This window comes from Mesorhizobium sp. M0152 (assembly GCF_040322415.1).
Lineage (GTDB): Bacteria > Pseudomonadota > Alphaproteobacteria > Rhizobiales > Rhizobiaceae > Mesorhizobium.
In genome coordinates this window covers 168445-225367 of record NZ_JAMYTH010000001.1, presented here as the reverse complement: position 1 = coordinate 225367, position 56923 = coordinate 168445, and the positions used below count along the sequence as shown (strand labels likewise).

Below are 56923 nucleotides of genomic sequence, written 5' to 3'. Positions count from 1 at the left end.
GCTATGCGTTCCTCAAGGCCACGCCGATCGCGGTGAAGGACTTCTCGACGCATCTGGTCGCCAACAGGCGCGTCGGCGTCCCCTACTCCGATGACATGATCGCTCACGCCAATGCCGATTTGATGGCGCAGGCCGACCCCAACGCAGACACGTCCGGCCTTGAGGCCCGCTACCCGAAAGCCAAAATCGGCGACTTCGACGGCAACCCGCAACAGGTGACCGAAATGGATGCGCTGGTCGCCTATCTGCAAATGCTCGGCACACTGGTCGATTTCAAGAATTACGACGAAGCCGCCGGCTACCGCTGAGGAGTTTTATCAATGGATTACAATTTGATGCGGGAGTTCGCTGACAGCTGGGGTCTGGTCGCCATGGCTCTGTTCTTTGTCGGCGCGATCGCGTTTTCCCTTCGCCCTGGCAGCCGCAAGCTGGCCGACGAAGCTGCCCGGATTCCCCTTGAGGACGAGTGATCATGAGCGACGAGCACATCGACGAAATCTCCGGTATCTCGACCACGGGCCACGAATGGGACGGCATCCGCGAGCTGAACAACCCGCTTCCGCGTTGGTGGGTCTGGACGTTCTACATCACCATTGCCTGGGCGATCGGATACACCATCGCCTATCCGGCATGGCCGTTGCTGCATTCGGCAACAAAGGGCGTGCTCGGCTATTCTAGCCGCAACGAAGTCAAGAACGAGCTGTCGGCGGCGGAAGCGGCGAAGGGCAAATATGTCGCGGCAATAGAGTCGAAAAGTGTTTCGGAGATCGCGGCCGACGATACGTTGCGCGAATTCGCCGTCGCCGCCGGCGGCGCCGCGTTCAAGCTCAATTGCGTGCAGTGCCACGGTTCCGGCGCCCAGGGTTCCAAAGGCTTCCCCAACCTCAATGACGACGACTGGCTGTGGGGCGGCAAGGCGGACCAGATCCAGCAGACGGTCACGCATGGCATCCGCTTTGCTTCCGATCCGGATACGCGCCTGTCGGAAATGCCGGCCTTTGGCGACATAATCACCGCCGACCAGATCAAACAGGTCAGCGCCTATATTGCCAGCCTGTCCGGAACTGTCAGCGATCAATCGTTGGTCGAGTCCGGGGCCAAGGTCTTTGCCGAAAATTGCGTCGCCTGTCATGGCGACAATGCAAAGGGCAACAAGGAGCTCGGCGCTCCTGATCTGACCGATGCCATCTGGCTTTACGGACCGGGCGAAGCGGCCATTGCCGCCCAGGTCACGGCGCCGAAACAGGGCGTGATGCCGGCCTGGGGCGCGCGTCTGGGCGAAACAAGGGTCAAGGAGCTGGCGGTCTACGTGCATTCGCTAGGCGGTGGAGAATAGGAACGGGGGTATTCTCCGGCCCTTACCGCCCAAGCGACGAGGCCCGGCTCTGCCGGGCCTCGATCTGTTTGCGTGTAGCCGGCGATTGACCTGCATCAACGCGGCGCAATCCAGTCGGCGGCACAATCCGCTCGACGCCGTATTTCGCTGACCTGTCTGTAGCCAGTCAGGACATCTGCCCGGCGAAATCACAAGCTCCGCGACGGGAGAAACCAGTGCTGGACAACACGAAGGTAGAACGGCTCGAAGCCGAAGCGGTCAACTCCGCCAAGGTGCGCCAGCCAATGTATGCCGCGCGCAAAAAGATCTTCCCGAAGCGCGCCTCGGGCAGCTTTCGCCAGTTCAAATGGCTAGTGATGGCAATCACGCTTGGCATTTACTATCTGACGCCGTGGCTGCGCTGGGACCGTGGGCCGTTTGCCCCGGACCAGGCCGTGCTGCTCGATGTCGCCAACCGGCGTTTCTACTTCTTCTTCATCGAGATATGGCCGCAGGAATTCTACTATGTCGCCGGCCTCCTGGTCATGGCCGGCGTCGGTCTTTTCCTGATCACATCGACTGTCGGCCGTGCCTGGTGTGGCTATACGTGCCCGCAGACCGTGTGGGTCGATCTGTTTCTGGTCGTCGAGCGGGCCATCGAGGGCGACCGCAATGCGCGCATCAAGCTCGACGCCGGTCCCTGGACTGGCCGCAAGCTCGTGCTGCGGGCATCGAAACACGCCATCTGGCTGATCATAGGGGTGCTGACCGGCGGCGCCTGGATCTTCTATTTCGCAGACGCGCCGACGCTGCTTGGCGAACTCTTCACCGGCACGGCAGCGCCAGTCGCCTACATCACCGTGGCCGTTCTGACGGCGACGACCTACACGTTCGGCGGGCTCATGCGCGAGCAGGTCTGCACCTATATGTGCCCATGGCCGCGCATCCAGGCGGCCATGCTCGACGAAAGTTCGCTCACCGTCACATACAATGACTGGCGCGGCGAACCGCGCACCCGTCACACCAAGAAGGTCCAGGCTGCCGGACAGCCAGTCGGCGATTGCGTCGACTGCAATGCCTGCGTGGCTGTCTGCCCGATGGGGATCGACATTCGCGATGGCCAGCAGCTCGAATGCATAACCTGCGCGCTCTGCATCGACGCCTGCGACGGCGTGATGGACAAGCTCGGCAAGGAGCGCGGCTTGATCTCCTACGCGACACTCTCCGACTACAATGCCAACATGATGCTGGCGACCGCGGGCGGCGCCTGTTCGGTCAATCCGTCATTGGTCAGGACGGATGACGGCCTGTTTTCGGACAGGGTGGCGCATTTCCATGTCCGTAAGATCTTTCGGCCACGCACCTACGTCTACATGGCCATGTGGTCGCTGATCGGCCTGGGCCTGGTCTTTTCGCTGATGACGCGCGACCGGCTCGAGATCAATGTCTTGCACGACCGCAATCCACAATTCGTGACGCTGTCCGACGGCTCGACCCGCAATGGCTATACCGTCAAGCTGCTGAACATGATCCCCGAACCAAGAACGATCATCGTCAGCATTGGGGGTTTGCCAGGCGCAGAGATGAGCATCGTCGGTGTCGACCTCCCCGCCGATCGCTCTTTCGCGGTCCAGGTCGAACCCGACCGGCTGAAGATGTTGAAGGTTTTCGTGCGCCTGCCTGCTGATCAGATCCATGGCGAGGCGCAGACCTTCACACTCCGTGTCGAGGACAAAGCGAGTTTCGAGTCGAACGAATACACCGCCACCTTCAACGCACCGGAGATCGCCAGATGAGCGCCACCACGCGAAAATCCCGTGAATTCACCGGCAGGCACATGTTGGCCATCATCCTTGCTTTTTTCGGTGTGGTCATCGCGGTCAATCTGACCATGGCGACGCTCGCCAATACAAGCTGGACCGGCCTCGTTGTCGAAAACACCTATGTCGCCAGCCAGCAATTCAACAGGAAGGCCGAGGAAGGACGCGCGCAGGCAGCCCTCGGCTGGACGGGCAAGCTGACCATTGCATGGGGCGAAGTCCGCTATGGCGTCACCGACGCCGCCGGCAAGGCGGTTCCCTTGCATGGCGTCAAAGTGCTGTTTCGCCATCCCGCTTACGAGAAAGAAGATGAGTCCATCACGCTCGCCGCCGCCCCAGGTCAGGAGTTTGCAGTGCAGCACATGCCAAGGGACGGTGTGTGGATCGTCGAAATCGACGCCGATGCCGGTATGGCAAGGCCTTTCCGCGACGTGCGCAGGATCATGATCTCCGATGGAGCGCTGAAATGAGCTGCTGTGCACCGGGCGCGGAAATGGCGATGGATCTGGTCGGCACCACTTCAGCCCTGCCCTCCAGTCAGGAAGTCAGGCTGGCGAGCCGATCGCTTGGCGATGGTCTCCATCAGACCGACCTTTCGGTCCCGACGGTTCATTGCGGCGCCTGCATTCAGACGATTGAGACGGCGTTGGGAGAACTTGATCATGTCGAGGCCGCACGCGTCAACCTGTCAACGAAGCGTGTCTCGGTCCGATGGCGCGGAGACGAGGTTCCACCATTGGTCGCGGTGCTGGGGCGGCTCGGCTACCAGGCGCATTTGTTCGAAGCCGACACCGATACAAAGGACAAGACGCTCTCGGAGCTCATCCGCGCCGTCGCTGTTGCCGGCTTTGCGGCAGGCAACATCATGCTGCTCTCGGTATCGGTCTGGTCCGGCGCCGAAGGTGCGACCCGCGACCTGTTCCACTGGGTCTCGGCGCTGATCGCCATACCCGCACTCGCCTTCGCCGGCGGCATCTTCTTCAAGTCGGCCTGGAATGCACTCCGCCACGGCCGCATGAACATGGACGTGCCGATCGCCGTCGGTGTGTCGCTGGCCTACGCCATGAGCCTCTATGAGACGATCACCCATGGCGACCACGCATATTTCGACGCATCGGTGTCGCTGCTGTTCTTCCTCCTGATCGGTCGTACGCTGGATCACGTGATGCGCGAACGCGCCCGCACCGCCGTCAAGGGCCTCTCACAGCTCGCTGCGCGTGGCGCCATGGTGCTGCGCGGTGATGGCGCACGCGACTATCTGCCCGTGGGCGAGATCGAACCGGGCATGCTGTTGCTGATTGCGGCCGGCGAAAGGATTCCCGTCGATGGCAAGATCGCGCGCGGGACATCGGACGTCGACTGCTCTCTGGTCTCGGGCGAGAGCACGCCCAGAAGCGTGGCGCCAGATGATACAGTGCAGGCCGGCGTACTCAATCTCACCGGCCCGCTGACGATCGAGGCCACAGCTGCCGCCAAGGATTCGTTCCTGGCGGAAATGGTACGCCTGATGGAAGCCGCCGAAGGTGGTCGCGCGCATTACCGCCGGATCGCCGATCGCGTTTCAGCGCTCTATGCCCCGGTGGTGCATCTCACCGCCTTCGTGACATTCCTCGGCTGGATTGCGGCGACCGGCGACTGGCACCGGGCCATAACCATCGCCATCGCCGTTCTCATCATCACATGCCCATGCGCGCTCGGCCTCGCCGTGCCGATCGTCCAGGTGGTCGCCGCACGGCGTCTGTTCGAGCATGGCATCATGGTCAAGGATGGCTCGGCCATGGAGCGCCTGGCAACAATCGATACAGCGGTGTTCGACAAGACCGGAACGCTCACCCTCGGACAACCACGGCTCGTCAACGCGGCTTCGCTCGATCCGGAAATGCTGGCGATTGCGGCCGGCATGGCCGTACATTCGCGTCATCCCTTTTCAAAGGCCATAGCCGGTTTTGCCACTGCTGGCGGGCAACACGAATTCGATGCCGTCAGCGAGCATCCCGGGTTCGGTATCGAAGCCACTGAAGCCGGAACCACCTGGCGACTGGGCCGGCGCGGATGGGCTGGATGGAAGGCTCGGACCGGTGGCGAAGGCAAGCACGGCTATGGCGGAACGGTTCTGACAAGGAATGGACTGGTTGTTGCTAACTTCGCTTTCCACGATGCACTGCGTGCCGGCGCCAAGGCGGCTGTCCAGCAATTGAACGACGCTGGGATTTCGGTGGAAATACTGTCGGGTGACACCGCAGGCGCCTGCGCCGAAGTCGCGAAAATGCTGGGTGTCGGCGACTTCGTTCCGTGCCTGCTGCCGTCCGGCAAGGTCGAACGCATCGAGACCGTGGCGAAAGACGGACATAGAGTTCTGATGGTTGGCGACGGTCTTAACGACACGCCAGCACTCAGCGCGGCACATGTCTCGATCGCTCCAGCCACCGCAGCCGACATTGGCCGCAACGCAGCCGACTTCGTGTTCCTGCGCGAAAGCCTTCTGGCTGTGCCTTTGGCGATAGACGTCTCGCGCAAAGCGGGAAGCCTGATCCGGCAGAACATCGCGATCGCCATTGTCTACAATGCTGTCGCGGTTCCGATCGCGATCCTCGGGCACGTCACCCCCTTGATCGCGGCGATCGCCATGTCGGCCTCATCGCTGCTTGTCATTGGCAATGCGCTGCGTTTGCAGGGTTCCATGCCAAGTTCGCTGGCGAAAGAAGTGCGGCCCTCCAGACGGTCCAACATCAACGAGTTGGCCCAATCCTCATGACAACCCTTGCCTATCTCATCCCTGTCGCCCTCTTCCTTGGCGCACTTGGCCTGGGCGGCTTCCTGTGGGCGTTGAGGAGTGGCCAGTACGAAGATCTTGACGGAGCCGCCGAGCGGATCCTCATCGATCGGGAAGACCGGCCGGAGCGCTGATCCGGTCCGCTGGCTGGCACTAGGTCTGGCGAGTCGCGCCAACACCTCTTCCCTCCTGCTGGATCCCGCAACTGCGCTTTTCGTCCCGTTTCTTCCTCGACACCGAACTCCGCCAATTTGCGCCAGCGCAAAGAGACGCTGCGTCAGGTCAGATACTGTCTGCTCATCCGCAACGGTTGAGAGATAGGAGACGGACATGTTGACGCGACGCGAAGCCCTGTTTGGAGCAGCGATTGGCGCTGCCGCCGTGGCGACACTGCCGGCATTTTCGGCAACGGTGACAAAGGCCGAGATTCGCGGGCTCGCCCGCGAAAGGATCAAGCTGGTGGCACCGCCTTTTGTGCATGCGCACGACCAGATCGCCAAGGACGGACCGAAGATCTTCGAATTCACCATGACGATCGAGGAGAAGCCGATGGTCATCGACGCCGACGGGACGCAGCTCAACGCGATGACCTACAACGGCTCGATCCCGGGCCCGCTGATGGTCGTCCACCAGGACGATTATGTCGAACTGACCCTCGTCAATCCGGACACCAACTCGCTCGCCCACAACATCGATTTTCACGCAGCCACAGGTGCGCTGGGCGGCGGCGGCCTCACCTTGATCAATCCAGGCGAACAGGTGACGCTGCGCTTCAAGGCGACGCGGACGGGAACGTTCGTCTATCACTGTGCACCTGGTGGCGCGATGATCCCTTGGCATGTCGTTTCCGGCATGAACGGCGCCATCATGGTGCTGCCGCGCGACGGGCTCAGGAACGACAAGGGCAAGCCGGTCAAATACGATAAGATCTTCTACATCGGCGAGAGCGACTTCTACATTCCGCGCGACGAGAAGGGCAACTACAAGACCTACGAGTCGGCAGGCGACGGTTACGACGACATCGTCAAGGTCATGCGCGGGTTGATCCCGACGCATGTGGTGTTCAACGGCAAGGTCGGTTCGTTGACCGGCGACAACGCGATGAAGGCGAAGGTCGGCGAGACCGTGCTGATCGTCCATTCGCAGGCCAACCGCGATACGCGGCCGCATCTGATCGGTGGCCACGGCGACTATGTCTGGGAACAGGGCAAATTCGCCAACCCGCCGGCCAAGGATCTGGAAACCTGGTTCATCCGTGGCGGCTCTGCCGGCTCGGCGCTCTACACGTTCCTGCAGCCCGGCGTCTACGCTTACGTCAATCACAACCTGATCGAGGCCGTGGAACTCGGGGCGACCGCTCACTTTATGGTCGAGGGCGAGTGGAATGATGATTTGATGACGCAGGTCGAGGCGCCCAAACCCATCGCTACCAACTGATGGATCTCCATTTGCCCGGACAGTGTCGCTGTCCGGGCAAGGACAACAGCCATGTCCCCTTACATCCTGAAATTTGTCGCGGTCGCCATGGCAGCGACTTCCGTGCCGGTGGGCTTGTCGATCAAGGCAGCCAGTTGGCACCGGCCGCCCCACGCCGTAGCTGTCACGACGACTTTGCTGTCCGGCTCCATCACCTATCCGATACCCGGCGAGTTCCTGAAGGACGGCCACCCGCAGGCCAATCCCCGCCTTAAACGCCAGCTCGACCAACCGCTCGAAATCATGACCTATCAGGTCAGCGCGGAAGACTATGCAGATTGCGTCGCTGAAGGCAGCTGCCAGCCGGCACAGGAGACGCGCACGATCCCCGCCAGCGCTCCCGTGACCGGCGTCAGCTATCTCGATGCCAACGCATACGCCCGATGGTATTCGCAAGCGACCGGTGACCAATGGCGGCTGCCATCCGACGAGGAATGGGCATTTGCCGCGGCGGAGCGGTTCGCAGGCGAATTCGAGGGTGTCGAAAACGACGCCCGCAACCCCGCCAGACGTTGGCTCACCAGCTACAAGGCCGAGGTCGACCTCAATCGCAAACCGGACCCGCTGCCAAAGAGCCGTGGCTCGTTTGGTGTGAATTCCCTGGGGCTCGCCGACTTTTCCGGCAACGTCTGGGAATGGACGTCGACCTGCTACGTCCGCACCACGCTGGCTGCAAATGGCGGCAGTGTTGCGAGTTCGGTCGACAATTGCGGCGTCCACGTCCTTGAAGGCCTTCACCGGGCCTACATGTCCAATTTCGTCAGCGACGGAAGAAGCGGCGGCTGTGCCGTCGGCACGCCGCCCGACAATCTGGGGTTCAGGCTGGTCCGAGCCTCGCCAGGTTGGGCGAACAAAGTTCTCGCGCATCTGGGCGTGATCTGACGGGAAAGTCCCCGTCAGAGTCTGGCAATCCGATCTGCCGGTGACGCCAGAATGTTTCACAGGCCAGACCTATCGGCCGGGCGACAGCATCCGCTTGAGCGTGCCGTCACGAAGCCAGTACTGGTGAAACAGTGCCGCCAAGGCATGGACGGAAATCAGGACCATAAACACTGGCTTGTTGAGCGAATGGATGTCGCCCCATGGGTCGCCAACGTAGAAGGCAAGAAGCCCCACAAGGGGCGTTGCGAGCAAGAGCAGATAGAAAAGGCCGTGCGAGATCTGCGCGGCGATCTGCATCCAGCGAGTGCCGCCTTCCGCAGGCTTGGGAGTACCCGACACCAGGCGCATGACCAGCCGGGCTATCACGAGGACCAGGATCGAAATCCCGACCCAGTAATGGGCGGAGCCCAATGTCTGGTCGGCTGGGGAGACCGCGGTTCCCTCTTCAGCCGCGTCAACCACGGTTGTCATGCTCTCGCCGAAGAACAGCTGGAATAACACCAACGATGCTATGATCCAATGAAGCGCGATTTGATAAGTTGAATAGCCAAGTCTGGTTTCAGACATTTTGATTCCCTGACGATTAAAACAGCTGCGCAGTCGCGATACTGATTAACATGGGAACCTTGGCTCAATTGGGCTCGAATCCTCCCGCAATTGTGGCCAAAAGCTTACAGATATGGTGTAGGCCCGCAGACGTAGAATTGCCGTGACTTGCATGTCCAAAAGAAAAGGGCCGGATGAACCGCCGCCTCGGTCCGTCCGGCCCGCGCCCACCGTATGCGGCAGGCATGGCTGTATCGATTGGGTCAGTTGGCCGGAACCTGGGTGAACAGGTCGGCGAACACCGTTTTTGCCTTCCCAGGATGCTTGACCGCCTTGGCGGTATCGAGATTGACCGGCTTGCCGACAACGATCAGTGCGACCATCCCCATGCCGTAGTGGGGTGCGCATTTGACGCCGTAGACGCCCTCCTTTGTCAGCGTGACGGTAATTTCCTCGCTGGGCTTTCCCTTGAAAGGCTCAACGCCATCCGGAACCATACCCTTGATCGACTCGGCGTCATGTGTCTTGTCGGTCGGCACGAACTTGACGGTGTCGCCAGGTGCTGCCTGGACGAAGGCCGGCTGGAAAACCATTGCGCCTTTTTCGCCCTTGTTGAGCATTTGCACCACGTGCTCTTCAGCGCTTGCGCCGCTTGCGAGCGCGAGGAGAGAGATTGCGGCGGCGAGGATGGAGAGTTTCATCGAATTGTCCTTTGTTTCGAGGTCGCGGCGTCCGCCGTTCGAAGCCACTTAGCCCGAGTGCCCGGGGAAGAATTTGCGCTGGCGCAAACTGGGGATAAGAAAGGAGCTCCCGCACCGCTGATGCGGAATATCTGGTCGTGGAGAAATCCGCTTGGCCACGCTGGACTGATCGCTGATGTCGCAGTTGCCCCTCTTCTAGGGTTTGCTGCCCGACGAGCAGAACGAGATACTCCCAGCGTTGACATTGTCGGCTCTGAAAATGATTCAGATCAACGCGCGGCTCGAGCGACCTCGATAAGCAAAAAGGGAAACTATCCGAGGAGGCAGCGATGCAGGCCGCAGCGATAATGACCACGCCGGTCATCGCAATAGACCCGTCCGCATCGATCGCCGAGGCGGCAGCGCTGATGCTGTCCAACAAGATCAGCGGTCTTCCCGTCATTCGCAACGACGGTGCGCTGGTGGGTATTGTCAGCGAAGGCGATTTCCTTCGCCGCCGGGAACTGGGCACGCAACGCAAGCGCCCACGCTGGCTGGAGTTTCTTGTCGGCCCTGGAAGCCTGGCTCAGGAATATGTCCTCGCGAATGGACGGCTGGTCGAAGAGGTGATGACCGACAGCGTCATCACGGCGTCTCCAAACACAACGCTCGAGCAGGTCGTCGAACTGATGACCCAGCACGGCGTCAAACGCATCCCGGTCGTCGACCATGAAAAAGTCGTTGGCATGATTGCCCGCTCTGATCTCCTTCGTGCCCTGCTGCGCATTTCCTCAAACTCGGCGTCGAACACCGTCAGCGACGACCAGATCCGGCAGCAAATCATCGCGGAGCTCTCGACACAGAAATGGGCAAACGCCGAATTGATTAAGGTTGCCGTGGAAAATGGCGTTGTGGAATTGAGCGGCGCCATATTCGACGAACGTCAGCGCCAGGCAACCATTGTCGCCGCGGAAAACGTTCCAGGCGTCAAGGTCGTGGCGGATAATCTTTTCTGCGCCGGACCGATGTCCGTGCTTCTTGTTTCCTGAGCCTTTGACCGGAGCGTCCAGGACGCACCGCGCTACAGGTGCAAACCGCGTCCGCCCCCCGTCCCGCTGATCGCAATCGACTGGTGGAGCCCTACTCGATCGCAGCACGGGCGCACTCTGGCGCTCAACCGGCTGATAGGTCACCCTTGATCGATAAGGTGAGCAACGCCAAACTTGCGGTCAGGGCGCCGACAGAATGCCTGAACTTGACCCGGTGCGTTGCGGTGTTGGAGCCGTTACCCTTCGCCAGATACGTGTAGCAATCGTGCAATCAGGTCGCGGTTGCGGCAATAGTCCGGAGGCTCCTTGGCATCTTCGTCTTGATCGAGCCAGGTCATGCATTCGCCCTGATGGCCGCAGGCGCGGCAGCGATTCACCGCTCGATCGATCACGGCTCCATGATCCGCCACGACTTTCAATCGTCTGTCGACGCCTAGCCTTTGCATCATGCGACCCATCAAGGCCGTCCTGGCGTCGACCGAAATCAGGTAGTCGAGAAAACTCATGGCACCCACTCCTGGCTTGGCGATCATTGCGCGGCCAGCAGCCCACGACATTGATCTCGATCAACCGGCGCGTTTCAGAGGCTGTCTTCGAGGATCGGTTCGACTTGGACTGTGTCTTCGCCCCTGTTGAATGCGACAGCAAGCCGGAAGCTGTGAGCGATGCGCAACGACCGTGCGATGAAAATTGCTGCAGATGCGGGCGGACAAACGCGCATGGGCTGGTCAGAATGGCGCACCAGACCGTCAATTCGACATGAAGCGATTGACTCCGCTCGCTTCGATCAGCGTGCGCGTGACGCCTCCGAACGCCCATTCCCGCAATCGGCTGTGGCCATAGGCGCCAGACACGATCAGGTCTGCACCGGCAGAGCGTGCGAATGACAGCAAATTGTCGCCGTCAGCCTCGCCGGCGATCAGTTCGGTTCGCGGCATAATACCGTGATGTTCAAGAAATACGGCAACGTCAGCGAGACTGTTACGAACGTCACGATCAGTATCGATCGTGGCGACGATGACCTCATTGGCCTTGGCCAAGAGAGGCAATGCATCGGTCAGCGCTCGCCGAGCCTCCCGGGTGTCTTTCCACGCGACCAAGACTGTTTTTGCAAGGTCGTGGTCGACGTTGTTCGTAACGACAAGGACCGGTCGCCCCGCTCCGAGCACCAAACTGCCTATATCCACCGCGCGAAACACATTGTCTCCTGCCTCGCTGGTAACGATGAGGTCGGCTGCTCTGGCGGAAACACCGAGGAAGCGAGTCGGGCTGCAGACCGCCTGTCCCCATTCGCTTGTAATCGAGGTCGGAACCAATCTCTCGAATTCGGCTCGCAATACTGCCAACCGTTTTTCAATCTCCGTGCGCTGGATCTGCATGATCTCGCCTTCGTAGACCATGCCATCGCCTGTCGCGACCAGTGGCGGAACATCGGCTGCCGCCAGGCCGACAAGATGGGCTCCAAACCGTTCTGCAAGCTCGGCTGCCAGCTTCACTATGGGCGCAGGGGATGCATCAACGGTCAGGTTCACGATAATTGACTTGTACGACATCAGAGGCGCCTTTCGCTGAAGCGATGGAATGAGCGATCAATCTCATTCGCGAGCGTCCGATGCCTTGATGCGCATCAAAGGGATCTGCGCTCGAAAAACTTTGGCCTCGCTCCGTTTTGCGTGCGCAGCGAGAAGTGATAGTTAGCCTTCCTCACAGGCAGGTCGAACCCAGGGATTTCAGGTGAGCCAAGACGAAGCGCCTATTTTGTTGGCCGGCGGAACGGCGCTGCAGTCCGTATTGTCGGAAATGTTCGAACAGGCCCCGGGCTTCATGGCCATCATGCGTGAGCCGGATCATGTCTTTGAACTGACGAATACCGCCTACCAACGGCTCATCGGCGACAGGCAAGTGATTGGGAAATCGCTGCGCGAAGCCCTTCCCGAACTCGAAGGCCAAGAGTTCTTGGAACAGCTGGACCATGTCTACAGGACTGGCGAGCCATACAGGGGCCAAGGCATGAAGGTCGGTCTTCGCAACAAGGACGACCAGCCGCTTGAAGAGCGTATCCTCGATTTCGTCTATCAGCCGATCAGCGCCGACGATGGCCGCATCACGGCCATCTTTGTCCAAGGCACTGACGTCAGCGAGTTGTCCTTCGCAAACACAGCCCTTCTTTTGCGCGAGGATCATTTGCGTTCGATCCTGGCAACGGTGCCCGATGCCATGGTTGTCATTGACGAACGAGGCAGCATTCAATCGTTCAGCACAGCTGCCGAAGCGCTGTTCGGTTATCAGGCCAGCGAAGTCATCGGGGGAAACGTCAATATGCTGATGCCGTCGCCCTACCGCGACGAGCATGACGCCTATCTGCTTCGCTACCTGACGACCGGTGAGCGCCGGATCATCGGGCTCGGCCGCACGGTCACTGGAATGCGAAAGGACGGTTCGACCTTTCCGATGGAGCTTTCCGTTGGCGAGATGCATGCCGGAACCGGGCGTTTCTTTACCGGCTTTTGCCGCGACCTGACCGAGCGCCACCGGGCGCAAGCACGAATACAGGAACAGCAACTGGAGCTGCTCCACATGGCCCGGTTTACCGCGCTCGGCGAAATGGCTTCGACGCTTGCCCATGAGATAAACCAGCCGCTCACGGCGATCACAAACTACCTCAAAGGCAGCCGCCGGCTTCTTGAGAAGAGTACGGAAGAGAACGCACCGATGCTGAGGGAGGCTGTCGAGAAAGCCGCTGAGCAAGCTTTGCGAGCCGGAGAGGTCATTCGTCATCTTCGCGACTTCGTCGCCAGGGGCGAGAGCGAGCGTCAGGTCGAACGCTTGCCGGTGCTGATCGAGGAAGCCTCTTCTCTGGCTTTGGTCGGCGCACGGGAAATAGACGTGCGTGTCAGCTACAAGCTTGATCCGGCAGCCGAACTGGTTTTGACCGATCGCATCCAGATTCAGCAGGTTCTGCTCAACTTGATGCGCAACGCGGTTGAAGCCATGCAAGGCGCGCCACGCCGTGAATTGCAGGTCACAACTATAGCCCGGGATGGTGGAATGGCCGAGGTGAGCGTGATCGATACCGGCCCCGGCCTTGCGCCGGAGGTCTCGGCACAACTTTTCCAGCCATTTGTCACCACCAAGAAGCAGGGCATGGGTGTCGGCCTCTCGATTTGCCGTACTATCGTCGAATCGCACGGTGGTCACATCTGGACCGAGCCAATGCCGGCCGGAGGAACTGCTTTCCGGTTCACATTGCGCATTGTGGAAAAGGAAGAGGTCACAAATGGCCGGCAGTGATCTGGTGCACGTGGTCGATGACGATGTGGACGTGCGAAAATCGCTCGGTTTCCTTCTGGCAACAGCCGACTTTGCGGTGCGGTTGCATGAATCGGCGACGGCTTTTCTAGCTACCGCGACGGGTAATCTTGACGGTTGCATCGTGACCGATGTGCGCATGCCCGGCATTGACGGCATTGAGTTCCTGCGCCAGCTCAGAACCCGCGGACACACACTTCCGGTGATTGTCATGACGGGCCATGCCGACGTGGCGCTAGCCGTTCAAGCGATGAAGGAAGGGGCTGCAGATTTCATCGAGAAGCCTTTCGACGACGATATCCTGATAAGTGCAATCCGCTCCGCTTTGGATAATCGCAATCAGGCGAATGCAGCGCACCCACAATCCGCGGAAATCAACGGCCGTCTGTCGACGCTATCGGAGCGAGAGCGACAGGTGCTGGATGGGCTTGTTTCAGGTCTGCCAAACAAGACGATCGCCTATGACCTCGGGATCAGCCCGCGCACTGTCGAGATCCATCGCGCCAATGTCATGAGCAAGATGAGCGCGAGCAGCCTGTCGCACCTCGTTCGCATGGCATTGATCGTTGAATCCAAGCCTTAGGGACGGTCGCCAAAGGGATTGTCGTCGCGAGCCGGCACCCTGTCAGACTCCCAGTCGCGCCAGTGTGTCGGGCGGATGTCGACCCGCACGCCCGTGGCGGCGTTCCTCCAGCCTTCCCGCTCCTTCATGCAGGGAAACACGAGCGCATGCTCGCCATCCTCGTCAAGAACGGCCAGTTCGAGACTGCGGCCAAACGGAGCGCTTAGGATTGGCTTCCACATCCCCTCATGATCCGCGGAAGCGCCGGATCGCGCCTTGATTTGAATCATTTTCGAAATGCCAATGCGACATCGACCTCACTTGCACGCGGATCTGGTTCGCTTTGGTCACTCATCAATGTGACCAGCTCTTTGATTCTGATCAATGACCGCCTTGGCGAGCGGAATATGATCCGGCACGAAGGAGAGTCGTGATGCTGGACATCAAGGTCGACGAGGAACTATGGGCGTCCAGCATGCTGCCTGAGGGCATTGTAGAACGCTGGTTCATTGGCAGCGGCACGGCGATCAAGGCTGGTGAGAGAATAGCGGAAGTTCGAATTGAAGGCGCATTGCACGAGATCATCGCACCGCTGAACGGGCGCGCGACCATCGTAGCGACAGCAAATACCATCATCGAACCTGGTTCGGTTCTGGCCACTTTGGAGGTGTCATGACGTCGCATGCGGCATTTTGGGATCAAGGGCTGAAGAGTGGAGGCGGCGAGGATACCGCAGAGGAAAGAATTGCGACTGGAAATTCCGACATGAACTACCAGCGGTTCTTCGAAGAAGCGATCGACCAGCTCCATGCGGAGCGTCGCTACCGCATCTTCGCCGACCTCGAGCGCATCGCGGGCAAGTTTCCGCGCGCCATCTGGCGTGCCAATGGCCGCGCCGAGGAAATCACCGTCTGGTGCTCCAACGACTATCTCGGCATGGGCCAGCATCCCGACGTCATCGCCGCGTTCCAGAATGCGGCCGGCAAGATGGGTTCGGGCGCCGGCGGCACCCGCAACATTTCGGGCACCTCGAACCCGCTGGTCGAACTCGAAGTCGAGCTTGCCGACCTGCACGACAAGGAAGCGGCACTCGTCTTCACCTCCGGCTTCGTCTCCAACGAAGCCTCGATCTCGACCATTGCCCGGCTTCTGCCCAACTGCCTGATCATCTCGGACGAGTTGAACCACGCCTCGATGATCGAGGGCGTGCGGCGCTCGGGCGCCGAGAAGAAGATCTTCCGCCACAACGACGTCGCGCATCTGGAAAGCCTTTTGCAGGCGGCCGGGCGCGAACGCGCCAAGCTGGTCGTCTTTGAAAGCGTCTATTCGATGGACGGCGACATCGCGCCGATCAGAGAGATCGTCGATCTCGCCGAGCGCTACAACGCCATGACCTATATAGACGAGGTCCATGCCGTCGGCATGTACGGACCGCGCGGCGGCGGCATCACCGAGCGCGAGGGCCTGGCCGACCGCATCGACATCATCGAAGGCACGCTCGCCAAGGCATTCGGCACGCTGGGCGGCTATATCACCGGCACCAGCGCTGTCATCGACGCGGTGCGTTCCTATGCGCCGGGGTTCATCTTCACCACGGCGCTGCCGCCGGCGATCGCCGCGGCTGCGACCACCTCGATCCGCCATCTCAAGCGCTCGCAGGCCGAGCGCGACGCGCAGCAGCGGCAGGCCGCCACGACCAAGCAGGTCCTCTTGGCCGCCGGTCTGCCGGTGATGGAATCGCCGACCCATATCGTGCCAGTGCTGGTCGGCGACCCCGAACTCTGCAAGATGGCCAGCGACCGCCTGCTCGGCGTGCACGGGCTCTACATCCAGCCGATCAACTATCCGACCGTGCCGCGCGGCACCGAACGGCTGCGCATCACGCCGACGCCGTTCCATTCCGACGCGCTGATCGCCGAGTTGCAGGACGCGCTGGTCGAGACCTGGGATGCGCTCGGCATTCCCTACGGTTCGGCCGGCCGGCCCTCCGTGGCCAAGAGCGACCGCGTCATTCCGCTGCTGGTGCCCAAGTCGGGGGGCTGAAAGCCCGGCGGCGGAAACCTCGCCGGCTTAAGTTTGCCAGCCGGTGCGCCGCTTCCTCGATCTGGTCGAGGCGGGGGCCGGACCTGAGCGTTGTTGTCGATGGCCGCCATGAGGAACTGCCTAACCGGGTTGGCCACAAGCTCGAGCGCGACCAGGCATGGTCAGTGCTGAGCAGGCACGCCGACTGATGGGAGCCCGGCGCGCTCAAGCCGGTTTTGCCCCCTGTGTCTGACAGCACGCCGCATGTTTTCTTTCGCATCCTCATTGAGTAGGTGTCGGCCGCGAGGCAAGTGAATAGCTGAACGATCGCCTCGACCGCCGAAAGCGACGGCTGGACTGCAGCGAAGGGTGATTCTAGGTACTTTCCCTAGGGACATAACCGAATTTCGCGACACAAGGATTCGCGCGATTGCTGTGACACGGATCAACCGGGAAAACAGCCATGCACGCCTACACGACCCCCCAACTCGCAGCGCAGTCGCGGTCGTCCCAGCCGAATCCTCGGGAGGCATTCCAACCCGCGCTGCTGCAGCCGCTCAGCTTCTTTCCCGCCGGTGCGGAAATCTATGCCCAGGGCGAAAAGGCCGGGGCCTTCTACCAGGTCGAGTTTGGCGCCGTGCGCATCTACCGCCTGCTTGCTGACGGGCGCCGGCAGATAAGCGCCTTTCACCTGGCTGGAGAGACATTCGGCTTCGAAGGCGGCACGACGCATCATTTCTTCGCCGAAGCGATCAATGCCGCCGGCATCCGCGTCTTCCGCATCGCTGCCAGTGCTGACATGTCGCATCAGTTGCTGCCGCTAGCGCTCAAGGGCCTGACAAGGGCGCAGGAACACCTTCTGGTCCTGGGTCGCCAGAACGCCATCGAACGCGTCGCAGCATTCCTGGTCGACATAGCGGAGCGCCAAGGCGGTCTACGCCAGGTCGAGTTACCGATGTCGCGCATGGATATCGGCGACTATCTCGGCCTTACCATCGAGACCGTGTCGCGGGTCTTCACCAAGCTGAAGGAAAAAGGCGTCATTCGCCTACTCAATCTGCGCTGTGTCGAAGTCGTCAAGCACGACGCGCTTCAGAATATGAGCGAGTGAATGGCAACACGCCCCGGGGCCAAGCGGAATGCAGCCCCCCTCAGCCCCAGTGGTAGCCGGCCAAGGCCGATTACTGACCAGACGGAACCGTCGAATTCGCTGAAGCCGCAACCATGACTTCGTGAGCCTCACGTGTCGGTCCAGTAACTGCCTGACCGCCTTGGCGGCGAGCGTGGTTGAATGCCGACATCTCAGTGTCGGTTGCGATAGACTGCGCCGCGAAAACGGAGCTGAGCGCCATTATGAACGACCCAACCAAAGGAAAGCCTGTCTACGATCCGCAGCAACTGGAGCCGCTGCTGATCTCCCGGCAGCATGCCGGCGACATCGAGGGCATGACCGCCCTGTTCGAATCCGATGCGGTGATCGATTGTGGTGGCGGCCGTTTTGTGCGCGGCCGCGATGCTATCCGCCGCTACTATGCCGAGATCGTCGCGTCTGGACGAAAGTTTGCGACCGGAGAACAGCGCCCGGCGCTCGTTTGCGGCGATCTCGCGCTCACGTCGACCCGCCTTCCGGATGGCGACGTGACCAGCGAGGTCGCCCGGCGGCAAGACGACGGGTCCTGGCTTTGGGTGATCGACCGCTATTGCGTCACCTGAAGACGGAACCCCAACCCGCGAACCCACGTCGCCGGTGGCGCATGAAGCACTGTCGAGCCGCCGCCGCGGCGCGACATTCTTGCAAGGCAGGAAGGATGCAGCGCCTACCGCCGCGGTGCGTGCGCACTCGCCATGGTTTCGCTGGCCGCCGGCAACGTCATGTCATCGTCGAGAAGCCGCGTGATCCGGGCAAAGCCGGTGAACGCTTTCCTAGCTTCCTCGGCCGACATCTGGCCCGCCAAGGCAGCCGAGCAGCAATTCAGCGCGCATTGGTAGACGGGGCCGCGCCGACCTGTTGGCCATTTCCGCAAGAACACCATGGCCTCGGCAACACTATCGATTTCTTCAACAGGATGGCCCTGCCCGCGCGAAATACGCACGGGCGCAAAGAAATGCAGGTAGTCCATCGTTTCCTCCCGGTCGATCGTTATTCGCTCGATCTAACCCAATGAAACGCGCTGGCTGCTGGGTGGTTCCGGGAAAAAAGAAGCCCGTAAGAAAAATCTGCTGCCGAATTCGAATCACCCACCCCGCGAACCCAAACCGGCCCACCGTCGCGGCCTGTCGATAATCGCGGTTCTCATTGAATATCTTTAAGGCCAAAGCCCGCAAATGGATTGCTTGTCCATTCCCCCGCGTCAGGCTTACCCTGCGCGCGGCCACCGCGTGAGGGCGCGTGCTGCAAAAGGGGAACATTGCAATGACAATACAGGGTGCTTCACCTGACCTCTACAACGAGGATCTGGCTCCAGCCAAGGTTCGAAACTGGGGACCGTTCTCGATCTTCAACGTCTGGACATCGGACGTTCATAGCCTCTGGGGCTATTACCTCGCCGCCAGCCTGTTTCTGTTCTGTGGCGGCTTCGTCAACTTCATCATCGCTATCGGTATCGGTTCGCTGATCATCTACGCGCTGATGAACATGGTCGGCTATGCCGGTGTGAAGACCGGCGTGCCTTATCCCGTGCTTGCCCGCGCCTCATTCGGCATCTGGGGCGCCAACATACCGGCGCTGGTGCGGGCCATCGTCGCCTGCTTCTGGTATGGCGCGCAAACGGCGGCCGCCTCCGGCGCCATCGTCGCGCTGCTGATCCGCTCGCAATGGTTCGCCGATTTCAACACCAACACCCATTTCCTCGGCCACTCCGGCCTGGAAGTGATCTGCTTCGTGGTCATCTGGGCGCTGCAGCTGCTGATTATCCAGAAAGGCATGGAGACGGTGCGCCGCTTCCAGGACTGGGCGGGGCCGGCCGTCTGGGTGGTGATGCTGATCCTGGCCATCTATCTCTGCGTCAAATCCGGAACCTTCGCCTTCACCAGCGATATCCCGATGGACGTGCTCCTGGAGAAGACCAAGGATGCCGGCGTGCCGGGCGAACCAGGCTCGTGGACCTCGCTGTTCGCGGTGGCCGCGATCTGGGTGACCTATTTCTCGGCGCTCTATCTCAACTTCTGCGATTTCGCCCGTTATGCGCCGGACAAGGCGTCGCTGCGCAAGGGCAACATCTGGGGGTTGCCGGTCAACCTCATCCTGTTCTCGCTGGTCGCAGGCGTCACCACCATTGCCGCCTATGACGTCTACCACGAGGTGCTGCTGCACCCCGATCAGATCTCGGCGAAATTCGACAGCTGGTTCCTGGCTGCCCTTGCGGCCCTGACCTTCGCCGTCGCGACCCTTGGTATCAACGTCGTCGCCAACTTCGTGTCACCGGCCTTCGACTTCTCCAATGTCTTTCCCCGGCAGATCGACTTCAAGAAGGGCGGCTATATAGCGGCGCTGATCGCGCTCGTGCTCTATCCCTTCGCGCCGTGGGAAGGCAGTGCGGCCTCCTTCGTCAACGTCATCGGTGCGACGATGGGACCGATCTTCGGCGTGATGATGGTCGACTACTACCTGATCCGGAAGGGCGAGGTGGACGTCGAGGCGCTTTACCGCGAGGATGGCGAGTTCCGCTTCCAGGGCGGCTGGCATGTCAATGCCTTCATCGCCGCCGGCATCGGCGCCATCTTCTCCTCGATCCTGCCGAACTTCACCAACTGGCTGCCGTCCTGGTGGGGCGTCTACGGCTGGTTCTTCGGCGTGGCGATCGCCGGCATCATCTATTACGTGCTGCGCACCGCGGCCGTGGGTGCTGGCGCCAAGACAGCGAAAGCCTGACGCGAATTAATCTGGGGCGGTGCAAGGCCGCCCCGGATCTCATGCGCAAACTATCTCGGTCAGTTTGCGCACCGTGTTCCAGTTGCGCGACGTGCCGATGCCCAGCCGCTTGTGGCCCGTTGCCGCCAGAAGCCGCGAACTGGCACGCGAGAAGACAATCCAGATGTCGCCGCCGACGGCCTGCATCTTTTCATCCTTGCCGACATAGGAGCCGAGTGCCGTGACGGCCTCGTCCGGCACCGGCCGCCGCATCACCCGCACCGCCACCTGATCCGCCGCGGCAATCGATTCGGCCGGGAACGGATTGCCGGCCGCGAGCCTCAGCCAGTCGGTCGCGCCGCGCACGATGATGTCGACATGGCGGCCGAAGGTCTTTTCAAAAGCCGCTTCCAGACGCTGCTCGAGATCGGCGACTTCCGTCGCCGGCGCTTCGAAGACGAGATTGCCGGTCGCCACCAGCGTGCGGACGTTCCGCAGGCCGAGGCCTCCCGCCATCGCCTTGAGATCGGACATGATCACCCGGCGCCCTTCGCCGAGGACGATGCTATAGAGAAGCGCGACATAGGTCTGCATGTGGCACGACCTCGCTTGGCGGTGCCTACACCAGGCGCGACTGCTCCACCGCCGCCTCGATAAAGCTGGCGAACAGCGGATGCGGGTCGAGCGGCCGGCTCTTCAGTTCCGGGTGATACTGCACGCCGATGAACCAGGGATGGTCGGGGTATTCGACCGTTTCAGGCAGCACGCCGTCGGGCGACATGCCGGCGAACACCAGCCCGCAATCCTCAAGCCGCTCCTTGTAGTCGACATTGACCTCGTAGCGGTGGCGATGACGCTCGGAAATTTGCGTGTCGCCATAAATTTCGGCGATCTTGGAGCCCTTGGCGAGATCGGCCTGGTAGGCGCCGAGCCGCATCGTGCCGCCGAGATCGCCGGTCTCACGACGCTTCTCCAGCATGTTGCCCTTCAGCCATTCGGTCATCAGGCCGACGACCGGCTCCTCGGTCGGTCCGAACTCGGTCGAGGACGCGTGCTCGACGCCGGCTAGCGAACGCGCAGCCTCGATGCAGGCCATCTGCATGCCGAAGCAGATGCCGAAATACGGCACCTTGCGCTCGCGCGCGAATTTCGCCGCCAGGATCTTGCCTTCCGAGCCGCGCTCGCCAAAGCCGCCGGGAACCAGGATGCCATGCACTTTTTCCAGCCAGGGCGTCGGATCTTCCTTTTCGAAGATCTCCGATTCGATCCAGTCGAGCTTCACCTTGACGTGGTTGGCCAGGCCGCCATGCGAGAGCGCCTCGATCAGCGATTTATAGGCATCCTTGAGGCCGGTATATTTGCCGACGACGGCGATGGTCACCTCGCCTTCCGGATTGTGGGTGCGGCTCGACACCGCCTGCCAGGGCTCCATGCGCGGCTTCGGCGCCGGATCGATGCCGAAGGCGGCGAGCACCTCCGAATCGAGCCCCTCCTTGTGATAGGCCATCGGCACGTCATAGATATGCGGCACGTCGAGTGCCTGGATCACGGCACTCTCCCGAACGTTGCAGAACAGCGACAGCTTTCTGCGCTCTTCCTTGGGAATGGCGCGGTCGGCGCGGACCAGCAGGATGTCGGGCGCGATACCGATGCCGCGCAATTCCTTGACCGAATGCTGCGTTGGCTTGGTCTTCAGCTCACCCGCCGTGGGTATGTAAGGCATCAAAGTCAGGTGAACGTAGACGGCATTGTTGCGCGGCAGGTCGTTACCGAGTTGGCGGATTGCCTCGAGGAACGGCATCGCCTCGATATCGCCGACCGTGCCGCCGATCTCGCACAGTACGAAATCATAGTCGTCATTGCCGTTGAGGACGAAATTCTTGATCTCGTCGGTGACGTGCGGGATGACCTGCACTGTCGCGCCGAGGTAGTCGCCGCGCCGCTCGCGTTCGATGATGTTCTTGTAGATGCGGCCGGTGGTGATGTTGTCCTGCTGGTTGGCCGAGCGGCCGGTGAAGCGCTCGTAATGGCCAAGATCGAGATCGGTCTCGGCGCCGTCATCGGTGACGAACACCTCGCCGTGCTGGTACGGCGACATCGTGCCGGGATCGACATTGAGATAGGGGTCGAGCTTTTTGATGCGTGCGCGATAGCCTCGCGCCTGCAGGAGAGCCCCAAGGGCCGCTGCGGCTATGCCTTTTCCAAGTGAGGAAACCACGCCGCCTGTGATGAATACATATCGCGCCATGGGAGTCATCGCTTAACGCGGCCTGATTGATTCCGCCAGAGAAAAAACCGCCGCGAAGGCTTTTTCCCAAGAAGGCGCCGAAGTGATGGACAAGGCAAAACAAAAGGGCCGGCTGAGCCGGCCCTTTCGGCAGGATGATCGAAACGTCAGATGATGACGACTTTGGTGCCTACCCTTACGCGGCTGTAGAGGTCCATGACGTGCTCGTTGATCATGCGGAAGCAGCCGTTCGAGGCGCTGGTTCCGATCGACTGCGGCGCGATGGTGCCGTGGATGCGCAGATGCGTGTCCTTCTTGCCGTCATAGAGGTAGATGGCGCGCGCGCCGAGCGGGTTCTGACCGCCCCCCGGCATCCCGTCCTTGTACTGGCCGTAATGCTTGGGCTCGCGCTTCTGCATGTCGAGCGTGGGGATCCAGCGCGGCCATTCCTGCTTGTCGCCAACCGCGACCGTGCCCTTGAACTGGAGACCATCCCGGCCGACAGCGATGGCATAGCGGCGGGCGGTGGACGAGCTTTCGACCAGGTAAAGCCGCCGGGCATTGGTGTCGATGACGATGGTGCCCGCGTCGTAGCCGGTGAATTCCACGTCCTGCGGGACGAATTCCGGCTTCACTTTGAACTGCTTCTTGGCTTCTTTCTTGGCAAGCGCTGCGTCGAGCGCGCGCGTCTCGGGCAGATAGCTTACCGACGACCCGGACGAAGTGCCGCCGAACAGGCCGGCGAACAAGCCGCCACTCGGCTGCTTCTGGCCGATAACCTCGCTGCGCAGCTCGCCATTGTTGCCGTTCAGAGCGACGTTCGTCGCCTCGGCCGGGATCGGCTCGGCCGACAGGATCGGCGCCAGCGGCGTCAGCGGTTCGATGATATTGGTGGTCTTCTTTGCCGGCTTGGCCTCGGCCACTTCGGTTGCAGGAGCGCTCTTGCCCTTCTTGGCCAGGAAGGCCTGCCGTTCGGCATCGGCCCTGGCTTTCGCCGCCTCGCGCATCGCCAGCTTCCTGGCTTCGAGCGCCTTGGTCTTGGCCGCTTCCTTGTCCGCAATGATCTTGGCCTCGATCTTCTTGATCTGGGAGAGATCGTCCGGCGTCGGGTTTTTCTTCTTCTTGAGAAGCTTCAACTGCGCCGCATCGCTCTTGGCTGCGACGTTGATGGCGTCGGTCTTCTCGACCGACTGATTGGCCATATTGGCCGGCACGCCGGCGAAAGCCGGGGAACTCAGGCCCAATGCGGCGCAAAGTCCCAGGAAAATGAAGCTGCGAAGCTGCATGGCGAAGATCCGATCGTTCTATGCTTGTTGCCCACGGCGTCGCCCGGCGTCCCCCAAGGACACCGGAAATGCCGCGCGCAATCTATAGTCGAATAAGCCCGGACGCCTCAAGCGCGAGACCGTGCCGCCACCCGTCGAATCTTCGTGATAGCGCAGCATTTGCCGCGACTGTGATCAAACGACAACAGATCGCGTTAAGGTGCGTTAATATTCCAGCCAGGCGAGCCGGAACAGAGACGGCGTGAAGCGACCAAACCGGAGTATTTGCAGCCAAGCGGTTCCGCTTGGCGCTCTGGATGGCGGATTCGAGAACCGGTGCGGAGCGCAGTTAAGTCCGCTTAGCGCCGGTATCAGCGGTTTGCAGGCCGCAACACCGACACGCCTCTGGACAACGTGGGACTACTGGTTCGGAACCTGCGGTGCCGCTGGCGCGGTGTTGGTCGTGCCGTTGGTTGCCGGCGGCGTCGAGCCCGCGGGCGCGGTGGACGGAGCAGTCGCAGGCGGCGTTCCAGCAGCGCCGTTGCCGGATGGCGCCGCGTTACCCGCGGGTGCCGGGGTCGTTGTGCCGGGCAATTGGTTGAGCACGCCCTTGCCGGCATTATCCGACGTCGTGGGAACGCGGTCGAGAATATCGATCGGCTTCTCGCCGTAGCGGGCGATGATCGACAGCGTCAGCGACGTCGCGAAGAACGCGGCCGCCAGGATCGCTGTCGCCCGGGTCAACGCGTTGGCGGCACCACGCGCCGTCATGAAGCCAGATCCGCCACCAATACCAAGGCCGCCGCCTTCGGAGCGTTGCAGCAGCACCACGCCGACAAGGGCGAGCACGACCATGAGATGGATGACGATCAGTACGGTTTGCATTGTTTATCCTGGCAAGGCCCTGCCCGGCCGCGGACACGACCGGTGAATTGGAGGCGGCTCAATACAATGCTTTCGCGGCATTTCCAAGCCCGTGGCCGGAATATGGGAAGCAACGCGTTCTTTGCAACAATTTCCGGCGTGCGGAGACCGGTCGGTCGCCGCACAAACTCATCAGGAAATATTGCGGTAGGCCTCTGCGATGCCGAGGAAGTCAGCTGCTTTCAGGCTGGCGCCGCCGACCAGCGCGCCGTCGACATTGCGCACACCAAGCAACTCGACCGCATTGGACGGCTTGACCGAGCCGCCATAGAGAATGCGGATCCTTGCGGCGACGGCGCCGAGTTTCTCCGACAGCTTTTCACGTATATGCGCGTGTGCTTCCGCCACGTCGGCGGCGGTTGGCGTCAGACCGGTCCCGATCGCCCACACCGGCTCATAGGCAATAATGGTGTTCGACGGCGTGGCGCTTGCCGGCACCGACCCGGCGACCTGGCGCGACAACACGTCGAGCGTTGCACCCGCCTCACGCTGTTGCTGCGTCTCGCCGACGCAAATGATGGCCACGAGACCGGCGCGCCAGGCGGCGGACGCCTTGGCCTGGACCGTCGCATCGTCCTCGCCGCGCTGTTCGCGGCACTCGGAATGGCCGACGATGACATGGCTCGCGCCGGCATCCCTGAGCATTTCCGCCGAGATGCAGCCGGTGTAGGCGCCGCTTTCCTTGGCATGGCAATCCTCGCCACCGGCATGGACCGGCGTGCGCGACAGAATCTCCGCGGCATGGGAAAGCAGCGTGGCCGGAACGCAGACCAACGCCTCGGTCTCGGCGTCGAGCCCGCTCATGAAGCCGTTGCCGATCATCCTGAGTTCATTGAGCGAGGCGCTGGTGCCGTTCATTTTCCAGTTGCCTGCGACGAGCGGGCGAATTCCTGGCGTCATGGGTTTGCTTCTCCGGGCTATATTCGGCTCAAGCCTCACTACCAAAATCAGGCGACAAAGCAATCGACAGTGGGCCGGAAGGGCGCTATTGCGCTTGTTTCAGACTCGGCGCATCCGCAAATGCGCATAAATCGGAAGTAACGATGCTTGGTATGTTGAGAAGCGCGGCGGGCACCTGGGTCGCGAAGGGTCTATTGGTGCTGCTGGTGCTCAGCTTCCTGGTGTGGGGCGTCTCCGGGCGCCTGATGGGCGGTCTTGCCGGCCATGATTCGGTAATAATAGCGGGCGGCACCAAGGTTTCGATCAAGGAATATCGCCTCGCCTATGATCGCCAGCTCGCCGTCATGTCGCAGCAGTTCGGGCAACGCTTGACCCATGAACAGGCGAAGTCGCTCGGTATCGACAGCCAGGTGCTGGCGCAGCTCGTTTCCGGTGCGGTCCTCGACGAGCAAGCGCGCAAGCTGGGTCTTGGCCTGTCCAAGGACCGGCTGGCGGAGCTGACACGCGAAGACCCGGCTTTCAAAGGCCCGGGCGGCCAGTTCGACAGGCGAACTTTCGATTATATGCTGCAGCAGGCCGGCATGCGGCCTGAGGATTATCTGAGGAATCGTGCCCAGGTGGCGGTGCGCCAGCAGATCGTCGAGGCGGTCTCGGACGGCCTCAAGGCGCCGGACACTTTCTTCAAGGCAGTCGCGCTCTATCGCGGCGAAGATCGCACCGTCGACTATCTGACATTGCCGAAGACGCTGGTCGAGCCGATCGAGGCGCCGAGCGACAGCGTGCTGTCTGCCTATTTCGAGGCCAACAAGAAAACCTACGCCGCGCCCGAATACCGCAAATTCTCCTATGTCCGTCTCGAACCGGTGGACATCATGGATACGACCGCGGTCACCGACAGCCAAGTCAGCGATGACTACAACAAGAACAAGGCGCGCTACACCACGCCCGAGATGCGCACCATCGAGCAGCTCGTATTCAAGACGCCGGATGCCGCCAAGGCCGCGTTCGATTCACTCAAGGCCGGTGCGACTTTCGACAAGCTCGTCGCGGCCGAAGGCAAGACGCCGGCCGATACGCTGCTCGGCACGCTCGCCAAGGACAAGATCGCCGACAAAGCCGTGGCCGACGCGGCCTTCAAACTCAATGTCAATGAAGTCAGCCCAGTCGTCCAGGGCGCCTTTGGCCCGGTGCTCCTTCGTGTCACAGAGATCAAGCCCGAGGTGGTGAAGCCGCTGGCCGAAGTCTCCGACCAGATCCGCAAGGATTTGGCGCTGGGTGAGGCGAGCCGCATTCTTCTGGACGTGCATGACAATTATGAGGACACCCGCGCCTCCGGCAGTTCGCTGGCCGACGCGGCTGCCAAGCTGAAGTTGAAGGACGTCACGGTCGACGCTATCGATCGCAGCGGCCTCAGGCCCGATGGCTCGATCGTCAAGGACCTGCCGGAATCGCCGGAGCTGATCAAGGCCGTCTTCGAGGCAGAGCCGAACACCGAGAACGACGCTTTGACCACGGCGGACAATGGCTTCGTTTTCTACGAAGTGGCTTCGGTCACGCCAGCCCGCGACCGCACGCTGGACGAGGTTCGTCAGAAAGTCGTCGCCGACTGGACGGCGGCGGAGACGACCAAGCGTCTGCAAGCCAAGGCGAGCGAACTCGAAAAGCGGCTCAAGGCCGGCGCCACGCTCGATGTTATCGCGGGTGAGCTCAAGCTGGAAAAGCAGACCAAGCGCGGCCTGAAGCGCGAAGCCGACGACGCCGATTTCGGCAAGGAGGGCGCCGCGGTGATGTTCGGTGTCGGCGAAGGCGGCACAGGTTTGATCCCCTCGCCTACCGGCGATGGACAGATCCTGTTCAAGGTCGCCGAAGTGTTCGAGCCCGCAGGCGCCGACGCCAGCTCGGTTCCGGAAGACGCGCAGAAATCGTTCACCTCCGGCATGTCGGACGACTTGCTCGACCAGTTGGTGGCGCAGCTGCAGACGCAGTATGACGTCCGCGTCGACCAGGCCGCCGTCGCCCAAGCCTCGACAAGATGAGCGCCCTGAAAGCCCATATCGCCAAGGTCGCGACGGGCACCGCCCTTTCCTTCGAGGAAGCGCGCGAGGCCTTCGACATCATCATGTCGGGCGACGCGACCCCCGGGCAGATCGGCGGCTTCCTGATGGCACTGCGCGTGCGTGGCGAGACCGTTAGCGAGATTTCGGGCGCCGTCGCCACCATGCGCGCCAAGATGCTGCGTGTCGACGCGCCCACCGGCGCCATCGATATCGTCGGCACGGGCGGCGACAATTCCCACAGTGTCAACATTTCGACGGCGTCGGCGTTCGTCATCGCCGCCAGCGGCGTTCCGGTCGCCAAGCACGGCAATCGCGGCCTGTCCTCGCTGACCGGTGCCGCCGATGTCCTTACCGCGCTCGGGGTCAAGATCGACCTGGCGCCGGAGTTCATTAGCCGGTGTATCCACGAGGCGGGCGTCGGCTTCATGTTCGCGCCCGCGCATCATCCGGCGATGAAACATGTCGGCCCGACCCGCGTCGAGCTCGGCACCCGCACCATCTTCAATCTGCTTGGCCCCCTTTCCAATCCGGCTGGTGTGCGGCGGCAGATGGTCGGCGTGTTCCTGCCCGAATGGGTCCTGCCGGTGGCAGAGACGCTGAAGGCGCTCGGCACCGAGCACGCCTGGGTTGCCCATGGCGACGGCTATGACGAGATTACAACCACCGGCGAGACGCATGTCGCCGAACTGATCGGTGGCGAAATCCGCAGCTTCACGCTGACGCCTGAAGCGGTCGGGCTTGCACGGCACACCAAGGATGAGCTGCGCGGCGGCGACGCCGCCTATAACGCCAAGGCATTGCGCGATATGCTGGGCGGTGCCGCCGGCGCCTATCGCGACACCGTCCTGATGAATGCGGGCGCCGGACTGGTCGTGGCTGGCAAGGTGACGACGCTTGGCGACGGGATCGCGGTCGCCAGGCAAGCCATCGACAGCGGCCGGGCGCTGCAAGTGCTCGACAGGCTGATCGAGATTTCGAACGGATAGAACCGTGTCTGACATTCTTCGCAAGATCGAAGCCTACAAGCGCGATGAGATCGCCGCGGCCAAGGCACGCGTGCCGTTGGCCGAGATCAAGGCGCGGGCGAAGGACGCCGATGCGCCACGCGGCTTTCTGGCGGCACTCGAGGCGAAGCACGGATCGGGCGGCTTCGCCCTGATCGCCGAAATCAAGAAGGCGAGCCCCTCCAAAGGGCTGATCCGTGCCGATTTCGATCCGCCGGCATTGGCGCGGGCCTACGAAAAAGGCGGCGCCGCCTGTCTCTCGGTATTGACCGATGCGCCGTCCTTCCAGGGTGCGCCGGAATTTCTCACCGCGGCAAGAGCAGCCGTCGCCCTGCCCGCTTTGCGCAAGGATTTCCTGTTCGACCCGTATCAGGTCCATGAAGCTCGCGCCTGGGGCGCGGACGCCATCCTGATCATCATGGCCAGCGTCGACGACGCCTTGGCGAGCGAGCTTGAAGCGACGGCATTCGACCTCGGCATGGATGCGCTGATCGAGGTACATGACGAGGCCGAGACGGAGCGCGCTCTAAGGCTGTCGTCGCAACTGATCGGCATCAACAACCGCAATTTGAGAACGTTCGAAACCAGCCTTGAAACTTCGGAGCGGCTGGCGCCCATGGTGCCGGGCGGCCATCTGCTGGTCAGCGAGAGCGGTATTTTCACCCATGACGATTGTCTCAGGATGCAGAAGACCGGCATCGCCACCTTCCTCGTCGGCGAGAGCCTGATGCGGCAACAGGATGTCGCCGCTGCGACGCGCCTGCTTCTGACGGGCAAGGCGGATGCATCGGCCCGAAAATCGGAATCGATTTTCGGAGAGCACGATGCATAGATTCAAAATGATAGAGCGTACTTTGTACGTCCGAATGGACGCACGTCGCTCCATGGCGGTCTGACGATGGCGGCGGCTCTCACCCATCTCGGCGCGCAGGGCGAGGCCAATATGGTCGACGTCGGCGACAAGGCGGAGACGACGCGCACGGCGGTCGCCGAGGGGTTCGTCTCGATGCAACCCGGCACGCTGAAGACGATCCTCGCGGGCAATGCGAAGAAGGGCGATGTGCTGGGCACGGCACGCATTGCCGGCATCATGGCGGCGAAGAAGACGCATGAGCTGATCCCGCTATGCCACCCGCTGCTGCTGACCAAGGTTTCCGTCGATATCGAGCCGGACCATTCGCTGCCTGGGCTGAAGGTCACCGCGCTGGCGCGGGTCACCGGCAAGACCGGCGTCGAGATGGAAGCGCTGACCGCCGCCTCGGTCGCCTGCCTGACCATCTACGATATGGCCAAGGCCGTCGATCGCGCCATGACCATCTCCGGCATCCGGCTGGTCGAAAAGACCGGCGGCAAGTCGGGCGACTACAAAGCCGCTGGCGAAGATGGGGCTGGTGCCTGATGGCGCTGCTTCCGGTCGCAGAAGCGCTCGAACGCCTGCTGGAGGGCGCGGCACCGCTCGCCGGCGAGAGCGTTCCTCTCTTCGAGGCCGTGGATCGCGTGCTTGCCGAACCGGTCGTGGCGCTGCGCACCCAACCGCCTTTCAACGCGTCGGCCATGGACGGTTATGCGGCCCGTGCCGCCGATATAGCATCGGTACCGTCCAGGCTGTCGGTGATCGGCATGGCGCCGGCCGGACGTGGCTTCGGCGGAACGGTCGGCAAAGCGCAGGCCGTGCGCATTTTCACCGGCGCACCGCTGCCTGACGGCGCCGACACCATCGTCATCCAGGAAAATGTCAGGGACCTCGGCGGCGGCGATATCGAAGTGATCGCGCCCACCGCCCAAGGGCGCAACATCCGCTGCAGCGGGCTCGACTTCTCGACAGGCGACGTCCTGCTGAAAAAAGGCCGCTTGCTCGATCCCGCGGCTCTTTCGCTGGCGGCATCGGCCAATCACCCGCGCGTCAACGTGGTGAAGCGGCCGCTGGTCGCCATCATCGCTACCGGCGACGAACTCTTGCCACCCGGCAGCGAACTCGGGCCGGACCAGATCATCTCGTCCAATGCCTATGGCGTCGCCGCCACGGCACAATCGGTCGGCGCGCGCGCGCTGGATCTCGGCATTGCCGCCGACCGCAAGGAGGCAATCGCCGCGCTGGTGAAAAAAGCGGTGACGGCTGGCGCCGACGTCATCGTCACGCTTGGAGGCGCCTCGGTCGGCGATCACGACCTGATCCACGACGTGCTGACCGGCGAAGGCATGCAGCTCGGCTTCTGGAAGATCGCCATGCGTCCCGGCAAGCCGCTGATGTTCGGACGCCTCGGCGATATCAGGTGCGTCGGCCTGCCCGGAAATCCGGTTGCGAGCCTGGTCTGCTCGCAGCTGTTTCTCAAACCGCTTCTGGCGCGGCTTGGCGGCCGCGACCACCGCCCGGACATCCGTCCGGCGCGGCTGGGCACGGCAATGCCGGCCAATGATCTTCGCCAGGATTATGTGCGGGCAGTCGTCAGGGAAAGCGATGGCGCGCTGGTGGCGACGCCGTTCAGCATCCAGGATTCCTCGATGCTGAAAATGCTGGCCGATGCCAACGGGCTGATCGTGCGGGAGCCGTTTGCCCCGGCAGCCGCCGCGGGTGAAGTGTGCCGCGTACTGATGCTGCGCTGAAGCACTTTCCAGCAAACCTTTAATAACAAGACGGAAAATGAGACTCGGCGCTACTCCGAGATCAAGGTCCGTGTCAGCGGATGGGTCGGATCGGCAAGGCCGTCGACAATGCTGAAATGATGCCTGTCGGGTTCGACCACGGCGCTCGCCGCGGCGCCAAGGCCGGTCCAGATGTTGGCGAGCAACGCATTCTGGCGCAGGAATTCGGAGCGCTCGCCGCCACCGACCCAGCAGGTGACGCGGGCGCCGTCCATGGGGCGCAGCAGGGCCGGGCTCTCGGCCTGCGCCTCCCGCTCGTCGATCGCCAGCGTCGCGTTCATCTCGGTGCGCATGATCGGACGCAGGTCATGGACGCCTGAAATCGAAACGACATGGCGCACGCGCCGCGCTACAGCGGCCGCCAAAGGCGTCGTTGTCGTCACCATCCGGCTGGCAAGATGTCCACCGGCCGAATGTCCCGTCAGCATCAGCGGTCCTTCGACCATCCCTGCCGCTTTGCTGATCGCCGCGCCGATCTCGGCGACGATGCCGGCGATCCGGGTTTCAGGACAGAGCGTGTAGGACGGCATCGCCACGGCAAAGCCGTTGCCGACCGCGCCGTTGGCGAGATGCGACCAGAAACTCTTGTCGAACGCCTTCCAGTAGCCGCCATGGATGAATACAACGAGCCCCCTGGGCGTGGCCCTGGGAAGGAAGAGATCGAACCGATTGCGCCGCCCATCGCCATAGGCGATGTCGAGCCGTGCTCGCCCCTCGGCCGAAAGCGCGTCGCGAAACGCTTGCGCCGGTTCCACCCACGCGGCCGGCCAGCGATCGCTACCGGCGATGTTGGCGCCATTGGCGTAGGCATCGTCCCAATCGGCAATGCGATGTTCGAGCATCGGCCCCTCCCTCAAAACAGCATCGTTTCCAGCGCCAGGAATGGCAATCGCCATGCCATGCGTCAATGCTCCAGAGCAAAACATTTTAGGCTTGAAACAAATTTCGACTGGTGCGATCCTGCCTGACGAACAGCCGACAATGGGAGATCTGCTGTGCCACCCGAACCTGCAGGATGCTCGCCCTTCGGACGGCATTCGAGCACCGGCGGCACGAAAACCTCCCGCGAAAGACAGGAATTTCGGATCCACCGCCTCCGGCCTGGTGCCTCGTGCATGGGCCAGGCACAGACAGGGATAGCGGCGACATGCTTGGGCCTTCAGCGCATATCGACACGTTCACGCGCGATCACCTGCCGCCGCCGGAGCAATGGCCGGACTTCCTGCTCGACGGCTTCGACTATCCCGAACATCTCAACGCCGGCGTCGAGCTGACGGACAGGTTGGTCGAGAAGGGCCTCGGCGACCACACCGCTCTGATCGGCAATGGCCGCCGCCGCACCTACAAGGAACTGTCCGACTGGACCAACAGGCTGGCCCATGCGCTGGTCGAGAATTACGGCGTGAAGCCCGGAAACCGGGTGCTGATCCGCTCGGCCAACAACCCCGCCATGGTCGCCTGCTGGCTGGCCGCCACCAAGGTCGGCGCGGTTGTCGTCAACACCATGCCGATGCTGCGCGCCGGCGAGCTTGCCAAGATCGTCGACAAGGCGGAAATCACTGTTGCTCTCTGCGACACCAGGCTGATGGACGAGATGACTGCCTGCGCCAAGGGCAGCGCGTTCTTGAAGCAGGTGATCGGCTTCGACGGCACGGCCAACCATGATGCCGAACTTGATCGCGCCGCCCTCGACAAGCCGGTTATTTTCACCGCCGTCGATACCGGCCGCGACGACGTCGCGCTGCTCGGCTTCACTTCGGGCACCACAGGCGTGCCGAAGGCGACGATGCATTTCCACCGCGACCTCTTGATTATCGCCGACGCCTATGCCCGCGAGATCCTGCAGGTGACGCCGGAAGACATCTTTGTCGGCTCGCCGCCGCTCGCCTTCACCTTCGGCCTGGGCGGCCTTGCCATCTTCCCGCTGCGCTTCGGCGCGGCGGCGACACTTCTGGAACAGGCGACGCCACCCAACATGGTCCACATCATCGAGACCTACAAGGCGACCATCTCCTTCACCGCGCCGACCGCCTATCGCGCGATGCTGAAGGCCATGGATGAAGGTGCCGATCTGTCGTCGCTGCGCGTTGCCGTTTCGGCCGGCGAGACGTTGCCCGCGCCGGTCTTCGAGGAATGGACGCAAAAGACCGGCAAGCCGATCCTCGACGGCATCGGCGCCACCGAAATGCTGCATATCTTCATCTCCAACCGCTTCGACGACATGAAGCCGGCGTCGACCGGCAAGCCGGTGGGCGGCTACGAAGCGCGCATCGTCGACGACGAGATGCGCGAGGTGCCGCGCGGCGCGACCGGCAGGCTGGCCGTGCGCGGCCCGACCGGCTGCCGCTACATGGCCGATGACCGGCAGAAAGACTATGTCCGCGACGGCTGGAACCTCACCGGCGACACCTTCACCCAGGACGCGGACGGCTTCTTCCATTTCGCCGCGCGCTCCGACGACATGATCGTCAGCGCCGGTTACAACATCGCCGGGCCCGAGGTCGAGGCGGCGCTGCTTTCGCATCCCGATGTCGCCGAATGTGCGGTGATCGGCGCCGAGGACGCCGAACGCGGCCAGATCGTCGAAGCGCATATCGTGCTGGTGCAAGGCGTGTCGCCGGATGCGTCGACAATCAAGCGCCTGCAGGACCACGTCAAGGCGACGATCGCGCCCTATAAATATCCGAGATCGGTGAAATTCATCGCCGCCCTGCCCAAGACGCAGACCGGCAAGATCCAGCGTTTCCGGCTGCGCATGGAGAAAATCAATTGAGCGATCCCTACGATCCGGCGTCCGAAGGCGCGCAGATGTCGTTCAAGGAGCGGATGTCCTACAGCGACTATCTGCACCTGGAAAAAGTGCTCGACGCGCAGGCGCCGTTGTCGTCGGCGCATGATGAGATGCTGTTCATCATCCAGCACCAGACCTCCGAACTCTGGATGAAACTCGCTTTGCACGAGATCGGCGCCGCGATCCGCTCCATACGCGCCGATCGGCTCGAACCGAGCTTCAAGATGCTGTCGCGCGTCGCGCGCATCTTCGAGCAGTTGAACAACGCCTGGGACGTGCTGCGCACGATGACGCCCAGCGAGTACACCGAGTTCCGCGACGCGCTCGGCCAATCCTCTGGCTTCCAGTCCTGGCAGTATCGCGCCATCGAGTTCATGGCCGGCAACCGCAATCTCGCCATGCTCGGCCCGCACAAGCACCGGCCGGACCTCAGCGGAAAGCTGGAGGCGATCCTGGCCGAACCGTCGCTATACGACGAGGCCTTGCTGCTTTTGGCACGCAATGGATTCGACGTCGGCGCTGACGCCAGGCGCACCGATTGGCGCGAGACGCGCACCGAGAATGAAAAGGTCCTGGTCGCCTGGCAGACCGTGTATCGCGATCCGCAGCGCTACTGGATGTTCTATGAGCTGGCCGAGAAGCTGGTCGACTTCGAGGACTATTTCCGCCGCTGGCGCTTCAACCACGTCACCACTGTCGAGCGCATCATCGGCATGAAGCGCGGCACTGGCGGCACCTCGGGTGCCTCCTACCTGAAGAAGATGCTGGAGGTCGAATTGTTTCCCGAACTCTGGAAGGTCCGCACCAGGCTCTAGGCCGTGAACCCATAAACACGAACGGCTGAGATGGGTGGAAAGGGGAATGGCAGGTTTCGCGCGGCTATGCCGTGAAAACTGCCCTTCACCTGATCAATCAGCTTCGGCGGCAACGCGCCTGATCTCAGACCTTCGGGTTTTCTTGTCTCTACCCTCAACGCAGTCATCACCGATAGGCTAATGGATGCCTGACGTCCCACGGGGGCCGAAGGCACGATCAGCCTTCGCATCGCGAAGCGGGTGTAGCTTGCCGCTGAAAAGTGTGACGACGTTATCTCCACGGCGGATCGGGCGGTTGCGCTCGGATTGCGCACGAGGCGTGCGGCACATGCGAAAGGGTGCGTGGGAGGTGAAAGCAGCGTTTCCAGCGTCAGAGAAGACGGCGGTGAAAGTATCGGTATTTCCAGTGGACATATGCCAGGAAGCATAGATCAACAGGGGCGCCGCTGGTAAGCAAGCTGGACGGGGTCACTCTTCGCATACGGGCTGTGCAACTGCGGCCTAAGAGCAAACGTCTCGACACATCTTGCCCGCCGAATACCTATGGTGAGCGGCGTGATTGGAAGGGGGGCCCCGTGCCGTCGGCTGCTCGAATTTTCGGCAAGCTCTATCCCATCGATATCCCTGCCGAGTTCAGCGATGAGGCGACGCTGCTCGCACATCTAGGAATCAGCCCTCCCGAGCTGAAGAAGATATGGTGGTACCGCCGCAAGATGTATCGACAGTTCTCGATCGCGAAAGGGCGTGGAAAGACACGTCTGATCTGCGCGCCGGACCGTCGACTCAAGATTCTGCAGCGTAAGCTCGCGCCTCTATTGGACCAGATTTATCGAGTGCGAAACCCGGTTCATGGCTTCGTGATCGATCGATCCGTCAAAACAAATGCTGAGGCTCATGGAGCGCGACGCTTTGTACTGAACCTTGACCTCCAGGACTTCTTTCCGACGATCACCGAGAACCGGATCGTTGGCCTGCTGACGTCCGTCGGCCTTGATCGTCGGGTTGCCGAGATCGCGGCGAGACTGGCATGTTATGACGGCCATCTTCCCCAGGGTGCCCCGACGAGCCCAGTGCTGTCGAACATGATCTGCTATCGCCTCGATACGGAGCTTCTGCGTATCGCAAAGACCGCGAGAGCAATCTACACCCGGTACGCGGACGATATCACTTTCTCAGGTTATCAGCCTCCTGCTCCCCTTTTCGAAGCCGGACCGCCAGCGGTCGGAAGGTTCTCCCCCGACTTGCTCTCGGCCGCCTTGCGTGCGGCCATTCAAAGCAACGGCTTCACGGTCAATCCGCACAAGGTTCACTACGCCGACCGAAACTCACGGCGTATCGTGACCGGCGTGAAGATCAATTCTGGGCTGAATGTTGATCGCCGTTACGTCCGCGACATCCGAGCAAAGCTTAACTCGATAGAGAAACATGGGCTGAAAGCCTCCCAAGCAAGGCATTCTGCTAAAGGCGGCAAAGGAGATATCGGGTCTCACATTCGCGGAAAAATCGCATACGTCGTCCATTTGAAGGGGCTGGCGGACCCAGTCGTTCGGTCGTTGGCTTTACGCTACAATCGGAGCTTCGCGGATCATCCTGTGAAGATCACACCAACCGAGAGCGAGCAACGGGATCGGTCGGTTTGGATCGTCGAACATTCTGGGAATGGAGGAGAGCAGGGTACCGCCTTTTTTCTGAGTGGTGTTGGGCTCATCACGGCAGCACATTGCGTGGAGGATCCTGAAGATCTGCTCGTCTATCATCCGAGCACGCCGTCCAACCAAAAGAGGGTATCGGTCCGCAAGCGATCCGAACATCACGACCTAGCGATCCTTGACCACGCCATACATCCGAATGAGTTCTTCGAGATGGAAGCGGCGACGGTCGCAGCAGATGTTGGTGATGACGTCACGGCTTACGGCTATCCTGGATACGGGCCCGGGGACCGTCTCAACATTCGGATTGGAACAGTGACGTCTCTGCCTCGGAAGAGCGCGATCGATCGAGTCGAGGTATCCCAAGAACTCAGTCAGGGCATGTCAGGGGGTCCGATACTGGGTGCCGGCGGGAATGTCGTCGGCATCATCCATAAGGGTGGGCCGAACGAAGGCCGACAAATCGCAACCGCGGTCCATGAGCTGAAGAAATGGGCGGCGAGCTAGGGACTACCTGCCTTTGCCGCCCATGTCGAAACTAGAAATGTCGCCATCGTGCCGGACAGATTGACGGCTAGCTGCGCATGGCGAGCGGCGGGCTTTACCCTTTTCGGACCTGGACTGTGCGCGTCACCAATCTTGTTGCGCAGCGATCCCAAGGATTCGACCACCGATTGGCAGCTTCCGAGAATCTGCTTAAACACAGGTTCCGTGTGGGCATCAGGAGCCAGATTCAATATCTTGGCTAGTTTCCGATACAGCACGGGCAGGTCGTCCTTTTCCTCATATGTCTTCCCCGCTTCGACGATGATCCACTTGCAAACGTCCTCGAGCAAGGTCCTCGCCAGCGTGATCGCGCCCTGAGGATCGGTGTCTCTACGATCGAGAGCCTGTGTCCACCGCGCGGCCACCGTGTCAGGCTCGAAGTCGACCAACGCCTGCGATATCCCATCGTCTGACGGGCTGCCGAGAGCGGCGGGCTGCACCTCGTATACCGGGCTTCCTGACAGCCGCCGAGCAATGAACAGGCGATAGCCGTCGTGGCGAAGGTGTTTATTGATCGCTGTGGCGAGTTCGGTCTGGGCATTGGGTGATTGTGTCAGGGGGCTGGTGACCTCTTCCAAAAATCGGAAGAGCTGCCTTTGCGAGCAGGTCAGATAGCCAATCGCTTCCAACGTCTCCCGGTTGTCCCAGTCGTTGTTCCTGACAAGTGCATTGAAGAGATCGTCATCCAAAGTTTGTTCCGACGAGGCATTCTCGAAGACGGAAGACATTCGATGCGTCGGCCACACGCGGCGGATGAAATGGATGTCGTCGAACTCGGTACTGTAGGACCCCTTGTTGAATAATGCCATGATGCGGCGACGCGTGAGCTCAGAAACCCTTTCTTGTCCGGTTTCCTGAAGCTTGGCCAGCGCCTCCGATAAGTCATAGGCGTCCACTTCTTCGAGGAGTCGCTGGGCGATCGGGATCAACTCTGCTGCAGATTTCTCGAGTAGACGTTTTTCCGCATATTTAAATTTGCTTTTGAATGACTCCTCTCGATCCCCGTCCCGTAGCACAAGACGACTGCAGAGGGACGGCACCTCGTTGGCGCTGAAATCGGAAATCGCACCTGCCAATGCATTTCTAAGTTGCTTGACTGCTGCCGACGGATATTGCTGCGTTGATTGCTGTTTCACCTGCACCCATTCTCCGTTCAATTTTTATGCGAGCTGAGCAGCAGTGACAGTCGACGTCAGTCTGCCGGCTTGGCTAAAGTGGATCGGCTTCGCTCTGACGCTATCAGCATCCTTGTTAGCGGCACCGGACAATAGCCATCTTGTGTGCTGTTGCCGAGGTTAACGCGCTCGCATTGAGGCTCTGCCACATCGGCTCGATAAAGACACTACGCATGCCAAGGCACTCGTCCGCAGGAGATGCCGCTTTCCAGTATTGCGCTCACTACATCAAAGGCAGCTTACGCCTCTATAGGACTCTAAGCGGACGGGAAGGAAGCGGCCCGACTACGCCGACAGTTGAGTGTGCCAGGAGCGGCGGCTTTCGGGAAGCCGTCAGTGAGCTTGGAACGACGGAGATAGGTCGTTTGCCGACGGCTGCTTCACATCGCGCCGGATTCTGATTCAGGGCTCACCATGAACCTGACTGACCTTGAATGGCGGGGGATCAAGCCGCTGCTACCCGGCAAAAGAGGGGCAAGATCATTGCCTCGGTCGTTCCCGAGGCGGCCTCACAACCAAAATCCATGCTCTTGTCGACGCCCAAGGTAGGTCGACCAAGCTGACGCTCACCGCAGATCACATGAGTGACATCGCCTCCGCAGTAGACTTGATCACGGATTTGCCCGAACGTGCCATGCCGCTCGCCGACAAGGGTTAAGTCACCGCCGTCTTGACCGCGAAGCGCGCGTCCTGCCAGGCGCCGGTGCGCAGGATATCCTCCAGCACCTCGACAGCCTGCCAGACGTCCTTGTAGCCGACATAGAGCGGCGTGAAACCGAAGCGGATGGTCGAGGGCGCGCGAAAATCGCCGATGACGCCGCGCTCGATCAAGGCCCGCATCACCTGGTAGCCATGTGGGTGGATGAACGACACCTGGCTGCCGCGCGCATTGCCGTTGCGCGGGCTTTCGAGTTCGAGGCCGTAGGCGCCACACCCGGCCTCGACAAGCTGGATGAACAGATCGGTCAGCGCGATGCTCTTCTTGCGCACCGCCGCCATATCGACCTCGTTCCACAGGTCCAGCGCGCCCTTCAGCGCCCGCATCGACAGCACCGGCTGCGTGCCGCACAGGAACCGGCGGATGCCGGTGCCGGCCTCGTAGCCCTGTTCGAAGGCGAACGGCCGGGCGTGCCCCCACCAGCCGCTGAGCGGCTGCCTGATATCACCATGGTGCCGTTTGGCTGCGTAGATGAAGGCCGGCGAGCCCGGACCGCCATTGAGATATTTGTAGGTGCAGCCGATGGCGAAATCGGCATTCGCGCCGTCGAGTTCGACCGGCAAGGCACCTGCCGTGTGGCAGAGATCCCATACGATGAGCGCGCCGACCTGATGGGCCTTGCACGTCAGCGCTGCCATGTCGCGCAACTGGCCGGACTTGTAGTTGACGTGATTGACCAGGATGACGGCGACATGCTCGTCGATCAGGTCTTCGATATCAGGCGCATCGACACCTTCCAGCCGCAGCACCGTGCCCGGCCGTGTCGAGGCCACGCCTTCCGCCATGTAGAGATCGGTCGGAAAGCTGTCGCCCTCGGCGACGATCACCGACCGGTGCGGCCGCATGCCGAGTGCGGCATGCAGCACCTTGTAGATGTTGATCGAGGTGGTATCGCAGACCACCGTCTGGCCGGTCGCGGCGCCAATCAGCCGCCCGAGCTGGTCGCCGAGTTCGACCGGCATGTCGAACCAGCCGGCGGTGTTCCAGGCACGGATGAGATCCTGCGCCCATTCCTGTGTCGCGGCCTTGTTCAGTTCCTCGAAGACGGCGGGAGAAGCAGCACCCAACGAATTGCCGTCGAGGTAGATCACCCCTTCCGGCAAGACGAAGCGATCGCGCATGGCACGCAGCGAATCCGCGGCGTCCATCGCCTCGATCGCTGCCAGATCGGGAATTTTGCTCATGGTCACGATGTTCCTCGTTGAAAAGAGTGCGCCTGCGGCCGGGGCAAGGGCTGGTTGAAATCAGGCGTCAGGTCGCAACCAAGCTCCTCAGCAGGCGCGACAGAAGGGCGGACAGGTAGGGAACCGCGATCATCATCGTGTACTCCTGTCCGCGTTTGGCGAAGACCGGCCGCCCTTGTCGGGCGCATAGAGGCGCAAGAACAGGGTGAGCGCCCTGTTCGATCTTTGCTCGATTTCCGGCGCAGGCAGTTCCTCCAGGACCCCGACAATCCGACGAACCTGAAGATCGCCGATCAAGAGACGGACATAGATGTCGGCAGCTTCGGCAGGATCGTCACAGGCGATCAGGCCGTCCCGACTTGCGGTTCGAAGCAGGTCGCCAACAAGCGGCATTATGGTGTTGCGGCCGAATTGCGCGATCGATTGGCCAAGCGTGCCTGTATCGTTGACGTCGCCCGCTGCGGCACGATTGAGCGCCACCGCCTTGTCGCCCGTCACCAGGGTCAGCAAGACCGGCCCTAGCAAGCCCAGGGTTTCGAGGGGATCGCGAGCCTGGTGAAGGGCGTCCTCCAGCAGCTTCCTTGCCTCTCCCGCATTGGCTTCGATCAGGGATCGAAACAGCACCTGCTTGTTGCCGTACCAGTTGTAGAGGGTTTCGTTCGACGCCGATGCCCGCTTGGCGATGGCAAGCAGGGACGCGCTTTTGTAGCCGGTTTCCCGGAGCACCGCATAGGCGGCATGCTCTATCCGTGCGCGGCGCGCTGCCTGCTTCGGCGTGATCATTCATGTTCCTCCGCGCAAACCGTATACTCCTATACGGTTTCGTCAAGCGAGCGGGAAGCAACGAGCAAAAAGGCGGCCCTTCGCGTCCTACGGTGCCCGGCCGCTTTCTGGCATGCAGTTGGCATTTTGGCTTCGTTTCGTTCACGAGCGACGGAGGTTTTTCGACCCGCCGAAACGCACCCGGCATTTGTCGGCAACACAGCTTGCGGGATTATGCCAAAAGTGAGATCGATCGGTCCACGGGCCATTAACCGAAACAATTTCAATGGGCCCGAGCGCGCGTCGACGGAGGACCGCGCCTTTGGGATGCCGGTTGCGAGCGGCTACTTCGTTTCCGCAGCCTTAACAAATTCATTAAACTTTAAACAGTTGCGGAACACAACTGGAACAGATAGTGTTTGTTCTGGGTTTGTTTTTCTGATTCTGATTCAAACCCGTTGTTCAATGTCTTGGGGGCCGCCATGCTGACACGCAAGCAACATGAACTGCTGATGTTCATCCATGAACGACTCAAGGAAAGCGGCATTCCGCCCTCCTTCGACGAGATGAAGGAAGCGCTCGATCTCGCTTCCAAGTCCGGTATCCATCGGCTGATCACGGCGCTGGAGGAGCGCGGCTTTATTCGCCGGCTGCCCAACCGGGCGCGGGCGCTGGAAGTGCTGCGGCTGCCGGATTCGATCGCGCCGGGCCTCAATGCGGCAAAAAAATTCTCGCCAAGCGTCATCCAGGGCAGTCTTGGGCAAGGCAGCCTCGGCCGCCAGATCAAACCGGCGCAATCGCGGATGTCATCGGCTGGCAATGACGACGATGCGGTTTCCGCGGTATCGATCCCGGTGATGGGCCGTATCGCCGCCGGTGTGCCGATCGATGCCATACAGCATCAGACGCATTCGATCTCGGTGCCGCCTGACATGATCATGGGTGGCGAACACTATGCGCTCGAGGTCAAGGGCGACTCGATGATCGAGGCCGGCATCTTCGACGGCGATACCGTCATCATCCGCAACGCCGACACGGCCAGCCCTGGCGAAATCATCGTAGCGCTGGTGGATGAAGAAGAAGCGACGCTGAAACGGTTCCGCCGCAAGGGAGCTTCGATTGCTCTCGAGGCAGCCAATCCCGCCTATGAAACGCGCATTTTCGGGCCAGACAGGGTCAAGGTGCAAGGCAAGCTGGTCGGGCTGATCAGACGCTATTGAGGCGGCTGCGGTTTTACCGCTGGCTTGTCGGGTTTGTTGTAGGGCGGCAGCCCCCTCGCCTCGCGTGAAAATTTGCGTTGCGTGTGCCAAGGCCGGTATGGGCTGTCCACGGCGAAGCTGATTGTCGCTGGTGCGATCGCCGATTGGCGGTCGAAGAAGACGGCCGCACTGCCTTTGCGGGCGAGTTGCCGCTTGGTGACGACAAGCACCAGCGGGTTGTGACAGGGGTCATATGCCGTTGCATCATTGATGACGATCAGGTCGGCGAAACCGCAGGCTTTCCACGCATCCTTGCGGTCTTCGACATGCGCTATGATTGCACCCGATGAGTGCCTGGCGAGACAGACGCCTGATATGCAATAGAAAGGTGATCCCGGCGGCAGCCCGATGGAATCGGCGATGTCGAATTCGCCGTCTCCTTCGGTGAAGATTTCCGGCACGACGATGGTTTCGGATGTCAGGGCGCGTTTCCAGTTGTCGACGGTGAATTCGTTCGGGCGTGCCCGACTGACCGCAAGTTCGCCGCCGCCGATCGGCAGTGCGACCAGCCGCGCATCCTCCGAGATCAGCACATCCGGCGTGCGCGTATCGCCGACGATCAACAGACCGGCGAGCGCGAATGGAAGTGCTCCAAGCCGCAGCCATGTCGTTGCCATTGTCGCGATGACGAGGGCAATGGTCACCAACAGCACCGACTGCTGCGAAATCAGCCCGACGGCATCGACCGGCGAACGCTCGGAAATCCAGCTTGATATGGCGATCATGACAGTCAACCCCTTGCCCATCAGGTAAAGGGACGGCCCATCCAGCCCGAACGGCATCAACAGTGCACTGGCAACGGCCAGGAACATCACGAGCGTCACGATCGGCATGATGGCCAGATTGGCGAACAGGCTGAGCGGCGACACGCGCTGAAAATGCCAGATGGCGAAAAGTGCCGTGGCGCCGCCGGCGATGATCGACGTCATGGCAAGTCCGCCGGTCGCCAGCAGGAGTTTTCGCGTCAGGAAACCCGGCAGGGATCGCTTCGGCGGTGGCGGTCTGGTCTTTCCCGCACGGTGATCCGCCCAGCCGGCATAGGCGCCGACCAGCGCGGCGGTCGCGGCGAAAGACATCTGGAAACTCGGGCCGACCACTTCATGCGGCGACACCACGATGACGGCGATCGCCGAGATCGCCAGGTTGCGCATGGTCAGCGCCGCCCGATCGAACAGCACCGCGATCAGCATCACCGCCAGCATGATGAAGCTGCGCTCGGCGGCAACGACGACGCCCGAGATGACAAGATAGGCGGCAATCGAGCAAAGTGCCGCCACGGCGGCGTATTTCTTGACCGGCCGACGCGCTGAAAAATCCGGGAACAGGGCAAAGACGCCGCGCAGCAGGCCCATGATGGTGCCTGCGACCAGCGCCATGTGCAGTCCGGAAATGGAGATGATGTGATAGATGCCAGTACGGCGCATCGCTTCGTTGATTTCGTCAGGAATGCCGGCGCGCACGCCGACGATCAGCGCCGCGGCGATCTCGCCTTCGGCACCGCCGACAATGTCCCTGATGTGATCGGCGATGCCTTCGCGGGCGGTTTCCACCGCCGAGGAAAGGCGGGCCGACAGCGGCATGCCATCGTCACCTGTGGCGACGATTTTTGGATTGCCGAGAAAGAACCCGCTGCCGCCGATGCCCGCGAAATAGCTGTCGAAGGAGAAGTCGTAGCTGTCCGGCCGCACCGGGCCTGTCGGCGGAAGCAGCTTGGCATAGCCGGTGACCAGGGAACCGGCGGTCAGTTCGGCCGGTATCTTGCGTGCCGACAGCCGGACGCGCTCCGGCGCATAGCGCAGTATCGGCCGGGCGGTCGACATCACGTCGATGGTCAATCGGATGCGGCCAGTCTCCATCCGGTCGACCGAAACGACACGGCCTGTCACTTGCGTCGAGATTTCGGAGCCCAGCATCCGGGTCGCGGTCCGCCACGTCTCGACCTTCGCGGCAAGCAAGCCAGCCGCGCACAGGAACGCCGCCATGAGGCACAGGTGAGTTTTGGGCCAGGAACGCGAGACCAGAGCTAGGAGCCCCGTCAGCATGACCAGCGCCACAAGTTTCGCAAGGTCAGGCTCCGCCGCGAGCGAAAAATAGCCGATTGCTCCGCTCGCCAGACAGACCGGCACCAATAGGAAACCTATGCCGCGGTCGAGTTCCAGAGCCGCCGCCGTTGCAATGTCGCGGCGCAGGCGCGGCAGTGAAACCCGGCCGATCCGCCGGCGCACGCGCACAATCCTTCCGGCGTCCGTGGGCGGAATTGGCGCTGGGATATCCACCGGCAACGGTTGCCTGCCGGGAGCCTGCACGAGCGGCGATAACGACGGCAGCGGAACAGGCTGGGGCGTTGCAAACAGGGACCGTTCGCTGACGCCGGCAACAGCATCCTCGCCCTGATCCGAGCTCCAGCCTCGTCCAGCCATCGGGTCTGCCCCTTGCGCCCTCGACACCCTATGCTACATGAACGCGCAACGCGCGAAAGCCCGCGCACCGCACCCCGCTTCAGATGGTTTCCGAGAGCTCCATGTCCGACAAGGTCGTCACCCGTTTTGCCCCTTCGCCCACCGGCTACCTCCACATTGGAGGCGCGCGCACGGCGCTGTTCAACTGGCTGTACGCGAAGCACACCGGCGGCACGATGCTGCTGCGCATCGAGGACACCGACAGGGAGCGTTCGACCGAGGCTGCGACCACGGCCATTCTCGACGGGCTTTCCTGGCTTGGCCTTAGCTGGGACGGCGAGCCTGTGTCACAGTTCGAGCGCGCGCCGCGCCATCGCGAAGTGGCCGAGGAGCTGGTGCGCATGGGCAAGGCCTATTATTGCTATGCGACGCCCGCCGAGCTGGAGGCGATGCGCGAGGCAGCGCGGGCCAAGGGCCTGCCGCCGCGCTATGATGGCCGCTGGCGCGACCGCGATCCGTCGGAAGCGCCTGCCGGCGCCAAGGGCGCAATTCGCATCAAGGCGCCCACGGAAGGCGAGACGGTGGTGCACGACCGCGTCCAGGGCGAGGTACGCTTTCCCAACAAGGATCTCGACGACTTCATCATCCTGCGCTCGGACGGCAACCCGACCTACATGCATGCCGTCGTCGTCGACGACCACGACATGGGCGTCACGCATATCATCCGGGGCGACGACCACCTGACCAATGCCGCTCGCCAGACGGTCATCTACGACGCCATGGGCTGGGACGTGCCTTCGATGTCGCATATTCCGCTGATCCATGGTGCCGACGGCGCCAAGTTGTCGAAGCGGCACGGCGCGCTCGGCGTCGAGGCCTATCGCGCCATGGGCTATCTGCCGGAGGCGTTGCTCAACTACCTGGCGCGCCTTGGCTGGAGCCATGGCGACGACGAGATCATGTCGATCAAGGACATGATCTCCTGGTTCGATATCGGCGACGTCAACAAGGGCGCGGCCCGCTTTGACTTCGCCAAGCTGGAGGCGTTGAACGGCGTCCATATGCGCCGCATGGATGATGCCGAGCTGTTCGACATCTTCATCGCCACCCTGCCCTATCTCGAAGGCGGTCCGGCGATGGCCGCGCGCCTCGACGACCGCAACAAGGCGCAGCTGCTGGCCGCAATGCCGGGCCTGAAGGAGCGCGCCAAGACGCTGGTCGAGCTCGTCGACGGCGCAGCCTTCCTGTTTGCGGCGCGGCCGCTGCCAATCGACGACAAGGCGGCGCTTTTGCTCAACGCCGATGCCCGCAAGATCCTGCGCGGCGCTCACGAAGCTTTGAACGCACTGTCAGGCAACTGGACCGCCGCAGCGGCTGAGGCCGCCATCCGTGACTACGCAGTGGCCGGCGGCTACAAACTGGGCGCCGTGGCCCAGCCTTTGCGCGCCGCCCTGACCGGCAAGAGCACTTCGCCGGGCGTATTTGACGTGCTTGCCGTCCTCGGGCGCGAGGAAAGCCTCGCGCGCATAGAAGATCAAATCGATTAGGAGCAAACTGGACCAAGAAGATTGGCATTGAAAGGCGGGTTTCGCAGTGCAACATTAGGCCTTGGCCCAATCTGGCACGCACCTCCTAAAATGCGGTGGCGAATAAGCGGCATTGCGGTGATTTCGACGTGTCGCTTGCACAATTTGCCTTTGCCGGCATGAGGAAACAAAAAGGAGTTTGCAATGACCGAAGCTGCGACAAAACTGGAATTTGGCGGCAAAAACCAAGAGGCCACGGCAAAGCTGGAATTCGGCGGCAAGACTCATGAATTCAAGGTGCGAAGCGGCTCTGTCGGGCCCGATGTCATCGACATCGCCACGCTCTACACCACCACTGGCGCCTTCACATACGATCCCGGCTTCACCTCGACCGCGAGCTGCGAGTCCGAGATCACCTTCATCGACGGCGATGCCGGCATTCTCCTGCACCGCGGCTATCCGATCGACCAGCTGGCCGAACACGGCGACTTCCTCGAGGTCTGCTATCTCCTGCTGTACGGCGAATTGCCGACCAAGGCGCAGAAGGATGATTTCGATTACCGCGTGACACGCCACACCATGGTGCACGAGCAGATGTCGCGCTTTTTCACCGGCTTCCGCCGTGACGCGCACCCGATGGCGGTGATGTGCGGCGTGGTCGGCGCGCTGTCGGCCTTCTATCACGACTCCACTGATATTTCCGATCCGTACCAACGCATGGTGGCCTCCATGCGGCTGATAGCCAAGATGCCGACCATCGCGGCCATGGCTTACAAATACCATATCGGCCAGCCCTTCATTTACCCGAAGAACGAGCTGAACTTCGCGGCAAACTTCCTGCATATGTGCTTCGCCGTGCCGTGCGAGGAATACAAGATCAACCCGGTGCTGGCGCGCGCCATGGAGCGCATCTTCATCCTGCATGCCGACCACGAGCAGAACGCCTCGACCTCGACCGTTCGCCTCGCCGGTTCGTCGGGCGCCAACCCGTTCGCCTGCATCGCTGCCGGCATCGCTTGCCTGTGGGGCCCAGCCCACGGCGGCGCCAATGAAGCGGCACTCAACATGCTGGGCGAGATCGGCCATGTCGATCACATCCCGGAGTTCATCGCCCGCGCCAAGGACAAGAACGATCCGTTCCGGCTCATGGGCTTCGGCCACCGCGTCTACAAGAACTACGATCCGCGCGCCAAGATCATGCAGAAGACGGCGCACGAAGTGCTGGGCGAGCTCGGCATCAAGGACGATCCGCTGCTCGACATCGCCATGGAACTGGAAAAGATCGCGCTGACCGATCCCTATTTCATCGAAAAGAAGCTCTATCCGAACGTCGACTTCTATTCCGGCATCACGCTGAAGGCGCTGGGCTTCCCCACCACCATGTTCACCGTGCTGTTCGCGGTCGCCCGCACCGTCGGCTGGATCGCGCAGTGGAAGGAAATGATCGAGGATCCGCGCCAGAAGATCGGCCGCCCGCGCCAGCTCTACACCGGAGCGCCGGAGCGCGACTACGTGCCGATCGCCAAGCGGTGAATGAGACGCGTAAATAGCGAGTAGGAAATAGCGAATAGCGAATAGGGAGTTGCGAGGGAGTCGATCGAGGCCACATTCTTCCTACTCGCTACTCGCTACTCGCTATTCGCCCTCTTGACGTACCGGATCAACACCTGCGCCGCGATCTCGCCGGACGGCTTGTCCGTCGCCATGCGACGCCTGATCTCGGCAAATCCGCTTTTCTGCCAGGCGCGCATGCCGCTGTCGGCCCACAATGCCTCCAGCTGGCGGGCCAGATTGTTCGGCTTGACATACTCGTTGTAGAATTCAGGAACCAGCGCACGGTCCGCGATCAGATTGGGCAGCAGCGCGGACCAGACGGACAGCAGATAAGGCGCCACGACGCGGGCGACGGGATCGAGCCTGTAGCAGGAAACCATCGGCACGCCAGCCAGCGCCAGTTCCAGCGATACCGTCCCGGATGCGATCAGCGCGGCATCGGCCTTGCCGAAAGCCTGCCATTTGCGCTGGGGATCGACGATGATCTCGGGCTGTTCATCCCAACGGTTGACCGAGGATTTGATGAGGTCGGCGACATGCGGCACCGTCGGCAAAAGCAGCCGCAGGCGATGCCCCCGTGCGCGCAGCATCGATACCGTCTCGCCGAATGGCTCGAGCAGCCGCCGCACCTCGCCGCGCCGCGAGCCGGGCAGGACGAGCAATGTCTTTACGCGGTCCGCGGTGAGATCGCGCGGCAGGTCCTGCGCCTTCGCCGCCACCAGCACGCCCGCATCATGTGCAAGCCGGTGCCCGACATAGGTGCCGGGCGGGCCGCCCAGCCGTTCGAGTTCCTTCACCTCGAACGGCAGAATGCAGAGAATATGGTCGACATAGGGTTTCATCGCCACCGCCCTGCCCGGCCGCCAGGCCCAGACGCTCGGGCAGACATAGTGGATGATGGGGATGGACGGATTGGCCGCGCGCACCTTCCTTGCGACGCGCAGCGAGAAATCCGGGCTGTCGATGGTCACGAGGCAGTCGGGCTTCTCGTCCGCGATGCTTTTGGCCAACTGGCCGATCCGCCGTATCAGGCGCGGCAGGTCGCGCAGGATGGCGCTGAAGCCCATCAGCGCGATCTCTCCGGCATCGAATGGCGAAACCAGCCCCAGAGCCTGCAGGTGGCGGCCGCCGAGGCCGACAAGCTGCACCTTGCGGCCAGTTGCCTGCTCAAGCGAAAGCACGATGTCGGCGCCAAGCACATCCCCGGATTCTTCGCCGGCGACGATGGCGATCTTGAGCGGCTTGTCAGCGGCCATCAGCCGGCTCCGTGATGGGCAGTCCGACGATAAAGATGCCGAGCGCATTGGCGCGATCAAGCGTCGCCGGGCCTTCGAGGATAAGCGAGCGGCCCGCCTCCACGGCAATGCCGGCAAGCCCGGCGGCATGTGCGGCTTCCACGGTCTGCGGTCCGATCGAGGGGAGATCGGCGCGTAGTTCCTGACCTGGCTTCGCGCATTTGACGAGAACGCCACGCGTCTTTCCGGCAAGCCTGCCGTGGCCGCGCAGATCTCGTGTTCTTTCAAGCAGGCTCGCCGTGCCTTCGATGCCTTCGAGCGCGATGGCGCGCCCGCCGATCGCAATCGCTGCCTGGCCAATGTCCAGCGCGCCGATCGCCTTGGCGGCCTGCCTGGCGGCCTCGATATCGCGCCAATCCGATCGCTTCGGCGCAACTGACGTCAGCGTGCCCTCGACAGCAGCCAGTTCGGGAACGACCTCATGCGCGCCGACCACTTTTATGCCGCGCTTCTCCAGACCGCGCGTCAGGACCTTCAGCAGTCCGTCATCGCCACGCGCCAGCGCCATGATTACCGAGGGCACGATCGCCAGCAAGCCGAGGCTTGGGCGGATGTGGGTCAACCGCGGCCTGCGCTTGATCTCGCCCGCAAGGACAAGATGGGTGACACCGTGGCGTTTCAGCGTCGTCACCAACGAGCCGATCTGCTCCAGTTCCAGACTGTCATGCTCGTATCCGCGCAGGTCCTGCTGGCGGTCGGCCTCACCTTCCATCAAAAGAATGAAGGGGCGATACCCGTGCAGGGCCAATCCCCGTGCGACCTCGACCGGGAGACTGCCGCCGCCGGCGATGATGCCGACCTTGGCATCAGGCGGGAGATCGAGACCAGTCGCGGTGGCCTCAGCCTTCGTCATCGGCGTCGTCGCCATCGCCGCCCTTGAGCGATGGCACAGCATAGTGGCGCTTGCCGCGACTGGTGATGAAATCGATGATCTTCATGGCGGTCGGAGACGAGGCGAACTCGGCCTTGGCCAGCTCGATGTTCTCACCGACGGTGCGGGAGCGATCGAAGATCGCCTTGTAAGCCTTGCGCAGCAAATGGATTTCGGATTTCGGCAGGCCAGACCGCTTCAGCCCGATGATGTTGAGTCCGCGCAGGCTGGCGCGGTTGCCAACGGCAATGGCATAGGGGATGACGTCGCCCACGATCGCCGAGCAACCGCCCAGAAATGCATTGTCGCCGATGCGCACGAACTGATGGACGGCGGTCAGCCCGCCAATATAGACATTGTTGCCGACCTCGCAGTGGCCGCCCAGCGTTGCCCCATTGGCAAAGGTTGCGTTATCGCCGACGACGCAATCATGCGCGATATGAGCGTAGGCAAGGAAATTGCCGTTGTCGCCGACCTTCGTCTCGCCACGGCTGGAATCCGTGCCGAGATGCATGGTGACACCTTCGCGGATCGTGCAGTTGGCGCCGATGACCAGCGTGGTGCGGCCGCCCTTGTGCTTGGTGTTCTGCGGCGGTGCTCCCAGCGTCGTCATCGGATAGACCTTGGTCGACGCCCCGATGGTGGTCGCGCCGATCACCGAGACATGGCTGACCAGTTCGACGCCATCGCCGATCACGACATCCGCGCCGATATGGCAGAACGGTCCTACACGAACACCTTGGCCGATTTGAGCGCCTTCTTCCACGACGGAGGAGGGATGGATGGAAGTCTGGATTTTCATAAGCACTCGATCGTCAGTCGCCGGTGACCATCATGGCTGAAATCTCGGCCTCGGCCGCCTTGGTGCCGTCGACCAGGGCTTCGCAGGCGAATTTCAGCAGGTTGCCGCGCTTCTTGATTTTCTTGACATGGATCTTCAACTGGTCGCCAGGAACGACCGGTTTTCGAAATTTGGCGTTGTCGATGGTCAGGAAGTAGACCAGCGACGGCTTCTCGGTGCCCAGGCTGCGGATGCAGATCGCGCCGGCCGTCTGTGCCATCGCCTCGACGATCAGCACGCCGGGCATGACCGGCTGCTCGGGAAAATGACCCTGAAAATGCGGCTCGTTTATGGTCACGTTCTTGATGCCGATGGCGGACTCGTCGCCATCGATGTCGACGATGCGGTCGATCATCAGGAATGGATAGCGGTGCGGCAGGAGCTTCATCAGCCCCATTATGTCGACCGCTTCCAGCGTTGTCGCCGCCACCATATCAGCCATTTCCCTTGCCCTGCTTGCGTGCCCTGGCCATCGTTCGCAACATGGCTATCTCCCGCATGGCTTCCGCCATCGGCTGCGCCGGATATCCGCCCCAGATCTCGCCCGCAGGGACATTGCTCATAAAACCACTTCTGGCGGCAAGCTTGGCCCCGGACCCGATGGTCAGGTGATCCGCAAGCCCGACGCCGCCGCCCATGGTGACGTTGTCGCCCACGACCACGGAACCGGAAATACCCGAAAGTCCGGCAATAATGCAATTGCGGCCAATGCGGACGTTGTGGGCGATCTGCACGAGATTGTCGATTTTAGTGCCCTGGCCGATGATCGTATCGGACATGGCGCCACGATCGACCGTCGTGTTCGAACCGATCTCGACATCATCCTGAATGACGACGCGTCCGATCTGGGGAACGCGTTCAGGTCCCTTGGCGCCGCCGACGAAACCAAAACCATCCTGGCCTATCCTGGCGCCGCCATGGATGATCACGCGGTTGCCGATCAAGGCATACTGGATGCTGGCGCCCGGGCCGACATAGCCGTCGCGGCCGATCTGGCAGGATTGTCCGATGACGGCGTTGGGCGCGATGACGGTACCGCTGCCGACGGAGGCACCCGGGCCAATGACCACACCAGCCTCGATGACCGCGCCTGCCTCGACATAGGCTGTCGGATCGATATGGGCGTGCGGCGAAACACCGGTTTCAGCGGTCATCGGTCCCGGCGTGGCGGCTGTCGGAAACAGCAGGCGCCCGACCAGCGCGAAAGCCTGCTGGGGACGCGGGTGGGTCAGAACGGCAACGCCGGCCGGCGCCTTGCCGGCGAATTCAACCGGGCACAGCACCGCTGCTGCCCGCAGCGACGGCATCAGCAAGGAATTGCGTTTTCCGTCGACGAAGACGAGCGCATTCTCGCCACCCTCGCTGGCCGGCGCCAGCGCGCCGATTGAAATATCGGAGTGGCCGGAATCGACAAGCACCGAGCCGGTCAGAGTCGCGACTTCGCCCGCCGTGTACCGGCGTGATGGCGCGAAGAACACCGGATCGGTCATTCCAGAAGCTATATCCAGCTAGGTCGGAACATTTCTCCCGGACCTTTGAAGACCCGGGAGCATCGTTGCCCGCCGATCAGAAGCGGGTCGATATGCCGAAGTTAAATTCCTGCACGTCGTCGGTCGCTTCCTTCTTGACCGGGACCGCATAGTCGATACGGATCGGGCCGAACGGCGAGGCCCACATCAAGCCGATACCGACCGAGGCGCGCAATTTCATGTCGGTGGAATTTGGATCGACCAAGCCGCTGGCAACCTTGCTGCCATAGAGCGTTGCAGCATCGGCAAACACAGCGCCGCGCAGGCCGAAGCTTTCTGGGACAACCGGCAGCGGGAATTGGGCTTCCGCCGACGCATTGAAATACGTCGTGCCGCCGAGATGGTCACCCGCACCGTCGTTGTCGACAGGCCCGATACCGCCATAAGCGAAGCCGCGGATCATCCGATCGGTGCTCTGGAAGTGGTCGAACACCCGAAGATCGCCTTCTCCGTAGCCCATCACATGACCAGCGCCGCCTGAAATGAGTCCGACCAGATCGAGCTGCTCCGACAGAGTCTGATAGATACTGCCGCGCGCGGTGACCTTCACGAATTTGGCGTCACCACCGAGACCGGCAGCTTCCACCGTCGTGTTGGCATAGATACCCTCATGCGGGTTCTTCATGTCGTCGATTGTGTTGTAGACCAGCCCCAAGCTGACCGACGACTTGATCCATGGGCTCTGATCTATGCCATCCAAGATGGCGTTGGAAACATTGCACTTCAAGGGATCATAGATGCCACCGGTCACGCAATCATCGTCCAGCTTATATTTCTCTTGCGAAATGTTGTAGGCCAGCTGGGTCGTGATGCTGTTGGTAATCGGCAGGCCGAAGCGCACCGTCGCACCAATGGTATCGCTGTCGTAGTTGTCGTATTCACGCGTCGCCTTGAAAATGTCGAAGCCGGCGGCGATGCGCCGTCCTAGGAAATAAGGCTCCGTAAACGAAATGCTGTAGTCGCGTGATTTCTTGCCGCCGCCTGCCGACAGCTTGATGAACTGGCCGCGGCCGAGGAAGTTGCGTTCGGTGATCGATCCTTCGACGGACGGACCGGCGGTATCGCCACCGGTCGAATAACCGGCGCCGACCGAGAACTCACCGGTCGACTTCTCGACCACGTCGACCACCAGCACGACCTGGTCCGGCTGCGAGCCGGGCACTGTCGAGACTTCGACTTTATCAAAGTAATTGAGGTCTTCCAGGCGTTTCTTCGCGCGCTGTATGAGCACCTGGTTGAACGCGTCGCCTTCGCTGACATCGAACTCACGGCGAATGACGTAGTCGCGCGTGCGGTCGTTGCCGCGGATTTCGATGCGCTCGACATAGGCCTTGGTGCCCTGGTCGATGGTATAGACCACCGAAATCGTGTGGTTCTCGAAATTGCGATCACCGCGTGGCGTCACCTGTGCGAAGGCATAGCCTGAACCGGCCACCTTCTCGGTGAGTGCGATGATGCTGTCTTCGACATTCTTGGCGTTGTAGACGTCGCCCTTGTGGGTCTCGATCACCGATTCCAGCGACTTGCCGTCGACTTCCGGGATCGTGCTTTCGACGCTGATGTCGCCAAACGTGTAACGCTCGCCTTCCTGGACGGTGATGGTGACCGTGTACTTGTTCGTCGCATTGTCGAGTTCGCCGACAGCCGAGACGACCTGGAAATCGGCGTAGCCGTGATTGTAGTAGAAGCGGCGCAGCAGTTCCTGGTCCGCGCGCAGCTTGTCGTCGTCATAGACGTCGTCGCGCAGGATGAAAGAAACCCAGGACGACCGCTTGGTCGTGATCACGTCCGACAGGCGGCGGCTCGAATAGGCGCTGTTGCCGACAAAATTGATCGCCGCGATCTGCGTGCGGTCGCCTTCATTGACCTGGAACACCACGTTCACCCGGTTGTCGCCGAGTTCCATGACCTGGGTGGTCACGCCGGCATCGTCCCGGCCAATGCGCCTGTAAGCGGCCTTGACCGCCTCGACGTCGGCATCGAGCGTCGCCTGCGAGAACGTGCCGCGCGGCTTCAATTGCACCGCGGCCGCAAGCGCATTGTCCTTGAGCTTCTTGTTGCCCTGGAACAACACCTGGTTGACGACCTTGTATTCGGCAACCTTAACCACCAGCGTCGAGCCGACCTGGTTGATCTGCACATCGGAAAACAGCCCGGTGCCGAACAGCGCCTTGACCGCGCTGTCGACGTCGGAGCTGGAGAAGGCCTTGCCCGGCTTGATGGTGATGTAGTTGCGGATGGTATCGGCGTCGACACGCTGGTTGCCGCTCACTTCCACCCTGCTGACGACAGCGGCTTCGGCCGCCGATGTGGCAACGAACTGCACTGCGAGCGCGCCTGGTACGACCAGAGCGGCGGACATAGCCACCGCAGAAGCGGCGCTCAGAAACTTGGATGCTGCCTTCATCGGGCTTAATAACCTTTTCTCGTAGTCCCCACGGCGAGAAAACCGGACGTGCGGTAATTTCCCGTACCGTATTAACCGGATTTTCCCTACACGCAAGGCTTCTGGTTAATTTGTATTTACTTAACCCTGGTGCGTGGCTTTCGCGTCACTCATATCCCCGTGCATGGTAAACGGCGTCTCAACATCGACCATGCCAAAGCCAAATTTCTTCATGATTTCAGCATCCAAACAGATCGTTCCAGAAAACGAACCCCATGAAGCACAGCACCAGAAGCAAACCGGCCCGATAGGCCATTTCCATCATCCGTTCCGACACCGGCCGGCGGATGACGGCTTCAACCCCGTAGAACAACAGATGACCGCCGTCGAGGGGGGGAATCGGCAAAAGGTTCAGAATACCGATCCCTACGGACAGCAGCGCAACGAGCTGCACCAGCCATTCGAATCCGAGTTTTGCCGCCCTGCCGGCCATGTCGGCGATCTTGACCGGGCCACCCAGCTGGCATTTGTCCTCACGACCGACAACGAAACGCTGCAGAAACTGTCCGGTGCGCTGGATGACGTGCCCGGTTTCCTCGACCGCCGCCGCAACCGCTCCCACCGGAGTGTAGGTGATGAGACGCGGCTGGCCGAGTTCCTTGTTGTTGACGACGCCGATCACGGCGACCTTGACCTTGTTGCCGAGTGCGTCCTCCTGCTCCATCAGGCGCGGCGTCGCGGTCACCGTGACTTCCTTGCCGTCACGCAGCATGACGAAAGTGATGGTATCGCCGCCGCGGCCTGAAACCAGCCGCTGGACATCGCCGAAGGTCAGGACCTTGCTGCCGTCGACGCTGACGAATCGGTCACCGGGCAAGATGCCGGCCTTCGCCGCCGGACTGTCGGCCGTGACTTCCGCCACCATGGGCTCCGCCACGTAACGGCCATAGGCCGAAAACAGCACGGCGAAGACGACGATCGTCAGCAGGAAATTGAACAGCGGCCCGGCCACCACCGTTGCCGCGCGCTTCCAGATCGGTTGCGTATGGAAGGCGACCTTGCGCTCCTCGTCGGTCAGTGTCTCGAGTTCTTCCGAACTGGGCTGGCTGGAGGTGGCGTTCATGTCGCCGACGAATTTGACATAGCCGCCAAGCGGTATCGCGCACAGCTTCCAGCGCGTGCCATGGCGGTCGTTGAAGCCGTAGAGTTCGGGGCCGAAGCCGATCGAGAACGCCTTCACGCCTATGCCGCACCAGCGGCCAACGAGATAATGGCCCATTTCGTGGACGAATACGACCACGGTAAGCACAAAGAGGAAAGGCACGAGCGTGCCGAGGACAAAGCCTTCTGTGCTGAAAAGCGCGTGAAGAATCTCGTTCAAGACAAACCTCAAATCCTTCCACGGCGCAGGGATAGTGCCGTGACTGTGACATCAATCCGGGCGAATCCAAGGCGCGCAGCGCCTCGGCGCCCTGAAATGCCACAACTCAAACAGGAAACAGCCCATGTGCCGGGTGATCGGCGCCCGCCAAAATCCAGCCGATGACGTATAGGGCGAAAGCCGCCGCGACAAGCCCATCGACACGGTCCATGACGCCGCCATGGCCAGGAATGATCGCGCCCGAATCCTTGCGGTCGTGCCGGCGCTTGACCCATGATTCGAACAGGTCGCCGGCCTGGGCGACAATCGACAGCACGAGCGCCACAAGGCCAAGCAGCGCCAGATTGCCGGTACCGGCAATGGCGGCCAGGACGAGCCCCGCGACGACGCCGCCAACGGCTCCGCCGAGCGCACCGCTGCGCGTCTTGCCGGGCGAAATCGACGGCGCGAGTTTCGGACCGCCGACGGCACGCCCAACGAAATAGGCGAAAATGTCGGTTGCCCAGACCACAGCGAACAGGAACAGGATGGCGACGAGACCCGAACGGTCGCCGTCCCGCAGCAGGGCGAGCGACAGACCGGATACACTGGCATAGGCAAGACCGCTGGCGTCCCATTGCCCGGTCCTGCGAACCGTGGCGGCAATCGCCGTTATGGCGACCAGAATCACGACAAGCGGCAGCAGCCAGGATGCCGAAAGGCCGGCGATCAAGGCGCCGATGAAGATCGCGGCCAGCGCTTCCGGCAGGAAACCGAGGCCCGGGACCCCGGCCGGACGCGACATGCGTGTCCACTCATAAAAGATCACCGCCGAAATGACGGCGCACAGCAATCGGAAGGGCAGACCGCCGAGCCAGGTCAGGCCAAGGGCGACGACGGCGAGCACCACCGCGGAAACGACGCGAAGTTGGAGATTGCTCATCCCGCTGCCGGCCGCG

The 56923-nt window shown here is 61.8% G+C and carries 53 protein-coding genes and 1 pseudogene (2 of these 54 running past the window's edge); 29 read left to right on the top strand and 25 right to left on the bottom strand.

What is annotated here, in order from left to right:
* The 9 genes from ccoO to NKJ26_RS01045 all read left to right on the top strand — a co-directional run.
* A protein-coding gene (gene ccoO / locus NKJ26_RS01085; RefSeq protein WP_352693059.1) for a cytochrome-c oxidase, cbb3-type subunit II crosses the window boundary here: on the top strand, nt 1-308 show its 3' portion. Its footprint begins 424 nt before the window's first position; only the last 308 of its 732 coding nucleotides appear in the window; its start codon lies off the left edge, out of view; its stop codon occupies nt 306-308.
* Between the two features lie 12 nt (nt 309-320).
* The gene (locus NKJ26_RS01080; protein WP_127297376.1) at nt 321-470 is read left to right on the top strand and encodes a cbb3-type cytochrome c oxidase subunit 3; all 150 of its coding nucleotides are present in this window, start codon (nt 321-323) and stop codon (nt 468-470) included.
* A 2-nt stretch (nt 471-472) separates the two neighbouring features.
* Nucleotides 473-1336 (top strand): cytochrome-c oxidase, cbb3-type subunit III, encoded by an 864-nt coding sequence (gene ccoP / locus NKJ26_RS01075; protein WP_352605122.1) that lies wholly within the window; start codon nt 473-475, stop codon nt 1334-1336.
* Nucleotides 1337-1551: 215 nt separating this feature from the next.
* Nucleotides 1552-3111: a cytochrome c oxidase accessory protein CcoG gene (gene ccoG, locus NKJ26_RS01070; RefSeq protein WP_352693057.1), complete on the top strand. Its 1560-nt coding sequence runs from the start codon at nt 1552-1554 to the stop codon at nt 3109-3111.
* The gene (locus NKJ26_RS01065; protein WP_352693055.1) at nt 3108-3605 is read left to right on the top strand and encodes a FixH family protein; all 498 of its coding nucleotides are present in this window, start codon (nt 3108-3110) and stop codon (nt 3603-3605) included. The genes ccoG and NKJ26_RS01065 overlap by 4 nt, the downstream gene beginning before the upstream one ends.
* Nucleotides 3602-5890 carry a cation-translocating P-type ATPase gene (locus NKJ26_RS01060; RefSeq protein WP_352693053.1) on the top strand — a complete coding sequence of 763 codons (2289 nt, stop codon included), beginning with the start codon at nt 3602-3604 and terminating at the stop codon, nt 5888-5890. Before NKJ26_RS01065 ends, NKJ26_RS01060 begins: the two co-directional genes overlap by 4 nt.
* Nucleotides 5887-6042: a cbb3-type cytochrome oxidase assembly protein CcoS gene (gene ccoS / locus NKJ26_RS01055; RefSeq protein ID WP_027027706.1), complete on the top strand. Its 156-nt coding sequence runs from the start codon at nt 5887-5889 to the stop codon at nt 6040-6042. The genes NKJ26_RS01060 and ccoS overlap by 4 nt, the downstream gene beginning before the upstream one ends.
* A gap of 196 nt (nt 6043-6238) precedes the next feature.
* Nucleotides 6239-7345: a copper-containing nitrite reductase gene (gene nirK / locus NKJ26_RS01050; RefSeq protein ID WP_352693051.1), complete on the top strand. Its 1107-nt coding sequence runs from the start codon at nt 6239-6241 to the stop codon at nt 7343-7345.
* Nucleotides 7346-7396: 51 nt separating this feature from the next.
* Nucleotides 7397-8266, top strand: coding sequence for an SUMF1/EgtB/PvdO family nonheme iron enzyme (locus tag NKJ26_RS01045; protein WP_352693049.1), 870 nt, complete (start codon nt 7397-7399; stop codon nt 8264-8266).
* A gap of 69 nt (nt 8267-8335) precedes the next feature.
* Here the strand turns inward: NKJ26_RS01045 and NKJ26_RS01040 are convergent, their stop codons facing one another.
* Nucleotides 8336-8833, bottom strand: coding sequence for a cytochrome b (locus NKJ26_RS01040; RefSeq protein WP_352605134.1), 498 nt, complete (start codon nt 8831-8833; stop codon nt 8336-8338).
* Nucleotides 8834-9075: 242 nt separating this feature from the next.
* Nucleotides 9076-9513, bottom strand: a complete 438-nt coding sequence (locus tag NKJ26_RS01035) for a pseudoazurin (RefSeq protein ID WP_352693047.1) — start codon at nt 9511-9513, stop codon at nt 9076-9078.
* A 329-nt stretch (nt 9514-9842) separates the two neighbouring features.
* On the opposite strand from NKJ26_RS01035, the gene NKJ26_RS01030 reads away from it, so the two are divergent.
* Nucleotides 9843-10541, top strand: coding sequence for a CBS domain-containing protein (locus NKJ26_RS01030; RefSeq protein WP_352693045.1), 699 nt, complete (start codon nt 9843-9845; stop codon nt 10539-10541).
* A gap of 236 nt (nt 10542-10777) precedes the next feature.
* Here the strand turns inward: NKJ26_RS01030 and NKJ26_RS01025 are convergent, their stop codons facing one another.
* A complete protein-coding gene (locus NKJ26_RS01025) occupies nt 10778-11047 on the bottom strand; it encodes a DUF6455 family protein (RefSeq protein ID WP_352693043.1) in 270 nt (89 codons plus the stop codon).
* A gap of 243 nt (nt 11048-11290) precedes the next feature.
* The gene (locus NKJ26_RS01020; RefSeq protein WP_352693041.1) at nt 11291-12094 is read right to left on the bottom strand and encodes a putative universal stress family protein; all 804 of its coding nucleotides are present in this window, start codon (nt 12092-12094) and stop codon (nt 11291-11293) included.
* Nucleotides 12095-12275: 181 nt separating this feature from the next.
* Between NKJ26_RS01020 and NKJ26_RS01015 the strand changes: the two genes are divergently transcribed.
* Together NKJ26_RS01015 and fixJ are read left to right on the top strand one after the other, a co-directional pair.
* A complete protein-coding gene (locus NKJ26_RS01015) occupies nt 12276-13832 on the top strand; it encodes a PAS domain S-box protein (RefSeq protein WP_352693039.1) in 1557 nt (518 codons plus the stop codon).
* On the top strand, nt 13819-14433 hold the full coding sequence (fixJ, locus tag NKJ26_RS01010; protein WP_352693037.1) for a response regulator FixJ: 615 nt from the start codon (nt 13819-13821) through the stop codon (nt 14431-14433). Before NKJ26_RS01015 ends, fixJ begins: the two co-directional genes overlap by 14 nt.
* Here fixJ and NKJ26_RS01005 read toward each other — a convergent pair.
* Nucleotides 14430-14654: a hypothetical protein gene (locus NKJ26_RS01005; RefSeq protein ID WP_352693035.1), complete on the bottom strand. Its 225-nt coding sequence runs from the start codon at nt 14652-14654 to the stop codon at nt 14430-14432. The two genes, fixJ and NKJ26_RS01005, sit on opposite strands and share 4 nt — an antisense overlap.
* Nucleotides 14655-14845: 191 nt before the next feature.
* Between NKJ26_RS01005 and NKJ26_RS01000 the strand changes: the two genes are divergently transcribed.
* The 5 genes and pseudogenes from NKJ26_RS01000 to NKJ26_RS00980 all read left to right on the top strand — a co-directional run bounded on the left by NKJ26_RS01000 (nt 14846) and on the right by NKJ26_RS00980 (nt 18147).
* Nucleotides 14846-15088 (top strand): biotin/lipoyl attachment domain-containing protein, encoded by a 243-nt coding sequence (locus NKJ26_RS01000; RefSeq protein ID WP_352693033.1) that lies wholly within the window; start codon nt 14846-14848, stop codon nt 15086-15088.
* An 89-nt stretch (nt 15089-15177) separates the two neighbouring features.
* Nucleotides 15178-16455 carry a 5-aminolevulinate synthase gene (hemA, locus tag NKJ26_RS00995; RefSeq protein ID WP_352693031.1) on the top strand — a complete coding sequence of 426 codons (1278 nt, stop codon included), beginning with the start codon at nt 15178-15180 and terminating at the stop codon, nt 16453-16455.
* Nucleotides 16456-16541: 86 nt separating this feature from the next.
* A pseudogene (locus NKJ26_RS00990) lies at nt 16542-16753 on the top strand (pyridoxamine 5'-phosphate oxidase family protein); the annotation flags it as partial.
* Nucleotides 16754-16897: 144 nt separating this feature from the next.
* On the top strand, nt 16898-17545 hold the full coding sequence (locus tag NKJ26_RS00985; protein ID WP_352693029.1) for a helix-turn-helix domain-containing protein: 648 nt from the start codon (nt 16898-16900) through the stop codon (nt 17543-17545).
* 242 nt (nt 17546-17787) lie between these two features.
* Nucleotides 17788-18147, top strand: a complete 360-nt coding sequence (locus NKJ26_RS00980; protein ID WP_352693027.1) for a YybH family protein — start codon at nt 17788-17790, stop codon at nt 18145-18147.
* A gap of 104 nt (nt 18148-18251) precedes the next feature.
* On the opposite strand, the gene NKJ26_RS00975 is transcribed toward NKJ26_RS00980, so the two are convergent.
* Nucleotides 18252-18554: a DUF982 domain-containing protein gene (locus NKJ26_RS00975; RefSeq protein WP_352693025.1), complete on the bottom strand. Its 303-nt coding sequence runs from the start codon at nt 18552-18554 to the stop codon at nt 18252-18254.
* A gap of 293 nt (nt 18555-18847) precedes the next feature.
* Here NKJ26_RS00975 and NKJ26_RS00970 point away from each other — a divergent pair, with 293 nt between their 5' ends.
* On the top strand, nt 18848-20305 hold the full coding sequence (locus NKJ26_RS00970) for an NCS1 family nucleobase:cation symporter-1 (protein WP_352693024.1): 1458 nt from the start codon (nt 18848-18850) through the stop codon (nt 20303-20305).
* A 39-nt stretch (nt 20306-20344) separates the two neighbouring features.
* Here the strand turns inward: NKJ26_RS00970 and NKJ26_RS00965 are convergent, their stop codons facing one another.
* From NKJ26_RS00965 to tpiA, 5 genes are all read right to left on the bottom strand, one after another.
* On the bottom strand, nt 20345-20878 hold the full coding sequence (locus NKJ26_RS00965) for a DUF1697 domain-containing protein (protein WP_352693022.1): 534 nt from the start codon (nt 20876-20878) through the stop codon (nt 20345-20347).
* A 25-nt stretch (nt 20879-20903) separates the two neighbouring features.
* Nucleotides 20904-22541, bottom strand: coding sequence for a CTP synthase (gene pyrG, locus NKJ26_RS00960; protein WP_352693021.1), 1638 nt, complete (start codon nt 22539-22541; stop codon nt 20904-20906).
* A 137-nt stretch (nt 22542-22678) separates the two neighbouring features.
* Complete coding sequence (locus NKJ26_RS00955) at nt 22679-23797, bottom strand: L,D-transpeptidase family protein (RefSeq protein ID WP_352693020.1); 1119 nt, start codon at nt 23795-23797, stop codon at nt 22679-22681.
* Nucleotides 23798-24196: 399 nt separating this feature from the next.
* Entirely contained in the window at nt 24197-24661 is a 465-nt protein-coding gene (gene secG, locus NKJ26_RS00950; protein ID WP_352693019.1) for a preprotein translocase subunit SecG, read from the bottom strand.
* 171 nt (nt 24662-24832) lie between these two features.
* On the bottom strand, nt 24833-25600 hold the full coding sequence (gene tpiA / locus NKJ26_RS00945; RefSeq protein ID WP_352606332.1) for a triose-phosphate isomerase: 768 nt from the start codon (nt 25598-25600) through the stop codon (nt 24833-24835).
* A 143-nt stretch (nt 25601-25743) separates the two neighbouring features.
* Here tpiA and NKJ26_RS00940 point away from each other — a divergent pair, with 143 nt between their 5' ends.
* The 5 genes from NKJ26_RS00940 to NKJ26_RS00920 all read left to right on the top strand — a co-directional run bounded on the left by NKJ26_RS00940 (nt 25744) and on the right by NKJ26_RS00920 (nt 31265).
* Nucleotides 25744-27636, top strand: a complete 1893-nt coding sequence (locus tag NKJ26_RS00940) for a SurA N-terminal domain-containing protein (RefSeq protein WP_352606334.1) — start codon at nt 25744-25746, stop codon at nt 27634-27636.
* The gene (trpD, locus tag NKJ26_RS00935) at nt 27633-28643 is read left to right on the top strand and encodes an anthranilate phosphoribosyltransferase (protein WP_352693017.1); all 1011 of its coding nucleotides are present in this window, start codon (nt 27633-27635) and stop codon (nt 28641-28643) included. The genes NKJ26_RS00940 and trpD overlap by 4 nt, the downstream gene beginning before the upstream one ends.
* 4 nt (nt 28644-28647) lie before the next feature.
* Entirely contained in the window at nt 28648-29493 is an 846-nt protein-coding gene (gene trpC, locus NKJ26_RS00930) for an indole-3-glycerol phosphate synthase TrpC (protein WP_352606338.1), read from the top strand.
* A 66-nt stretch (nt 29494-29559) separates the two neighbouring features.
* Complete coding sequence (gene moaC / locus NKJ26_RS00925; protein ID WP_352606340.1) at nt 29560-30060, top strand: cyclic pyranopterin monophosphate synthase MoaC; 501 nt, start codon at nt 29560-29562, stop codon at nt 30058-30060.
* Nucleotides 30060-31265, top strand: coding sequence for a molybdopterin molybdotransferase MoeA (locus NKJ26_RS00920; protein ID WP_352693015.1), 1206 nt, complete (start codon nt 30060-30062; stop codon nt 31263-31265). The genes moaC and NKJ26_RS00920 overlap by 1 nt, the downstream gene beginning before the upstream one ends.
* Nucleotides 31266-31315: 50 nt before the next feature.
* On the opposite strand, the gene NKJ26_RS00915 is transcribed toward NKJ26_RS00920, so the two are convergent.
* On the bottom strand, nt 31316-32146 hold the full coding sequence (locus NKJ26_RS00915; protein ID WP_352693014.1) for a hormone-sensitive lipase: 831 nt from the start codon (nt 32144-32146) through the stop codon (nt 31316-31318).
* A 305-nt stretch (nt 32147-32451) separates the two neighbouring features.
* On the opposite strand from NKJ26_RS00915, the gene NKJ26_RS00910 reads away from it, so the two are divergent.
* The 3 genes from NKJ26_RS00910 (at nt 32452) to NKJ26_RS00900 (ending at nt 37066) form a co-directional block, all read left to right on the top strand.
* Nucleotides 32452-34077: an AMP-binding protein gene (locus tag NKJ26_RS00910; protein WP_352693012.1), complete on the top strand. Its 1626-nt coding sequence runs from the start codon at nt 32452-32454 to the stop codon at nt 34075-34077.
* Entirely contained in the window at nt 34074-34910 is an 837-nt protein-coding gene (kynA, locus tag NKJ26_RS00905; RefSeq protein ID WP_352693011.1) for a tryptophan 2,3-dioxygenase, read from the top strand. Before NKJ26_RS00910 ends, kynA begins: the two co-directional genes overlap by 4 nt.
* A 575-nt stretch (nt 34911-35485) precedes the next feature.
* Nucleotides 35486-37066, top strand: a complete 1581-nt coding sequence (locus NKJ26_RS00900) for a trypsin-like peptidase domain-containing protein (RefSeq protein ID WP_352693010.1) — start codon at nt 35486-35488, stop codon at nt 37064-37066.
* Here NKJ26_RS00900 and NKJ26_RS00895 read toward each other — a convergent pair.
* From NKJ26_RS00895 to NKJ26_RS00880, 3 genes are all read right to left on the bottom strand, one after another.
* On the bottom strand, nt 37063-38247 hold the full coding sequence (locus NKJ26_RS00895; protein WP_352693008.1) for an abortive infection family protein: 1185 nt from the start codon (nt 38245-38247) through the stop codon (nt 37063-37065). The two genes, NKJ26_RS00900 and NKJ26_RS00895, sit on opposite strands and share 4 nt — an antisense overlap.
* 687 nt (nt 38248-38934) lie before the next feature.
* The gene (kynU, locus tag NKJ26_RS00885) at nt 38935-40182 is read right to left on the bottom strand and encodes a kynureninase (protein ID WP_352693299.1); all 1248 of its coding nucleotides are present in this window, start codon (nt 40180-40182) and stop codon (nt 38935-38937) included.
* A gap of 132 nt (nt 40183-40314) precedes the next feature.
* Nucleotides 40315-40965, bottom strand: coding sequence for a TetR/AcrR family transcriptional regulator (locus NKJ26_RS00880; RefSeq protein ID WP_352693007.1), 651 nt, complete (start codon nt 40963-40965; stop codon nt 40315-40317).
* A gap of 461 nt (nt 40966-41426) precedes the next feature.
* On the opposite strand from NKJ26_RS00880, the gene lexA reads away from it, so the two are divergent.
* Nucleotides 41427-42164 (top strand): transcriptional repressor LexA, encoded by a 738-nt coding sequence (gene lexA / locus NKJ26_RS00875; protein WP_352606358.1) that lies wholly within the window; start codon nt 41427-41429, stop codon nt 42162-42164.
* On the opposite strand, the gene NKJ26_RS00870 is transcribed toward lexA, so the two are convergent.
* Nucleotides 42158-44623 (bottom strand): ComEC/Rec2 family competence protein, encoded by a 2466-nt coding sequence (locus NKJ26_RS00870; protein WP_352693005.1) that lies wholly within the window; start codon nt 44621-44623, stop codon nt 42158-42160. The two genes, lexA and NKJ26_RS00870, sit on opposite strands and share 7 nt — an antisense overlap.
* Nucleotides 44624-44724: 101 nt before the next feature.
* Between NKJ26_RS00870 and gltX the strand changes: the two genes are divergently transcribed.
* Nucleotides 44725-46149, top strand: a complete 1425-nt coding sequence (gene gltX, locus NKJ26_RS00865; RefSeq protein WP_352693004.1) for a glutamate--tRNA ligase — start codon at nt 44725-44727, stop codon at nt 46147-46149.
* A gap of 183 nt (nt 46150-46332) precedes the next feature.
* Nucleotides 46333-47661, top strand: a complete 1329-nt coding sequence (gene gltA, locus NKJ26_RS00860) for a citrate synthase (protein WP_352693003.1) — start codon at nt 46333-46335, stop codon at nt 47659-47661.
* A gap of 95 nt (nt 47662-47756) precedes the next feature.
* On the opposite strand, the gene lpxB is transcribed toward gltA, so the two are convergent.
* From lpxB to NKJ26_RS00815, 9 genes are all read right to left on the bottom strand, one after another.
* A complete protein-coding gene (gene lpxB, locus NKJ26_RS00855) occupies nt 47757-48938 on the bottom strand; it encodes a lipid-A-disaccharide synthase (protein WP_352693002.1) in 1182 nt (393 codons plus the stop codon).
* Nucleotides 48928-49830: an LpxI family protein gene (locus NKJ26_RS00850; protein WP_352693001.1), complete on the bottom strand. Its 903-nt coding sequence runs from the start codon at nt 49828-49830 to the stop codon at nt 48928-48930. Before NKJ26_RS00850 ends, lpxB begins: the two co-directional genes overlap by 11 nt.
* Nucleotides 49817-50650, bottom strand: coding sequence for an acyl-ACP--UDP-N-acetylglucosamine O-acyltransferase (gene lpxA, locus NKJ26_RS00845; protein ID WP_352606370.1), 834 nt, complete (start codon nt 50648-50650; stop codon nt 49817-49819). Before lpxA ends, NKJ26_RS00850 begins: the two co-directional genes overlap by 14 nt.
* Before the next feature lie 13 nt (nt 50651-50663).
* Nucleotides 50664-51131, bottom strand: coding sequence for a 3-hydroxyacyl-ACP dehydratase FabZ (gene fabZ / locus NKJ26_RS00840; protein ID WP_352606372.1), 468 nt, complete (start codon nt 51129-51131; stop codon nt 50664-50666).
* Complete coding sequence (lpxD, locus tag NKJ26_RS00835; RefSeq protein ID WP_352693000.1) at nt 51124-52179, bottom strand: UDP-3-O-(3-hydroxymyristoyl)glucosamine N-acyltransferase; 1056 nt, start codon at nt 52177-52179, stop codon at nt 51124-51126. Before lpxD ends, fabZ begins: the two co-directional genes overlap by 8 nt.
* A 76-nt stretch (nt 52180-52255) precedes the next feature.
* Nucleotides 52256-54625 carry an outer membrane protein assembly factor BamA gene (gene bamA, locus NKJ26_RS00830; protein ID WP_352692999.1) on the bottom strand — a complete coding sequence of 790 codons (2370 nt, stop codon included), beginning with the start codon at nt 54623-54625 and terminating at the stop codon, nt 52256-52258.
* A 217-nt stretch (nt 54626-54842) separates the two neighbouring features.
* A complete protein-coding gene (gene rseP, locus NKJ26_RS00825) occupies nt 54843-55985 on the bottom strand; it encodes an RIP metalloprotease RseP (protein WP_352606378.1) in 1143 nt (380 codons plus the stop codon).
* Between the two features lie 106 nt (nt 55986-56091).
* Nucleotides 56092-56907 (bottom strand): phosphatidate cytidylyltransferase, encoded by an 816-nt coding sequence (locus NKJ26_RS00820; RefSeq protein WP_352692997.1) that lies wholly within the window; start codon nt 56905-56907, stop codon nt 56092-56094.
* Nucleotides 56904-56923, bottom strand: partial view of an isoprenyl transferase gene (locus tag NKJ26_RS00815; RefSeq protein ID WP_502903067.1) — the 3' portion only. It continues 715 nt past the right edge of the window; only the last 20 of its 735 coding nucleotides appear in the window; the start codon falls outside the window, past its right edge; it ends in the stop codon at nt 56904-56906. Before NKJ26_RS00815 ends, NKJ26_RS00820 begins: the two co-directional genes overlap by 4 nt.

What these genes read in the sequence shown, in the direction of transcription:
- NKJ26_RS01080 (WP_127297376.1), top strand. Translation starts at nt 321, where the DNA reads ATGGATTACAATTTGATGCGGGAGTTCGCTGACAGCTGGGGTCTGGTC.
- ccoP (WP_352605122.1), top strand. Translation starts at nt 473, where the DNA reads ATGAGCGACGAGCACATCGACGAAATCTCCGGTATCTCGACCACGGGC.
- NKJ26_RS01065 (WP_352693055.1), top strand. Translation starts at nt 3,108, where the DNA reads ATGAGCGCCACCACGCGAAAATCCCGTGAATTCACCGGCAGGCACATG.
- NKJ26_RS01060 (WP_352693053.1), top strand. Translation starts at nt 3,602, where the DNA reads ATGAGCTGCTGTGCACCGGGCGCGGAAATGGCGATGGATCTGGTCGGC.
- ccoS (WP_027027706.1), top strand. Translation starts at nt 5,887, where the DNA reads ATGACAACCCTTGCCTATCTCATCCCTGTCGCCCTCTTCCTTGGCGCA.
- nirK (WP_352693051.1), top strand. Translation starts at nt 6,239, where the DNA reads ATGTTGACGCGACGCGAAGCCCTGTTTGGAGCAGCGATTGGCGCTGCC.
- NKJ26_RS01045 (WP_352693049.1), top strand. Translation starts at nt 7,397, where the DNA reads ATGTCCCCTTACATCCTGAAATTTGTCGCGGTCGCCATGGCAGCGACT.
- NKJ26_RS01040 (WP_352605134.1), bottom strand. Translation starts at nt 8,833, where the DNA reads ATGTCTGAAACCAGACTTGGCTATTCAACTTATCAAATCGCGCTTCAT.
- NKJ26_RS01035 (WP_352693047.1), bottom strand. Translation starts at nt 9,513, where the DNA reads ATGAAACTCTCCATCCTCGCCGCCGCAATCTCTCTCCTCGCGCTCGCA.
- NKJ26_RS01030 (WP_352693045.1), top strand. Translation starts at nt 9,843, where the DNA reads ATGCAGGCCGCAGCGATAATGACCACGCCGGTCATCGCAATAGACCCG.
- NKJ26_RS01025 (WP_352693043.1), bottom strand. Translation starts at nt 11,047, where the DNA reads ATGAGTTTTCTCGACTACCTGATTTCGGTCGACGCCAGGACGGCCTTG.
- NKJ26_RS01020 (WP_352693041.1), bottom strand. Translation starts at nt 12,094, where the DNA reads ATGTCGTACAAGTCAATTATCGTGAACCTGACCGTTGATGCATCCCCT.
- fixJ (WP_352693037.1), top strand. Translation starts at nt 13,819, where the DNA reads ATGGCCGGCAGTGATCTGGTGCACGTGGTCGATGACGATGTGGACGTG.
- NKJ26_RS01005 (WP_352693035.1), bottom strand. Translation starts at nt 14,654, where the DNA reads ATGTGGAAGCCAATCCTAAGCGCTCCGTTTGGCCGCAGTCTCGAACTG.
- NKJ26_RS01000 (WP_352693033.1), top strand. Translation starts at nt 14,846, where the DNA reads ATGCTGGACATCAAGGTCGACGAGGAACTATGGGCGTCCAGCATGCTG.
- hemA (WP_352693031.1), top strand. Translation starts at nt 15,178, where the DNA reads ATGAACTACCAGCGGTTCTTCGAAGAAGCGATCGACCAGCTCCATGCG.
- NKJ26_RS00985 (WP_352693029.1), top strand. Translation starts at nt 16,898, where the DNA reads ATGCACGCCTACACGACCCCCCAACTCGCAGCGCAGTCGCGGTCGTCC.
- NKJ26_RS00980 (WP_352693027.1), top strand. Translation starts at nt 17,788, where the DNA reads ATGAACGACCCAACCAAAGGAAAGCCTGTCTACGATCCGCAGCAACTG.
- NKJ26_RS00975 (WP_352693025.1), bottom strand. Translation starts at nt 18,554, where the DNA reads ATGGACTACCTGCATTTCTTTGCGCCCGTGCGTATTTCGCGCGGGCAG.
- NKJ26_RS00970 (WP_352693024.1), top strand. Translation starts at nt 18,848, where the DNA reads ATGACAATACAGGGTGCTTCACCTGACCTCTACAACGAGGATCTGGCT.
- NKJ26_RS00965 (WP_352693022.1), bottom strand. Translation starts at nt 20,878, where the DNA reads ATGCAGACCTATGTCGCGCTTCTCTATAGCATCGTCCTCGGCGAAGGG.
- pyrG (WP_352693021.1), bottom strand. Translation starts at nt 22,541, where the DNA reads ATGACTCCCATGGCGCGATATGTATTCATCACAGGCGGCGTGGTTTCC.
- NKJ26_RS00955 (WP_352693020.1), bottom strand. Translation starts at nt 23,797, where the DNA reads ATGCAGCTTCGCAGCTTCATTTTCCTGGGACTTTGCGCCGCATTGGGC.
- secG (WP_352693019.1), bottom strand. Translation starts at nt 24,661, where the DNA reads ATGCAAACCGTACTGATCGTCATCCATCTCATGGTCGTGCTCGCCCTT.
- tpiA (WP_352606332.1), bottom strand. Translation starts at nt 25,600, where the DNA reads ATGACGCCAGGAATTCGCCCGCTCGTCGCAGGCAACTGGAAAATGAAC.
- NKJ26_RS00940 (WP_352606334.1), top strand. Translation starts at nt 25,744, where the DNA reads ATGCTTGGTATGTTGAGAAGCGCGGCGGGCACCTGGGTCGCGAAGGGT.
- trpD (WP_352693017.1), top strand. Translation starts at nt 27,633, where the DNA reads ATGAGCGCCCTGAAAGCCCATATCGCCAAGGTCGCGACGGGCACCGCC.
- moaC (WP_352606340.1), top strand. Translation starts at nt 29,560, where the DNA reads ATGGCGGCGGCTCTCACCCATCTCGGCGCGCAGGGCGAGGCCAATATG.
- NKJ26_RS00920 (WP_352693015.1), top strand. Translation starts at nt 30,060, where the DNA reads ATGGCGCTGCTTCCGGTCGCAGAAGCGCTCGAACGCCTGCTGGAGGGC.
- NKJ26_RS00915 (WP_352693014.1), bottom strand. Translation starts at nt 32,146, where the DNA reads ATGCTCGAACATCGCATTGCCGATTGGGACGATGCCTACGCCAATGGC.
- NKJ26_RS00910 (WP_352693012.1), top strand. Translation starts at nt 32,452, where the DNA reads ATGCTTGGGCCTTCAGCGCATATCGACACGTTCACGCGCGATCACCTG.
- kynU (WP_352693299.1), bottom strand. Translation starts at nt 40,182, where the DNA reads ATGAGCAAAATTCCCGATCTGGCAGCGATCGAGGCGATGGACGCCGCG.
- NKJ26_RS00880 (WP_352693007.1), bottom strand. Translation starts at nt 40,965, where the DNA reads ATGATCACGCCGAAGCAGGCAGCGCGCCGCGCACGGATAGAGCATGCC.
- lexA (WP_352606358.1), top strand. Translation starts at nt 41,427, where the DNA reads ATGCTGACACGCAAGCAACATGAACTGCTGATGTTCATCCATGAACGA.
- NKJ26_RS00870 (WP_352693005.1), bottom strand. Translation starts at nt 44,623, where the DNA reads ATGGCTGGACGAGGCTGGAGCTCGGATCAGGGCGAGGATGCTGTTGCC.
- gltX (WP_352693004.1), top strand. Translation starts at nt 44,725, where the DNA reads ATGTCCGACAAGGTCGTCACCCGTTTTGCCCCTTCGCCCACCGGCTAC.
- gltA (WP_352693003.1), top strand. Translation starts at nt 46,333, where the DNA reads ATGACCGAAGCTGCGACAAAACTGGAATTTGGCGGCAAAAACCAAGAG.
- lpxB (WP_352693002.1), bottom strand. Translation starts at nt 48,938, where the DNA reads ATGGCCGCTGACAAGCCGCTCAAGATCGCCATCGTCGCCGGCGAAGAA.
- NKJ26_RS00850 (WP_352693001.1), bottom strand. Translation starts at nt 49,830, where the DNA reads ATGACGAAGGCTGAGGCCACCGCGACTGGTCTCGATCTCCCGCCTGAT.
- lpxA (WP_352606370.1), bottom strand. Translation starts at nt 50,650, where the DNA reads ATGAAAATCCAGACTTCCATCCATCCCTCCTCCGTCGTGGAAGAAGGC.
- fabZ (WP_352606372.1), bottom strand. Translation starts at nt 51,131, where the DNA reads ATGGCTGATATGGTGGCGGCGACAACGCTGGAAGCGGTCGACATAATG.
- lpxD (WP_352693000.1), bottom strand. Translation starts at nt 52,179, where the DNA reads ATGACCGATCCGGTGTTCTTCGCGCCATCACGCCGGTACACGGCGGGC.
- bamA (WP_352692999.1), bottom strand. Translation starts at nt 54,625, where the DNA reads ATGAAGGCAGCATCCAAGTTTCTGAGCGCCGCTTCTGCGGTGGCTATG.
- NKJ26_RS00820 (WP_352692997.1), bottom strand. Translation starts at nt 56,907, where the DNA reads ATGAGCAATCTCCAACTTCGCGTCGTTTCCGCGGTGGTGCTCGCCGTC.